52 protein-coding genes (1 of these 52 running past the window's edge) are annotated in these 57,671 nt (G+C 39.4%); 45 read left to right on the forward strand and 7 right to left on the reverse strand.

The window, feature by feature from the left end:
- Positions 1-85: 85 nt before the first annotated feature.
- From B4H39_RS00005 to B4H39_RS00040, 8 genes are all read left to right on the forward strand, one after another.
- Positions 86-1,117, forward strand: coding sequence for a YncE family protein (locus B4H39_RS00005; protein ID WP_251421054.1), 1,032 nt, complete (start codon positions 86-88; stop codon positions 1,115-1,117).
- Positions 1,118-1,219: 102 nt separating this feature from the next.
- Complete coding sequence (locus tag B4H39_RS00010; protein ID WP_251421052.1) at positions 1,220-2,845, forward strand: glycoside hydrolase family 13 protein; 1,626 nt, start codon at positions 1,220-1,222, stop codon at positions 2,843-2,845.
- Positions 2,846-3,238: 393 nt separating this feature from the next.
- Positions 3,239-3,763, forward strand: coding sequence for a bifunctional pyr operon transcriptional regulator/uracil phosphoribosyltransferase PyrR (gene pyrR, locus B4H39_RS00015; protein WP_202230836.1), 525 nt, complete (start codon positions 3,239-3,241; stop codon positions 3,761-3,763).
- 2 nt (positions 3,764-3,765) lie between these two features.
- Complete coding sequence (locus tag B4H39_RS00020; RefSeq protein ID WP_394304442.1) at positions 3,766-5,052, forward strand: uracil-xanthine permease family protein; 1,287 nt, start codon at positions 3,766-3,768, stop codon at positions 5,050-5,052.
- Between the two features lie 113 nt (positions 5,053-5,165).
- Positions 5,166-6,089, forward strand: coding sequence for an aspartate carbamoyltransferase catalytic subunit (locus tag B4H39_RS00025; protein ID WP_202230838.1), 924 nt, complete (start codon positions 5,166-5,168; stop codon positions 6,087-6,089).
- 23 nt (positions 6,090-6,112) lie between these two features.
- Positions 6,113-7,195: a carbamoyl phosphate synthase small subunit gene (locus B4H39_RS00030; protein ID WP_202230840.1), complete on the forward strand. Its 1,083-nt coding sequence runs from the start codon at positions 6,113-6,115 to the stop codon at positions 7,193-7,195.
- A 537-nt stretch (positions 7,196-7,732) separates the two neighbouring features.
- Positions 7,733-9,499: a hypothetical protein gene (locus B4H39_RS00035; RefSeq protein WP_251421050.1), complete on the forward strand. Its 1,767-nt coding sequence runs from the start codon at positions 7,733-7,735 to the stop codon at positions 9,497-9,499.
- Positions 9,500-9,733: 234 nt separating this feature from the next.
- Positions 9,734-10,405 carry a putative bacteriocin export ABC transporter gene (locus B4H39_RS00040; protein WP_251421056.1) on the forward strand — a complete coding sequence of 224 codons (672 nt, stop codon included), beginning with the start codon at positions 9,734-9,736 and terminating at the stop codon, positions 10,403-10,405.
- A 12-nt stretch (positions 10,406-10,417) separates the two neighbouring features.
- Here B4H39_RS00040 and B4H39_RS00045 read toward each other — a convergent pair whose 3' ends face one another.
- Complete coding sequence (locus B4H39_RS00045; protein ID WP_277612224.1) at positions 10,418-10,549, reverse strand: hypothetical protein; 132 nt, start codon at positions 10,547-10,549, stop codon at positions 10,418-10,420.
- A 19-nt stretch (positions 10,550-10,568) separates the two neighbouring features.
- Between B4H39_RS00045 and B4H39_RS00050 the strand changes: the two genes are divergently transcribed.
- Positions 10,569-11,117, forward strand: a complete 549-nt coding sequence (locus tag B4H39_RS00050; RefSeq protein ID WP_251421048.1) for a biotin transporter BioY — start codon at positions 10,569-10,571, stop codon at positions 11,115-11,117.
- 381 nt (positions 11,118-11,498) lie between these two features.
- Here the strand turns inward: B4H39_RS00050 and B4H39_RS00055 are convergent, their stop codons facing one another.
- The 4 genes from B4H39_RS00055 to queA form a co-directional block, all read right to left on the reverse strand.
- Positions 11,499-12,635, reverse strand: coding sequence for a hypothetical protein (locus tag B4H39_RS00055; protein ID WP_251421046.1), 1,137 nt, complete (start codon positions 12,633-12,635; stop codon positions 11,499-11,501).
- The gene (locus tag B4H39_RS00060; protein ID WP_202230848.1) at positions 12,636-13,358 is read right to left on the reverse strand and encodes a YiiX/YebB-like N1pC/P60 family cysteine hydrolase; all 723 of its coding nucleotides are present in this window, start codon (positions 13,356-13,358) and stop codon (positions 12,636-12,638) included.
- Between the two features lie 227 nt (positions 13,359-13,585).
- A complete protein-coding gene (locus tag B4H39_RS00065) occupies positions 13,586-14,161 on the reverse strand; it encodes a hypothetical protein (protein WP_251421044.1) in 576 nt (191 codons plus the stop codon).
- Positions 14,162-15,190, reverse strand: coding sequence for a tRNA preQ1(34) S-adenosylmethionine ribosyltransferase-isomerase QueA (queA, locus tag B4H39_RS00070; protein ID WP_251421042.1), 1,029 nt, complete (start codon positions 15,188-15,190; stop codon positions 14,162-14,164).
- Between the two features lie 245 nt (positions 15,191-15,435).
- Here queA and nagB point away from each other — a divergent pair, with 245 nt between their 5' ends.
- A complete protein-coding gene (gene nagB, locus B4H39_RS00075) occupies positions 15,436-16,143 on the forward strand; it encodes a glucosamine-6-phosphate deaminase (protein ID WP_251421041.1) in 708 nt (235 codons plus the stop codon).
- Positions 16,144-16,279: 136 nt separating this feature from the next.
- Here the strand turns inward: nagB and B4H39_RS00080 are convergent, their stop codons facing one another.
- Positions 16,280-16,888 carry a TetR/AcrR family transcriptional regulator gene (locus B4H39_RS00080; RefSeq protein WP_251421039.1) on the reverse strand — a complete coding sequence of 203 codons (609 nt, stop codon included), beginning with the start codon at positions 16,886-16,888 and terminating at the stop codon, positions 16,280-16,282.
- A 215-nt stretch (positions 16,889-17,103) separates the two neighbouring features.
- On the opposite strand from B4H39_RS00080, the gene B4H39_RS00085 reads away from it, so the two are divergent.
- The 10 genes from B4H39_RS00085 (at position 17,104) to B4H39_RS00130 (ending at position 32,044) form a co-directional block, all read left to right on the forward strand.
- Entirely contained in the window at positions 17,104-18,132 is a 1,029-nt protein-coding gene (locus tag B4H39_RS00085) for a WxL protein peptidoglycan domain-containing protein (protein WP_251421037.1), read from the forward strand.
- A gap of 57 nt (positions 18,133-18,189) precedes the next feature.
- Complete coding sequence (locus tag B4H39_RS00090) at positions 18,190-19,359, forward strand: DUF916 and DUF3324 domain-containing protein (RefSeq protein ID WP_251421035.1); 1,170 nt, start codon at positions 18,190-18,192, stop codon at positions 19,357-19,359.
- Positions 19,360-19,535: 176 nt separating this feature from the next.
- Positions 19,536-20,447, forward strand: coding sequence for a WxL domain-containing protein (locus B4H39_RS00095; RefSeq protein ID WP_251421033.1), 912 nt, complete (start codon positions 19,536-19,538; stop codon positions 20,445-20,447).
- Between the two features lie 36 nt (positions 20,448-20,483).
- Positions 20,484-21,509 carry a WxL domain-containing protein gene (locus B4H39_RS00100; protein WP_251421031.1) on the forward strand — a complete coding sequence of 342 codons (1,026 nt, stop codon included), beginning with the start codon at positions 20,484-20,486 and terminating at the stop codon, positions 21,507-21,509.
- Between the two features lie 47 nt (positions 21,510-21,556).
- Complete coding sequence (locus B4H39_RS00105) at positions 21,557-22,345, forward strand: WxL domain-containing protein (RefSeq protein ID WP_251421028.1); 789 nt, start codon at positions 21,557-21,559, stop codon at positions 22,343-22,345.
- A gap of 44 nt (positions 22,346-22,389) precedes the next feature.
- A complete protein-coding gene (locus B4H39_RS00110; RefSeq protein ID WP_251421026.1) occupies positions 22,390-23,175 on the forward strand; it encodes a WxL domain-containing protein in 786 nt (261 codons plus the stop codon).
- Positions 23,176-23,343: 168 nt separating this feature from the next.
- The gene (locus B4H39_RS00115) at positions 23,344-23,976 is read left to right on the forward strand and encodes a hypothetical protein (protein WP_251421024.1); all 633 of its coding nucleotides are present in this window, start codon (positions 23,344-23,346) and stop codon (positions 23,974-23,976) included.
- 42 nt (positions 23,977-24,018) lie between these two features.
- Positions 24,019-26,334 (forward strand): hypothetical protein, encoded by a 2,316-nt coding sequence (locus B4H39_RS00120; RefSeq protein WP_251421022.1) that lies wholly within the window; start codon positions 24,019-24,021, stop codon positions 26,332-26,334.
- A gap of 379 nt (positions 26,335-26,713) precedes the next feature.
- Positions 26,714-30,973, forward strand: a complete 4,260-nt coding sequence (locus tag B4H39_RS00125; protein WP_251421020.1) for a 2-hydroxyacyl-CoA dehydratase — start codon at positions 26,714-26,716, stop codon at positions 30,971-30,973.
- A 276-nt stretch (positions 30,974-31,249) separates the two neighbouring features.
- Positions 31,250-32,044: an SDR family NAD(P)-dependent oxidoreductase gene (locus B4H39_RS00130; protein WP_251421018.1), complete on the forward strand. Its 795-nt coding sequence runs from the start codon at positions 31,250-31,252 to the stop codon at positions 32,042-32,044.
- Between the two features lie 44 nt (positions 32,045-32,088).
- Here B4H39_RS00130 and B4H39_RS00135 read toward each other — a convergent pair whose 3' ends face one another.
- Positions 32,089-33,240, reverse strand: a complete 1,152-nt coding sequence (locus B4H39_RS00135; RefSeq protein ID WP_251421016.1) for a hydroxymethylglutaryl-CoA synthase — start codon at positions 33,238-33,240, stop codon at positions 32,089-32,091.
- A gap of 122 nt (positions 33,241-33,362) precedes the next feature.
- Between B4H39_RS00135 and B4H39_RS00140 the strand changes: the two genes are divergently transcribed.
- The 25 genes from B4H39_RS00140 to B4H39_RS00260 form a co-directional block, all read left to right on the forward strand.
- Positions 33,363-34,505 (forward strand): thiolase family protein, encoded by a 1,143-nt coding sequence (locus B4H39_RS00140; protein ID WP_202231390.1) that lies wholly within the window; start codon positions 33,363-33,365, stop codon positions 34,503-34,505.
- Between the two features lie 9 nt (positions 34,506-34,514).
- Entirely contained in the window at positions 34,515-35,756 is a 1,242-nt protein-coding gene (locus B4H39_RS00145; RefSeq protein ID WP_251421015.1) for a hydroxymethylglutaryl-CoA reductase, degradative, read from the forward strand.
- Between the two features lie 85 nt (positions 35,757-35,841).
- Entirely contained in the window at positions 35,842-36,114 is a 273-nt protein-coding gene (gene rpsP, locus B4H39_RS00150; protein ID WP_202231392.1) for a 30S ribosomal protein S16, read from the forward strand.
- A 76-nt stretch (positions 36,115-36,190) separates the two neighbouring features.
- Positions 36,191-36,430: a KH domain-containing protein gene (locus B4H39_RS00155; protein ID WP_202231393.1), complete on the forward strand. Its 240-nt coding sequence runs from the start codon at positions 36,191-36,193 to the stop codon at positions 36,428-36,430.
- Positions 36,431-36,842: 412 nt separating this feature from the next.
- Complete coding sequence (locus B4H39_RS00160; RefSeq protein WP_251421013.1) at positions 36,843-37,247, forward strand: Spx/MgsR family RNA polymerase-binding regulatory protein; 405 nt, start codon at positions 36,843-36,845, stop codon at positions 37,245-37,247.
- A 269-nt stretch (positions 37,248-37,516) separates the two neighbouring features.
- A complete protein-coding gene (locus B4H39_RS00165) occupies positions 37,517-38,380 on the forward strand; it encodes a M15 family metallopeptidase (protein WP_251421012.1) in 864 nt (287 codons plus the stop codon).
- Between the two features lie 76 nt (positions 38,381-38,456).
- Positions 38,457-39,173 carry a response regulator transcription factor gene (locus B4H39_RS00170; protein WP_202231396.1) on the forward strand — a complete coding sequence of 239 codons (717 nt, stop codon included), beginning with the start codon at positions 38,457-38,459 and terminating at the stop codon, positions 39,171-39,173.
- Positions 39,174-39,616: 443 nt separating this feature from the next.
- Positions 39,617-40,567, forward strand: coding sequence for a sensor histidine kinase (locus tag B4H39_RS00175; protein WP_251421010.1), 951 nt, complete (start codon positions 39,617-39,619; stop codon positions 40,565-40,567).
- Positions 40,568-40,656: 89 nt separating this feature from the next.
- Positions 40,657-42,858 (forward strand): ATP-binding cassette domain-containing protein, encoded by a 2,202-nt coding sequence (locus B4H39_RS00180; RefSeq protein ID WP_251421008.1) that lies wholly within the window; start codon positions 40,657-40,659, stop codon positions 42,856-42,858.
- Between the two features lie 8 nt (positions 42,859-42,866).
- The gene (locus B4H39_RS00185) at positions 42,867-43,208 is read left to right on the forward strand and encodes a DsrE family protein (protein WP_286927466.1); all 342 of its coding nucleotides are present in this window, start codon (positions 42,867-42,869) and stop codon (positions 43,206-43,208) included.
- A gap of 171 nt (positions 43,209-43,379) precedes the next feature.
- Entirely contained in the window at positions 43,380-44,477 is a 1,098-nt protein-coding gene (locus tag B4H39_RS00190) for a YdcF family protein (protein ID WP_251421004.1), read from the forward strand.
- A 231-nt stretch (positions 44,478-44,708) separates the two neighbouring features.
- Complete coding sequence (locus B4H39_RS00195; protein WP_251421002.1) at positions 44,709-45,077, forward strand: YxeA family protein; 369 nt, start codon at positions 44,709-44,711, stop codon at positions 45,075-45,077.
- A gap of 62 nt (positions 45,078-45,139) precedes the next feature.
- Positions 45,140-45,925, forward strand: a complete 786-nt coding sequence (locus B4H39_RS00200; RefSeq protein ID WP_251421000.1) for an ABC transporter ATP-binding protein — start codon at positions 45,140-45,142, stop codon at positions 45,923-45,925.
- Positions 45,918-47,918, forward strand: a complete 2,001-nt coding sequence (locus B4H39_RS00205) for an FtsX-like permease family protein (RefSeq protein ID WP_251420998.1) — start codon at positions 45,918-45,920, stop codon at positions 47,916-47,918. Before B4H39_RS00200 ends, B4H39_RS00205 begins: the two co-directional genes overlap by 8 nt.
- Before the next feature lie 75 nt (positions 47,919-47,993).
- Positions 47,994-48,296: a hypothetical protein gene (locus B4H39_RS00210; protein WP_251420996.1), complete on the forward strand. Its 303-nt coding sequence runs from the start codon at positions 47,994-47,996 to the stop codon at positions 48,294-48,296.
- Positions 48,297-48,342: 46 nt separating this feature from the next.
- Positions 48,343-48,846, forward strand: a complete 504-nt coding sequence (locus B4H39_RS00215; RefSeq protein ID WP_251420994.1) for a hypothetical protein — start codon at positions 48,343-48,345, stop codon at positions 48,844-48,846.
- Positions 48,847-49,076: 230 nt separating this feature from the next.
- Positions 49,077-49,592, forward strand: a complete 516-nt coding sequence (gene rimM, locus B4H39_RS00220; protein WP_251420993.1) for a ribosome maturation factor RimM — start codon at positions 49,077-49,079, stop codon at positions 49,590-49,592.
- 1 nt (position 49,593) lies between these two features.
- Positions 49,594-50,325, forward strand: a complete 732-nt coding sequence (trmD, locus tag B4H39_RS00225; RefSeq protein ID WP_251420991.1) for a tRNA (guanosine(37)-N1)-methyltransferase TrmD — start codon at positions 49,594-49,596, stop codon at positions 50,323-50,325.
- The gene (locus B4H39_RS00230; RefSeq protein ID WP_202229318.1) at positions 50,322-50,906 is read left to right on the forward strand and encodes an HAD-IA family hydrolase; all 585 of its coding nucleotides are present in this window, start codon (positions 50,322-50,324) and stop codon (positions 50,904-50,906) included. Before trmD ends, B4H39_RS00230 begins: the two co-directional genes overlap by 4 nt.
- Positions 50,903-51,301 carry a DUF1149 family protein gene (locus tag B4H39_RS00235; protein WP_202229320.1) on the forward strand — a complete coding sequence of 133 codons (399 nt, stop codon included), beginning with the start codon at positions 50,903-50,905 and terminating at the stop codon, positions 51,299-51,301. Before B4H39_RS00230 ends, B4H39_RS00235 begins: the two co-directional genes overlap by 4 nt.
- A gap of 23 nt (positions 51,302-51,324) precedes the next feature.
- Positions 51,325-52,170, forward strand: a complete 846-nt coding sequence (locus tag B4H39_RS00240) for a DegV family protein (protein WP_251420988.1) — start codon at positions 51,325-51,327, stop codon at positions 52,168-52,170.
- A 217-nt stretch (positions 52,171-52,387) separates the two neighbouring features.
- Entirely contained in the window at positions 52,388-53,914 is a 1,527-nt protein-coding gene (locus B4H39_RS00245) for a YfcC family protein (protein WP_251420986.1), read from the forward strand.
- 48 nt (positions 53,915-53,962) lie between these two features.
- On the forward strand, positions 53,963-55,306 hold the full coding sequence (locus tag B4H39_RS00250) for a M20 family metallopeptidase (protein ID WP_251420985.1): 1,344 nt from the start codon (positions 53,963-53,965) through the stop codon (positions 55,304-55,306).
- A gap of 185 nt (positions 55,307-55,491) precedes the next feature.
- Complete coding sequence (locus tag B4H39_RS00255; protein ID WP_251420983.1) at positions 55,492-56,688, forward strand: CCA tRNA nucleotidyltransferase; 1,197 nt, start codon at positions 55,492-55,494, stop codon at positions 56,686-56,688.
- Positions 56,685-57,671 carry the 5' portion of a C69 family dipeptidase gene (locus tag B4H39_RS00260; protein ID WP_202229330.1) on the forward strand. The gene runs 408 nt beyond the window's last position, so only the first 987 of its 1,395 coding nucleotides appear in the window; the start codon lies at positions 56,685-56,687; its stop codon lies off the right edge, out of view. The genes B4H39_RS00255 and B4H39_RS00260 overlap by 4 nt, the downstream gene beginning before the upstream one ends.

Raw genomic sequence — 57,671 nt, forward strand, 5'->3', positions numbered from 1 at the left:
CACTTAAATTATAAATTCAAGCTATAGAGATACCCCTAAAGGTGATCAAAGCTTTAAAACAAGTAAAAAAATTGATTTTTATATCATGTCGTCCAAAAAGATTGTGGGTTTTGAGAAGACTGATGAGGGGGCAAAGAAACGTTCAGAAGACAAAGCAAAGCTAGGAGAAGATACTGCAACCCATAGTCTCCAACCCGCTTCTAAAAATAATCATTTCTTTGTTTTTGAAGATTTCACACCTGGCCCTTTGCCCAGAGGACCACAAACAGTCGTTAGCTTAGATATTGAAAAAGGCAGCTTATCGAAAGCAGAATATCCCGAAGGGCCTATCACAGGTGCAGGATTTGATGGCAAGTTTTACTATCCCATGACCAGTCAACCTGGAGGAGGTTCGGTTCACAAATATGATAAGTCCAAAACACTAAAAAAGCAATTTAAATTCCCAGATACAGCTGGTAATGTGATGCATGCTGCAGCAACGGATGAGAAATATCTTTATGTTTTGAATAATGTGATGAATGAAGGAGATAAATACACACACAATAATCTTGTGACTTTTGATAAAAATAATTTAAAGAAGGTAGATGAAAGATTAATCGCCAATGCAAGTGCTGCTGTAGCAAACTCAGAAGGTTTTCTGGATATGAAATTAATAGGGAATAAATTTTACCTGACAAATACAGGGGACCGCTTGAAAAGCAACCCCTATGAACCCACTTCACAAGATAAATTAGTCATTCTTGATAAAGATAGCTTGGCACGTAAGGAAGTTAGCTTGGGGCAAGCTGAACCTCATAAAATAGCAGTCTCCAATGACGAAAAAACTTTAGCTATAAGTCATACGAATGACAGTTTTGATACATCAATGATAATAAGCTTCTACGACATAGACACCCAAAAAATCAGTCGCTTAGCACTTAATGAATCACTCATGGAGAACTACTCTACAGATGATACACTCATTAATGTTGACTTTGATAAAGACGGCAAAGTTTGGATATTGACTTGGAAAAATCTTCTTGTCTATGATTTGGAAAAGCAAGAAAAAGTTTTCGGGATTGACTTAGCAACATATGACTTGGAATATTCTCACTTGCTGGCTTTGAAGAAAAAGTGAGCAGCCTTTTCGAAAAAATTAATGCTCTCTTTTGTTGCTCATTTTGCTTAAAAATGCTATCATAATTTTAAGCAACCGTTTGCATTAAAAGAGAGGTGAATCATGGATAAACAAAATTGGTGGCAAGAAGCAGTAATATATCAAATCTACCCTCGTAGTTTTCAAGACAGTAATGGTGATGGGATTGGAGATATTAAAGGGATTATTTCTCGTCTAGATTATCTGGAAAAATTAGGCATCACTGGCATTTGGCTTAGCCCAGTTTATAAATCACCTAATGATGATAATGGGTATGATATCTCAGATTATGAATCAATCATGGATGAGTTCGGAACGATGGCAGATATGGAAACATTGATTTCTGAAGCAGAGAAGCGCGGGATTAAGATTATTATGGATCTGGTTGTTAACCATACCAGTGATGAGCATCCATGGTTTATCGAAGCGAGAAAATCTGAAAAAAGTAAATATCGGGACTATTATATTTGGCGAGATGCAGCTGAGGATGGCAGTCTGCCTAACGATTTGAAATCGCTATTTGGGGGATCAGCTTGGCAGTGGGATGAGACAGCAGGCCAATATTACTTACACTTATTTAGCAAAAAGCAACCCGACTTGAACTGGGAAAATGAAGCACTACGTCAGGCAGTTTATGACATGATGAATTTCTGGATAGACAAAGGCATCGGTGGTTTCCGTATGGATGTTATTGATCTTATAGGAAAACAGCCAGATAAGGGCATAACAGGCAATGGACCAAAGCTGCATGATTATTTAAAAGAAATGCACCAAGCAACTTTTGGCGGAAAAAATCTCCTAACGGTGGGAGAGACTTGGGGCGCAACACCTGAAATCGCGAAACAATATTCTAACTCCGCCAACAAAGAACTCTCGATGGTCTTTCAATTTGAACATATCGGCTTAGACGAAGCAGAAGGAAAAAGCAAGTGGGATTTGATTCCGCTAGAGATTTCAAAATTAAAAGAAGTCTTTAGTAAATGGCAAACAGAACTTGGAGATGAAGGCTGGAATTCTCTTTTCTGGAATAATCATGATTTGCCGCGGATTGTCTCACGCTGGGGCAACGATAAAGAATATCGAGTAGAATCTGCTAAAATGCTAGCAATTTTGTTGCACATGATGAAAGGGACACCCTATATCTATCAGGGGGAAGAGATTGGGATGACCAATAGCCCCGTAACTGATATCCAACAAATTGATGATATCGAAAGTCGGAATATGTACTATGAAAGATTGGAGGAAGGCTACAGTAAAGAGGAGATTTTGACTTCAATCAATGCCAAAGGACGTGACAATGCACGTACACCGATGCAGTGGAATGCACAAGATAATGCAGGCTTTACAACAGGCAAGCCTTGGTTAGCTGTGAATCCGAATTATAAGCAAATAAATGTTGAAGCTGCTCTAAAAGATAAAAATTCTATTTTCTATACCTATCAAAAATTGATTGCCCTACGTAAAGAGAACCCTTTAATTATTTGGGGGGAATTTGAACTTTTAACAGAAACAGAAGAAGAAGTTTTTGCTTATGTACGTTCTTACATGGGAGAAAAGTGGCTAATTGTTGCTAATTTTAGTGCGAAGAACAACTCATTTTCAACAGAGGGAACAGTTAAAGAAATTCTTATTCATAACTATTCTGATGGTCAAATAAACTTGAAAGGAAGTACACTCAGACCTTATGAAGCTTTTGTGGTGAAGCTTTGAGTGATATTTAGAATCAATACAGGTGCAGTTTTTATGGAACTATTGAACAATATAGCATAATTTTTCTCGAATACTATGACATGTAGAAGAGAGCGTGTCCTGTATTCTGCAAAAAAGCCGAAAAATGACTTTCTCGACTTTTTAATATATTGTTGATGGCGTAATTTAGAAAAATGATAATTTTCAATGCCTAGGTAGTTTTTCCAAACTTGAAATCATAAATTCTTGCAAAAAAATCAAGGATTTGCTATAATCTCTATAACCTTTAAGTGTGTCCAGAGAGGCAGGCAAGGTCAGAATCTTGAATGAACTTAATTAAAGTATATTATAGAGTATTTTCTGATGCCTTCCCTAGCCCTTGGACTAGGGAATTTTTCTATATTGGAGTGTTTTATGGCAAAAAAAGAAATCATCGATGAAATCACGATGAAACGTGCGATTACACGTATTACCTATGAAATTATTGAACGAAACAAGGAATTAGACAAATTAGTCCTTATCGGAATTAAAACGCGTGGTGTATACTTGGCACAACGTATCCAAGAGCGCTTAACACAATTGGAAAATATTGATATGCCTTTAGGTGAGTTGGATACACGTCCGTTCCGTGATGATAAGAAAGCGACAGAAGATACAACAGAAATCAACGTTGATATTACTGGGAAAGATATTGTGCTGGTGGACGATGTGCTTTATACAGGACGTACAATTCGTGCAGCAATCGATGGCTTAGTAGAACGTGGACGTCCTGCACGTGTGCAGCTTGCGGTGCTTGTCGATCGTGGGCATCGTGAATTGCCAATTCGTGCGGATTATGTTGGAAAAAATATTCCAACAGCTCAAGATGAGGAAATAATTGTGAATATGGCAGAAATAGATGGTGTAGATAGTATCTTGATTAAGAAAGACGAGGCATAAGTGTGGCAAGTAATACAGATATTCTTTTAAAAGTTGATGAAAAGCCAAAAGGCGGTCAATGGTTTGGCTTATCTTTCCAGCATTTATTTGCCATGTTTGGTTCAACGGTTTTGGTTCCAATCCTTGTAGGGATTGATCCAGCCATTGCTTTACTCAGTTCAGGTTTAGGAACCTTGGCTCATATGTCAGTAACACGGTTTAAGGTTCCGGCCTATATGGGTTCTAGCTTTGCCTATATCGGAGCAATGCAGCTTTTAATGAAACAAGGGGGGATGCCAGCCATTGCTCAGGGTGCTTTAACAGGCGGTCTAGTGTATTTACTCGTTGCCCTCATCGTCCGCTTTGCTGGACAGGGCTGGATTGATCGGGTGCTTCCACCAATCGTTGTAGGACCTATCGTTATGGTTATTGGACTTTCACTTGCACCTGTAGCCATCAATGACTCCATGTACACAAATCCTGGAGCGATGACAGGCTATAGCTTACCTTTCTTGATTATCTCGATGATTACCGTCATGGCTATCGTTGTTTTCAGCATCTACGGGAAGGGGTTTCTATCAGTAGTTCCTATTTTGCTCGGGATTGTCACGGGCTATATTGCGGCTATCATTATTGGTAAAATAACAGGGCAAACTATTGTAGATTTTAATAATGTATCACATGCAAACTGGCTGGCACTTCCAGCGATGGAAATTCCCTTTTTAAACTATAAATGGGCTTTTTATCCGTCTGCTATCTTGACAATGGGGCCAATCGCCTTTGTCACAATGACAGAACATTTTGGTCATATCATGGTTTTGAATTCTTTGACAGGCAAAGACTATTTCAAAGATCCAGGACTTGACCGTACTTTAGCTGGTGATGGTGTGGCACAAGTTATTGCCTCAGCCCTTGGGGCGCCGCCAGTTACTTCGTATGGTGAAAACATTGGTGTTATGGCCATTACAAAAATTCACTCAATTTATGTGATTGCAGGTGCGGCAGTCTTGGCTATTGTGGTCAGCTTTGTAGGAAAAATTACAGCCTTGTTGACCTCCATTCCAAGCCCGGTTATTGGTGGTGCTTCAATCGCTCTTTTCGGGGTAATCGCTGCAAGTGGGTTGAAAATCATTGTAGAAAATAAGATTAACTTTGATATCAAACGTAATCTATTAATCTCAAGTGTCGTTTTGGTCATCGGTATTGGTGGTATGGTTCTTGAAATTACGCAAAACTTACAGATTTCATCTGTAGCTATTGCAACAATCATTGGTATTGTGCTGAACCTGGTTTTACCAGAGGAAGCTTAATATAAAGTTTTGCTCCGGGAAACAATAACACTCAGAGCAACTTATCGTCGTTCGTCAACATTTAAAAAAATCGCACTACAGAGAGAGTGCGATGAGGGTAAAGGAGACCTGTAATGTCAGTAACAAATGGTTTAGTGAGCTTGTCGCATTTGACAAGCATGGAAGTTTTATCAACAGAAGAAGTAATGGGCTTAATCAAACGTGCTTCTGAGTTTAAAAAAGGGACAGCGAAATTTGAAAACGAGCGTCAAATTTTCACTTCCAATCTTTTTTTTGAAAACAGCACGCGGACGCACAACTCTTTCCATATCGCAGAGCGTAAACTTGGATTAGACGTGCTGGAGTTTGATGTAGGCACAAGTGCACTTAGTAAAGGGGAAACGTTGTATGACACTATTTTAACACTAGATGCACTTGGCGTGGAAGTCTGTGTCATTCGCTCATCTGAAGAACAATACTATGAACAGTTGATTCAATCCGACAGTATTAGCTGTGCGATTGTGAACGGCGGAGACGGCAGTGGTCAGCATCCTAGCCAATGTTTGCTTGATTTGATGACGATTTATGAAGAATTTGGTAAATTTGAAGGACTAAAGATTGCCATCTCTGGTGATTTGACGCACTCTCGCGTTGCTAAGTCAAATATGATGATGCTCAATAGGCTAGGGGCACAACTTTATTTCACGGGTCCTGAAAAGTGGTACAACGAAGAAGAATTTGGTGCCTACGGCACCTATGCCAATCTTGATGATATCTTGCCGGAGCTGGATGTGCACATGTTACTTCGTGTACAGTACGAACGTCACACTGCTGGAGATATCATTTCAAAAGAAGATTACCATGAACGTTATGGCTTGACAGTAGAACGTGCGAAACAGCTTCGTGATACAGCAATTATCATGCACCCAGCACCGGTTAATCGTGATGTTGAGATAGCTGATAGTCTAGTTGAGTGCGCGAAGAGTCGCATTGTTCAACAAATGACAAATGGCGTTTATACACGTATGGCCATTTTGGAGGCTGTATTGCGTAACTGAGCGAGGAATTATCGGAGGAATCTATGAAGCGACTGTTAATATTGGAAGATGGGACTATCTTTGAGGGAGAATCAATTGGTGCCAACACGGATATAACGGGGGAACTCGTCTTTAGCACAGGCATGACAGGCTATCAAGAATCCATTACTGATCAATCTTACAATGGACAGATTTTGACTTTTACCTATCCATTGGTGGGGAATTATGGCATCAACCGAGACGACTATGAATCCATTCATCCAAGCTGTAAGGCAATTGTTGTCAGTGAAGCAGCACGTCGTCCTTCCAACTGGAGACTTCAGATGTCCTTGGATGAATTTTTGAAAGCCAAAAATATTCCAGGAATCACTGGAGTTGACACACGGGCACTCACAAAAATTATTCGTCAGCACGGAACTATGAAAGCAGCCTTGGTCAATACCAAAGATGATCTTGAACATCAGATGAGTCAACTTAAAGCAACTGTTTTACCCAATAATCAAGTGGAGAAAAGCAGCACTTTAACACCTTATTCCTCGCCAAACACAGGAAGAAAGGTGGTAGTTGTTGACTTTGGGCTTAAACATTCAATCTTGCGAGAACTCTCAAAGCGCAATTGTGATATTACAGTTGTTCCTTATAACACAGAAGCAGAAGAAATCTTGGCTATGCATCCAGATGGTGTCTTGCTGAGTAATGGTCCTGGGGATCCAACGGATGTCCCACAGGCTGTGGAGATGATTCAGCGTATTCAGGGGGAACTTCCTATTTTTGGGATTTGCTTGGGCCATCAACTTTTCAGTTTGGCCAATGGAGCAAGGACCTATAAGATGAAGTTCGGGCACCGTGGCTTCAATCATGCGGTGAAAGAAATTGCGACTGGAAGAATTGACTTTACCAGTCAAAATCATGGTTATGCTGTATCAGCCGAAGATTTGCCCGAAGATTTATTGATTACTCATGTGGAAATCAATGACAAATCGGTTGAAGGTATCCGTCATAAGCGCCATTCAGCATTTTCGGTTCAATTTCATCCTGATGCCGCGCCTGGACCACATGATGCCAGCTATTTATTTGATGACTTTATGGACATGATAGATGAATATCGGAAGGGAAAAGCGGTTTGAACAGTAACTGCTAAAAAACAGCAATAAATGTTAAAAAGAAAAAATGGAGTCGAAAGTTTCATCGATTTCATTTTTTTGTTAGCGTTTGCATTATGATTACATATGTGTTACTATGAGGATGAATAGATAATTTAAAGAAAAGCGTTATATGATTACCAGAGAAGACCTAAGAGCAAGAGACAAAAAAGAGCTTTATTCACAACTTTAATTCTTAGTCTGTTTCTCGTTCAAACGCTAGCATTTGCAGCTATCCATACTAAATTTGGAGTTTATTGGGTAACTTCATCCATTTATCCCAACACGGCCTGGGGGAACAGAACTGCAACGACCCAATATACGAACTACTCTTTTTCACATACGGGCTGGGCTAGAGTAGGTAATGCTTATAATGGAGGCGGAAATTCTTGGGTGACACCTAAAAAAACTTCTGTTACTTGGGTAAAAGGCGCATGGAACGGCGCCTACAACGGTGGACCAATCGCACCTGGAGGAAAAGTGTAATCAATCAAATTTAGATTTGTGGGGTAAACTATACAGATGCTGAGTAAACTTTTAAAAGGAATGATTCTGGCTTTATATGTAACGATGAGTTTATCGTTGGCTTTTATGATTAAAAATGATTGGGTAGATAACCAAATCAAGAAAGAATACAATCTGAATGGCTATGAAGAGTTTTATGTTAGCTCTGTTCCAAGTTCAAAGGGAAACTATCAAGATATAGTAAATACTATTGAGAGAGTATCAAAAGAAAGTGATACTCTCTTTTGTATTAGAACATCTTATATTGGAGTTGTACATGATGACAAGGGAAAGGCAGATTTTTTGTCAAATATATCTAGAATTACCTTCTATGGATTAGCACATGAAGACAAGAAATTATCAGCACATGGTGTAACTTCTTTTATTAACTATAAAAATTTTAGCAGTTTGAGCTTTGAAGAATTTCACGAAGGGAGCTTTCTTTATAAGTCAGCAGATTCGGGGAAAAGTAAGTTTATGACTAATTTATCTCAGACATTAAGTCAAAAATATGGCATTGAGATTACGCCAGAGGCTTTAGAAAAAAATCCCTCTGATTTTTCTAAAAGCCCTCCCCTAATCTTAACCAATGACAATTTGAGCATTGTTATTACTGTTTCGCTAATCTTTTATTTTATATTTTTATTTGTTTGGCTGGCTGAAAATAATAAGAAAATAGCTGTTTATAAACTTAGTGGTTTTGAGAATATTGATATAGCTAATTTTATCTTTATAAAAAAGATGGTTGGGGTATTTGCCACAACGTACGCAGTGGCAACAATTTTTATTTTAAAAAAATTTAGTTTTGATTATGCTAAAGTTAGTCTATTAATCTTTATGATAAGTGCGGTCATAACTTTATTTGCAGTATGGATTGTGGCTAGAGTGTCTATTGTTAATCAAGTCAATAATAAATCATTCTTTAAATATAGTCATATCTTTCTTTACCTTGTAAAAACGATAATCTTCGCCATAAGTCTCTCCACTCTCTCGGGTTTGGTCACTCTCGTTCACCAGTCGCTAGACTTAAGTAAAACAGAACTCTCTGATTATGGCGCCTTATATGCACCAATGATTGGCTTTAAAGAAAATCTAGCTGAACCAACTTATTATAATAAATTGATACGCATACAAGAAGAGTTAGGTGGAATCCATGCTTCCGAAAATAACTTGTCTTCACAAATAGGTTTAGAAAGTCTTAGAACGACAGATGTTAATATAAACTACTTAAAAAAACATCCTATCCTAGACAAGCATAACCAACCCATAAATATTTCTCGTGAAGAAGGAAATATGGTTCTTTTAATCGCAGATAAGTTCATGAAAACAAGCGATATAAAAAATAAAATAGCGAATACATTTAAATCGCGGCCCGGTTTTACCTCTTCGATAAAATTTTATGACATTAAGGAGGATCAGAGAGTAACTGTATATGCGGATAAGATAAAAAAAGTTTCAGCTGATATTGTTATCGTGTATACACCAGAGAATAATACGGGAGAAAATCTTGTTCCCTCTTTAGAAAATCCCTATGCGATGTTAATCCCCTTAACAGAACCGAAAGAAAGTATTTATAAAAAGTTAAGACATGCTTTAGAAGAAGATGCTCACCTTTCTATGTATCCATCATTTATTAATGCAAAAGATATAAAGAAAACCACCTTATTACTGACGGTAGGTAATCCAATCAATTACTTTTTTATCAATTTATTTTCGGTAATATTATTTGCCTGCATGATAATTTCTACAGTAGTTTTTTATGTCATAACATACAGAAAAAAATAGGCGTATATCGTTCACTGGGATGTTCTTGGATAAGAACTTATCTCCCACTCGTCGCCTTAATTGTTCTTCAATATATTATTGGTTTTGTAAATGCTAAAATGAATGGAGCAGATCAAACGCTCATAGAGCTGCTCATGATCTATATTATTATGGAGCTCGCTATAGTCACAGGAATATTGAAAAGAACAGAGAAAAAAGATTTATTGAATATCCTCAAAGGAGAGTAAACACATGCTGATAGAAATAAAAGATATGGAAAAGAGCTATGGTGCAAAAATACTTTTTGATAAAATTAATGTACAAATTCCAGAAAAACAATTAGTTGTAGTTTATGGTCCCAGTGGGTCAGGCAAGTCCACACTTTTGAATATTATCGGCATGATTGATGACTATGACAAAGGAAGTTATTATTTGTTTGGAAAATTCGCTCCAATCGTAAACAGTAAAAAGTCATTGCTGTATCGTCGGAATAAAATTTCTTATTTATTTCAAAACTTTGCATTGATTGAAGATGAGAATATCGAGCAAAATTTGAAGGCAGCTTTATTTTATACTCAGCTGTCTTCTAAAAAGAAAAGAGAAAAAATAAGAGAAGTTTTAAATCAGGTCAACATAGACCAACCCTTAAAAACAAAAGTATTTCGTTTATCTGGCGGTGAAAAGCAAAGAGTTGCCTTAGCTAGAGCCTTGCTAAAAAAGAGCGAGCTAATCTTAGCAGATGAACCTACAGGTTCTTTGGATATAGAAAATCGAAATATAATGTTAAAATTACTAAGTGATGAAGTAACAAAAGGGAAAACAGTGATAATAGTGACTCACGATCCTTTTATACGAAAAATTAGTGATTATGTCATCGAATTAGATGGCAAAGGTTCTATCGTAACTTCTGGTCCCATTACTAATTGAAGAAAATTTCAACTATTCAATAATGACTATACCAGCTTTTTGAGCATCCAAGCAGAGGCTTATTTTAGCCAGATTGGAAATTGTGAGACTAAAAACATATCGTTTCTTGAAACCAGGTGTAAAAGCTGATATAATTTTACTCATAAAACAAAAAGGACTTTTTATGAAGATTTCTAAAACTTATTCTATTACTCTTATTGCCTTAGGAGCAGCAATTATTGCAGTGCTTTCTCCTCTGGCTATTCCTGCAGGGATTGTACCTATTACGCTTCAAACATTAGCCGTTGGGCTCGTTGCAACTTTGCTGCAGCCACGTGAGAGTTTTTTTGCATTGCTTATCTATCTCGTGTTAGGAGCGGTAGGTTTACCTGTTTATGCAGGGGGAGCTTCAGGGATTGGTGCTTTATTTGGACCAACAGGTGGATTTTTATTCTCCTTTGTAATAGTTGCACCTCTCCTTTCGTATTTTTTACAAAAGACTGAACGAAAATTTTTCTCCATTTTACTGACAAACCTTCTTGCTCAGTTTTTGATCCTTGTTCTCGGTACTGTGTGGCTGAAATTCTTTATCGGCGCATCTTGGGGAACAGCCTTTGGCATGGGCTTTGCACCTTTTATTCTTGGAGCTATTATTAAGGCGATTATTGTGGCAGCAGTTGGTGTTGCGCTCCTCGATATCCTTTTCAAAACGAACCCTTATTTTTCGAAATAATAATAGATAAAAGTTTTCCAATTCTTGGGAAGTTGTTTAGTATTTACCAAGTGTTCTTGATTTTTGAGTAGCTTAGTCCTAACGGAAGGAACTTATAAAAAACTATACAATTTGAAATAAAATTATAAGCAGCTGAATGAAAAGAGTTCAGCTGCTTTTTTATACTTAGGGTTTCATATTTTGTGTCTTAAGCGATTTTAGAAATACTGCGCGCGACGAATGAGAGCCTCTATATAATCTTTGTTACGAGACTGCCTGCTAGCGAGAATTACTACTTGGGGCAAAAACTTACTAGAGAAGATTAAGAAATGCACTAGCCAAGCGACAGAGTTCAAGAGGAGAGAGCAAAAATAATCCAGATATTATAGTCTGATTGTGGCATCATTTTGTCCAAACATGTAAGGGAGTTTCTGTATTATCATTAAAAATTTTTGTTTCAGATAATAATGTTTTATTATCTAAATCATAAAGGAGTACTGAATTTCCTGCTAAAATAATTAGTTTATTGTCTTTTGTAGTATTTAAAGTCCAAATATTACTCTCCTCATAAATTTTAGAATTTAATATATCACTAACATCAACAAAATAGTTTTCGTTATTTTTGGTATTTATAACTGAAAAACCTGATTTTTGTAGCATATTAGGTTCGTGTACAGTTATCAAGTAGTTTTCAGATTTACTTTTATAAATAAGATTGGGATAATTTTCTTTTAATGTGATAAAGCTTTTTTCATTGTTCTTCAAATCAAATTTCATGATTCTATTATCAGGTGTAACTTCGAAAGTTTTCCTGTTACGACGAGAGGTAACAGGCGAATATAAATTTTCTTCAATTTTTTCTAAAGAAGTAAAATCATAGAGATATTCACTATTGTCATCTATATTCTGTTTTTCAAGTACTTTTAGATTGTTTCCATCATTGAAAGTATATAAAGAACTTTCAAATATTTTGCTTTTTTGATTTTCTTGTGTGATTATCATGTACAATTTTCCCTTGCTACCAGTAAATTGTGTAGAGGGTAACGCTGATGAAGTAAACTTATACGAATCAATTTCTTTTCCATTTTTGTCAAAAGAGTAGAGAAAACCATCATCTCCTGTTGCTTGGAAAGTATAGTAATAATCAGTAGTGGAACCTGCACCTGTATAAGCATACTTATTTGAGCTACGTTTAACTACTTCTCCCTTTTCAAAGTCTATTGATAAGATATTTTCATTCTTTTTAGCACTTTTAGAATGTCCTTCTGAAAAAATCAGATATCTATTTTGAATTTCTCCTTTTGAAAACCAACCATTTACATCTTCTGCAATAGCTAATTTGTCAGTATGAAGTAATTTTGGTGTATTATTTTCAACTTTATATGATTTGATATTGTTATTGGATACGATGTAGAAATCAGCATTGCTTGCAATTTTAAAGTTAGCTTCTTTGTTATTGAAAAATAAGATTTTGATTCCCAGAACCACTGCGGCTAAACATGATAAAAGAAGTAAAGAATTAAATATTTTTTTCTTCATTTATTTATTCCTGTAGATTAAAACTGTAAGTGGATTTGAGACAAATTCGCCTGGGTGCACTGCCCAAGCAGAACCGATATTATTATCAGTCTTATCTAAATTTACTCTTGCAGTGTAATAATATGCAGCCCAAACTAATTGAGAGCAGTAAAAACTATTTTTTTGTTTAATATTCCAAAAGTTTAAATTATAAGGCTTTCCAACCTGTTGACCAGCCCACTTTCCTGCATTATAATCTTGTGCGATACTTGTTTTTTTGACTCCCATCTGCCATACTCTGTTATTTCTAAATTTCGTTCCCCAATCTCCACTTGCCAGCCTAACTTTTTTACCAACACCTTCTGCTTCGGCAACCACATATTTTTTTTGTGGTGCAACAATCCCTGCATGCCACGAATTTGTTATTAATAGACTAGAACCTGCATCTGTTACAGCTATTACCCCATCACGCCAACTCCAAGCCCCATATGCTGAACGAGCGGTAGCTTTTTCATCAGCTACAACGGAAGCTGCATCGCCATATGCGGCATATTCTTGTTCTTTTTGCCGCATGCCATCCATAATTTCTTGTTGCTGTTTGGTTAATTTTTGTAAAGCTACTGCATTGGTGGAAGTATCTACTTCATCAGTTTGAACAGCTTTTACTGTTGCTGGAGCTATCGCTGACAGAAAAGCAGCTGAAGCTAGGCAATGAATAATAGTTTTCTTTAAAATTTTGTGCATGTGTTTCCCCTCTTTTCAGAAATAAAATTTTTTCTGGTTGAACAACCCTACAATAATTAAAAGCGCTTTCAATTTTATTATAACAGAAAAAGAAGTGATAAAATCACAGATCTTTAAATATTGTTGAATTGTAGGCAATGTGTAAAAATTTACAATTTTACTTATCTTAACACTCTCAATAAAAAGTTTTCTACTACTGATTGAGGCTACTTAAAAAGTCGAGAAATTCATTTTTCTCGACTTTTTATTATTTCTTGAAAAATAGTTTTGTTAACAGTTTGGGAACTTTCAGCAACCCGATAAAGAGCATTGCGCTGCAATAACTGTATTTTAGGCAGAGGATACTGTCCATCTTTAAGACAAGTACTGATTAGCTTATTAGGGTCAAAGTCAATATCATCAGGAGGAAAGGAAATTAAACTTGAACCGAGATAGTCTTTAGTCGTGAGACTCCCGTCTTCTATATGATAAGTTTTTGCCTGGGGCAGGCCATTATTAAAGAAGGCGATAACAGCATTGTAAGCGACTTTTTTAGTTAAAGCTGATCGTTTATCCTTATAGCGAAGCAGTGCGCTGAGGAGGAACTCCTGAGCTTCTAGGGGTGTTAGGTGCGGTTGATAATGGATTTGTACAAGGATTTCTTCGGTTATCTTATGGAAACCGGTAATTCCTACTAAAAAGCCATTTGGACTTACATAAAATTTTTTGAAATGTGTGCGGATAGCTTGTCCATTTTCTGTAATCTGTCCATCTGAAAGAATAGAAATAAAATCCTTAGTGAGTGCTAAATTAAGAAAACTCATTTATTTCACGAACATGGCATCCCCGAAACTGAAGAAGCGATAATGCTCATCAATTGCATGCTGATAAGCTTCTAGGATAAATTCTTGACCTGCAAAAGCAGAGACTAGCATAACGAGCGTAGATTTTGGCAAGTGGAAGTTTGTGTTAAAAGCATCAACTACTTTCCATTGATAACCGGGTTTGATAAAGATATCTGTCCAGCCAGAATCTGCTTGGATGTCTCCATTAAATTTTGTCCCAATCGTTTCTAAAGTACGGATAGAGGTTGTGCCACAAGCAATCACACGATGCCCAGAAGCTTTGACAGCACGAAGTGTTTCAGCAGCTTCTTCAGACAGTTGGTAGAATTCACTATGCATATGGTGTTCTTCAATATTATCAACGCTCACTGGTCGGAAAGTTCCCAAGCCTACATGTAAGGTAAGTTCCACAACATGAACACCTTTGGCACGAATTTTATCTAATAACTCAGGTGTGTAGTGCAAACCAGCAGTTGGTGCAGCAGCAGATCCATTTTCTTTTGCAAAGACGGTTTGATAACGTTCTTTATCTTCTAATTTTTCATGGATATAAGGTGGAAGTGGCATTTCACCTAAGCTCTCTAGCACTTCAAGGAAGATACCAGCGTAACTAAATTCAACGATACGTCCGCCATGTTCCAATTCTTCAACAACGGTTGCTTTTAAGCGGCCATCACCGAAAGAAAGCTCTTGCCCAATACGCATACGTTTTGCAGGCTTAGCTAAAGTTTCCCAGCGATCTCCTTCTGTATTTTTGAGCAGGAGAAGTTCAACGTGCCCATGAGTTTCAGGCTTGATACCATGGAGACGTGCAGGGAGAACGCGTGTATTATTAAGTACGAGTGCATCTCCGGGATTAAGCTCATCCACAATATCGTAGAAGTGCTTGTCTTCCATAGAATGACTTTCCTTATCAAGTACTAGGAGACGTGATTCAGAACGTTTTTCAAGTGGTGTTTGTGCGATGAGTTCTTCTGGTAAATTAAAGTCAAAATCATTAATATTCAAAATATATTTTCCTTGTCATTTATAAAAGTTAAAACTTTCAAGACAGCCTTTCTTATTTGGGAGAGAGGATGACATACTCCACCTTTCATCTTCATGAGATATGAAATATGCAGCTGTTTCATATTATACCACTTTTAGAAAAGTTTTCTTTTGAAAAATTATTTAAAAACATAATTTTATTGTTGACAAGGAAATGAATTAAGTTTATAATGTGTATATACCAATTCGGAAAAGGAGACTCTCTCATGAAAGTTATCACTGTTAAAAATCAACTTGAAGGTGCAAAAGTCGGCTTTGACTTACTCAAAGAAGCTATGGACAATGGTGCTAAAACCTTAGGTCTTGCTACGGGGTCAACGCCAGTTGAATTTTATAATCAAATTGTTAAATCGGATCTGGATTTTTCAGATATGACCTCAGTAAACTTGGATGAGTATGTTGGACTTGATGGCTCTGATGAACAATCTTATCATTACTTCATGAACAAGCATCTTTTTAACGAAAAACCTTTCAAAGAAAACTTTTTACCAAATGGTAAAGCATTAGACTTGGAAGCGGAAGCGAAAGCCTATGATCAAATCATTGCTGAGCATCCTATTGATTTCCAAATTCTTGGTATTGGTCAAAATGGTCACATCGGTTTCAATGAACCAGGAACTTCATTTGAAGAAACAACACACGTGGTTGACCTCCAAGAAAGTACAATCAAAGCAAATGCACGTTTCTTCAAACATGAGGAAGATGTGCCACGTAAAGCTATATCTATGGGGATTGCTTCAATCATGACAGCTAAATCTATCGTTTTGATGGCTTACGGTGAATCAAAAGCAGAAGCAATCAAAGGTATGGTTGAAGGTAAAATCACGGAAGCTATGCCAGCATCAATCCTGCAAAAACATGCAGATGTTGTTGTTATTGCTGATGAGGCGGCAGTCGGTTTGCTGAGCAAATAATATATAAATAATGAGAGATAGAGTACTCTGACGCGTAAAATAACCTTATATTTTGCGCGATTTTTTATAAAGAAATAGGTGAAGAAAAAGCAGATTTTACTGGTGAAATCTGCTTTTTCTTCACCTAACAGAACATTTATGACTTTATATTAACACCTAAAACAGTCAAATGACCATTGGAAATCAATTTAACAATGAGATGCGCAAAATCACTTGATTTCATAGTACTTGACGAAGAAACCCACCATTTAAGTGTTCCAGCCAAGATAGAAGTAATATAGCTGATGACAAAATCACTAGGCACTCGTACATCATGTTCACGAATTTCCAGCTTATCGAAAAGCTCGGTATAACGCTCGGTTAATATCTCGATAAAGCGATTAATAATCGTTTGGTCCTGTGATTTATCAATCACAATCTGGGCTACCTCTGGATTTTGACGTACAAAATCGTAGAAGCGCGCCAACATCTCCTCGATATCGTTGACATAAACATCAGTGCCATCCACGGGATTTTGCTCGTCTAAAATTTTGATAAAGTCCAGTATAAAAGTGTCAATCAAACTGTCATAAAGATCTTGCTTGTCGGCATAATGGGCATAAAAAGTTGCTCGATTAATCATTGCAGCATCAGCAATTTCTTGAATAGAAATTTTTTCAAATTTTTTATTTCTTAATAAAGAAAAGAAAGCTTGTGTAATCATTTTTCGTGTTCTTAAGACACGTAAATCATTTATTTTAGCCATGTTAGTACATTTCCCCTTTACTTGTATCTTAAACAACAAAAATAACCTATTTGTTGTATATTATAGCCTCTTACAGTAATTTTTGCTGCTGTGAACTGTGTCAAATATTCTTGTCATTAATCATAATAGAAGGGTTTGAGTAATTGTTTTGTTATAATATAAATTAAATATTAAAAAAAGATACATTAAAGAAATTTTCGAGCGGGATTGACAAGATGAAAAAGATTGTTCTGTTAATTTTAGGATGTGCAATGCTAGTCCTGGCACCAAAAGCTGAAGCTGAGGAAGGACTTGATAATCAGGCAATGGATTTTAGTGCCCAAGCTATACCAAGCGAAGCCCAGAAGCAAAACAGGAAAGATTTATCTTACTGGTGGTTGGATATTAGCGATGAAAAAGAGTTCGTCCTCTACATTGAAATCACCAATGGTAAAGTTGAAAATACTTTTGATATATCTGCAAATCAAGCAATAACTAATGAAAATTTAGTTATTGACTACAGTTTAGAGAACAGGGAAAGTCAAGAATATTTGTATAGAGCGCCTTCTTTTGATTTTTACAAGAATGTGAAAATCGGAGAAGAGGGAACAAGAGAGAAAATAAAAGTTACTCTCGCACCGTATGAAAGAAGGCGTATCCCTATCACAATTTCTCTTTCTCAAGAGCTATCAGGTCAAGCTATAGGTGGTATTAATGTAAGTCGTCATACTAAGGAAGCAGAACGTACAGGGGGGATTCTCAATGTTTATAATAGAGCTTTTGCATTAGTGCTAGATACTGGAGAAGTACAAGCTTCCTCTTTAAAACTTTCTTTGGGTAAGTTAGAAGTCGCTGCACAAACATTACAGTTGATTAATCCTAATCACCGAATTCTTTCTGGTATTAGTGTGGATGCGGTGATTACTGCTGATTCAGGCGAAAAAGTTTCCGAACTTAAGACCAGACAAGGTGTTATTGTACCACAAGCAAAAATTACCCTTCCTTTGAATAATGAAAAACGGCTTGAACGAGGAGAGGAGTATAAGTTAAGTATGCGTGTGAAAATCCCAGAAGAGGAGAAGGAGCAAAGAATTGAATACACTTTAATAGTCGATAATGAAGATAATATAACAGCAGAACCAGTTCATGACCAGCCCCAAATTACGAAAATCTTTGTGATTGCAGCAAGTATTTTTTTCATTATCAGTTTGTTTTCCTTTGCTGTGTTTAAAGGGAGAAAAAAACAAACTGATAACTCAATGTAGAAGTACTGGTCTGTTATGAGACTGCACTTTTATAAAATGACGAATATGGAGATAGATGTGAAAAAATTTTTTATAGTTAGCATATCGCTGTTGATGACTTTAGGGATAATATTACCGAGAGACAGTGTGAAAGCAAGTCAGCTTGGATTTTCAGCCACGGCGAATGTTAAAGACCTAGATAATCGCGCAAGTGAGCATTCTTTTTTTGACCTTATTTTAGAGCCTGGGGAGAAGCAAACCGTTACAGTGACACTGAAAAATGATACTAATCGTGAGATGACGATAGAGCAAGATGTTACCTCTGCTACAACCAATATTAATGGTGTTGTTGAATATTCGCCTAACGACATTGAACCAGACGAGTCACTGAGGTTCAATTATGACGATTTGATTAATGCTGAGCGTGAAATTACCTTACCAGCGCATTCTGAAAAGACGGTTAATATTGAACTAGAAATGCCTAATGAGAAATTTGATGGTCAACTTGTCGGGGGTCTTACTTATCGTGAGAAAATCAAAGAGGAGGAAGTAGTCCCTTCAGATCAGGAAGGGCTTGCTGTGACAAATCGTTTTGCCTTCGTGATAGCACTCTTGATGCGTCAAAATAAAAATACAGTTGAGCCAGATTTAAAGTTGCATAATGTAGCTCCTGGACAAGTCAATTATCGCAATGTCATTAATGTCAACTTACAAAATCCTAAAATGACTTTTCTTAATCGAATGCATGTGAACGCCAAAGTACAAGGTATTGACAATCCCGACATTGTATATTCTGTCAATCAAGACCGTATGCAAATGGCTCCCAATACCAACTTTGATTTTCCGATTTCACTAGAGGGAGATCGCTTGCGACCTGGGCGGTACCTGATGACTATGACTGTAAATGGTACCAAAGATGATCAGGGGGATTACACAGCTACAAACAGAGAAGGAGAGGAGGTTACCTATCGTCATGAGTGGAGGTTTGAGCGCGAATTTACCATTACTGGAGCACAAGCCGATGACTTCAACGAACGTGATGTGACGATTGAGCCGGAGAATCGTTCATGGTTGAAATGGTTAATTATAGGCTTACTTCTTCTCTTGATATTATTGCTTATCTGGTTCATACTTTGGAAACGTCGTAAGAAGAAAGAAGAAGAGGAAAAAGCTAAGAAAGAGGCTGAAATTGCAGCACTTAGAGCACAGCTAGAAAATCAAGAGCTTCCTAAAATTCCAAAAGAATAATATTGTATACAATAAAAAATTAATAGTCTCGCATCCTCTACAGCAGGGGATTTCTATCTGTCACTAGAGAATATTCGAGGCTTATTATTTTGCCAAACTATTAAGAAATGTTAAGATATAGTTAATTGTATGTAAAAATAATTTTACATCTGCGGAATAAAAAGGAGGTTTTTGTAATGTTAGTTACATTATTGAAATCAACGATTTTGGTATTGCTAACTTTATCAATAAATACGACAGTTCCTCCAGCAGTTGCTACGACTTTGCCAGGAGCAGGAAGTACAACCAATACTGCAAAGATTATCTTTGAGAAAGATGATTTAATCGTTGGACCTGTTGATCCAGACAATCCTTATCAACCGATTATCCCAGAACAGCCTGGACAACCGACAGGTGGGCTACTTTCGATTGACTTTGTATCAAATCTTTACTTTGGACAAGGTTCTATTGATCGCATAGATCGTACCTACTATGCCCGTCCTATGCTTGCTACAATTTCCAAGAAGAATGGGAAAAAGGCGCAACAAGAGTTTTTTCCAAACTTTGTGCAGATAACAGATAGACGCCCTGATGTGGAAGGATGGATGTTGAGTGTCAGACAAGATGTGCAGTTTCGCTGGGTAGGGGCTTCACCTGATGTTACTGGTGAAGCAGAGGGAAGACCAGGAGACTTCTTAGCTGGTGCAAGACTCACTTTTTCACATGGACGTACAACAACTGGACACAATAGACCGGATGAGACTGTTCCGAATTATGCAGGCGGGGTGTCAACCATCCTAGTTCCGGGAGTTCTTTCTGCTCCAGTGCTTTCTGCGAATACGGGTCAAGGTAAAGGGACGTGGCATTATGCTGTGGGAAATCCCCTTCCACCAGAGATTACAGAGGACATGTTAGATGAAATAGAGGAAGGGGGAGGCGACTTCAGTAAGTTTATTGAAGCAGGCTATTATGACAACTATAGGATGGACAAGGGGCAAGCCCCTCGTTTTGGGCCAATTACTCTCCATGTGCCACGTATAACAGCACAACGTTCTGCCGGCTACCAGAGTTTATTCACATGGACACTTTCTGACGTACCTAGAAACTAAGAAGTAGCAGTGAAAATGATAAGAGAAGGAAGAACTATGAATAAAAAGATTCTCAAATATACTGTACTAGCATTAACAGTAATAATGGTGGCAGTGCATTCCGTGACAGTTTTGGCAGAGAACTCTGCATTGCCCAATTATCGTTCGTGGGGAGCCATTCAGTTCGCGCCAGGGAGTGGTCAAGTAGGACCAGTTGATCCAGACTTACCCACTTCACCAATAGAACCTGTTATTCCGCCAGGAATGCCTGCTCCACAACCAGGTACTCCTGGAGCATTATCAATTGATTTTGTTTCAGGTATTGTTTTTGGCCAAGGTGATGTTTCTACAAAAAAAAGAGTTTACTATGCTCGGCCCTTTCCAGCACATCGTCTTGATGAGGAAGGAAATAATATAGGAGAAGCCTTTGAACTTTTTCCAAACTTTGCACAAGTGACTGATCGGCGAGGAGAGGTTGAACAAGGTGGCTGGACACTTTCTGTGAGGCAAGCTCATCAGTTTATGTGGACTGCTCTTCTTGGCAATCCACCAGAGGAAACGACTGCTCAGGCTGGTGATTTTCTGATTGGTGCAGAGTTGAAATTTACCAGTGGCCATACTAGTGCTGATGCACCAGACCTATGGGTCGAGCCAAGCGAAGTAATCCCTAGTATCACACTTAATAATCGCTTTCAACCTGTCATCGTTGCTCATCCAGGCGAAGGTTTGATGACTTGGCATTACTCTGTAGGAACGGTAAGTGATTTAGCAGAATATACAGAAGAGTTTGCTCGTCCTTCCTTAGATGAAAACGGTGCCCCCATACTTGATGACGATGGAAATACCATCTATGAGACTGTGACGGATATTCCCGATGACAAACTTGAAAATCATCTTCCCGATTTATTTGAAAAAGGGTATTACGATATCTTTCGGATGGGGATTGGTGGAGGAGGTGAGTCTGGGAATCGCCCGCGTTTTGGTCCTATATCTCTCATGATTCCTGGTTCAACAGTACAGCGTTCGGCATCCTATATGACGTACCTGGAGTGGCAGCTTTCCCTTACCCCTGGAAATCCTTAAGACTTACAGGGCTTAAAAGAAAACATTAAAAACTGAGAGGAAAGAGAATGAGATTAAAGAAAACATTGAAAACGAGCTTTGTTTCACTCGTTGTAGTACAACCTTTCCTATCTTCTTCAGTAGAGGCAATGGAGCCATATGAGACAGGAGGAGGTGTTGGTTTTCAGCGTGGTACAGGTCTTATACAGCCTTTACATCCTGGACCTGGTGATTTAGCTAGACAGCCTATGAGCCCTCTTCCAGAGGAAATACAGAAGCCAAACAGAACATCTTCACAGGGTACAGGAAGTAGTCTAAGCATCGACTATGTCTCAGAGTTTGTGTTTAAAATGTACAGGGAGGATGGAGAAAAAGTATTTTATTATGCTCAGCCCCAGTATCTTAGGGATGAACACGGTCAGTCCACCATTACGCCTAATTTTATTCAGGTCACAGACCAACGTGGTACAGCTGAAGGCTGGACTTTAAAGTTACAAAAAACGATACGATTTTATGATGGAAACAAGCAGGCACTTCAAGCTACAGATATTTTATTGTACAATCCCGTAGTGGTTGGTTATCAACCTTCTAATCAGCCAAGAGCACCCTCGCTCTTAGGTCAAGGGGAAGATTCTGTAGTCATTGCTCAGGCTGAACAAGGCAGTGGAACGGGGACAACTACTATTCGTTGGGGGAATCATCTTGTCGAAATGGACTTATACAGTAAGAAGGGAGAAGTAAACACCGCCCTTCTTAATCGTGATGTTCAACTCCTTGTCCCAATCAGAACAAATCGCCAAAACCATACTTATCAAGCAACACTTACCTGGATACTCTCAGAGATACCGGGAAATTAAATATATATAATAATGATTCACTTTAAAAATAGAAGGGAAACACTATGAAGAAACAAGTCAAACTTATGTCATCATCAGTTTTGGCGCTTATTGCTGTAGGCATATTAGCACCGTCAGTTGGAGAAGTGGCAGAAGCAGCTGAAGTAGCAACTTATCCGGGTTGGGGAGCGGTTGGTTTTACTGAGGGAAGTGATATAACTGATCCAGTGGATCCGGAAGACCCAGAGCAACCAATTGATCCAGAAGAACCGGAAGAACCTGGACCTCCGACAGGACCTGCTACTCTAGGCCCACTATCGATTGACTTTGCCTCTAACTTCCACTTTGGCACGACAAATCCTATTTCAGCCACTGACCGAACTCTGTATGCACGCCTTCAACCTACGAGTAGCGGTAATCGACCAAATTATGTTCAAGTAACGGACAACAGAGGCTCGCTTGAAGGGTGGACACTACAAGTATCGGCGACAGAGTTTACGGTAGCTTCTAATGCTCCTCAACATGCGAATGCAGTTTTGGCAGGGGCTGAACTAAGTTGGTACAATGGAACAATAATGTCATCTTCTCCTAAACCTGCAAACGGTCATACTGAGGAGCATACACTTTCGTTTGCTCCGGGTGCATCACAGAATGTTCTCTGGGCCGAAAAAGATCATGGAACAGGGACAAGCCTTTTGCGTTTTGGTACAACCGATTTGGGAACTGACAAGGAGGATCCAGAACACGCGAGTACCTCGATAAGATTAATGGTTCCTGGCGGTGCAGCGCGACAAGCACTTTACACATCCACAATCACATGGAGCTTGCAAAATGTTCCGCCGCAACCTTAACGTAATATGGATTGAATCAAAAATCAGTAAACACTGATTTTTGATGCTATTGGGAAAGAGATTAAGAGTTAAACCTTGTCTTAAGGGAGTTGTTCTTCCAAGTTTTGACGAACATACTTAATCTTTTTCTCGATAGAGGATTTGAGAATAGGAGATAGAAAGGTGCTAATGTTAAAAAAATTATATTATGTAGGATTAGCTGCTTTGCTGGCAAGTGGGCCAGGAGAGCGGGCTATTGCTGCGGAATTTGATCCTGAAACACAGTTAGACGGCAGAGCCAGTGTGGACGTTTCTGCATCTGTTCCTGAGAATGAGCGTTTGCGCCTACTTAAAACACCAGATATTGACTTTGGACGAGTGACTTTCCATGATGAGTTAGTGGCCGATTTACTCTTTGAAGCCTCTGTTTCTAACGCCTTTGAAATCCTCAATATCACAGGAAGTGGTGCGGGTTTTCATGTTAATCAAAAATATTCTCATTTTACTGCAAGTTTGGAAAACGGCTCTGCTCCATATGTCTTACCTGTTCGCGCGATTGAACTCAGTGTTACAGGCGGACCAACTACGATGATAAATGCGACAAACTCTATTGCGTATGGACTCCTTAATCCTGAACAACCTGAACCAGAATATGGCCCCATCGAGGCCCGGGTTTTGACTGGATTACCTGATGCCAACGGCTTTCTAACTTCAGGTACTCTTCGGGCAGAAATGATTATTGATGGGAAACGTCTGGGCGAGATTGTACCAGAAGAAGAATATGAAGCGACGATCACCACAACGATCGTTTCAGGACTTTGAGAACACGTCAACATATTCAATATGTGTGGGGGATTTTAACCAATGAAAAAACACAGAAAAAGCTCATGGATGTGTATGGAATTGTCTATATTGTCCGTAAAAAAACTCATAGTCTTATCTGCTTTGGCTTTCGGGCTCTTATTCATGGCGAAACCGACTACAGCTGCAGTTTTAACTGGTGGTGTACTGGGAGAAGATGAGTTCGGCCGTCCGCAAGTCACTTTTCAGACCGACAACTGGCGGGATATGATGGATACTTACCTAAGTCCACAGTTAAATTTGGCACCAATAAATGAGGGGAGTTCCCCAACGATAAGGGCTAACTTTACTGCAGGTAATCATGGAACAATTCGCTTTGAAGTAACAGGAACTGTTTTTGGAAATAATGTTTGGTCGCAGATTATGGGAAATCAAGCTGCAGGAGGTTCGGTCAACCAAGATACCATTCGAGAAGGGCGGTCCTTATATATTGATGGTAACAGCAATACATTGTATTTTGACAATGATACGACACCAACAAATGGTAGTGGAGGTCGTGGGGATTCGAACGCACAGGGGACTGGAGGAGGTCCGCGTCGAGGCTGGTTTGCAGGTGTTCAAGGACGGACAAGTAACTCAATATCAGGTTCTGTTGGAGTACCAGCACAGTCAAATGATACAGTCACTATTACACCTGAAACACGCTTGACACTCGCTAATGCAACAGTAATCAATAGCATCACAGGAGGAGTTTTTCAAGCCCGGGGTCGTAATGTCAAGCCTACTTTTACATATAAAGATGTAAGATACATTAATGGTGCAGGTACTACCAGTGCCACACCAATCTATGCTCACTATGCACATATAAATTTCTCAGGAACAAACTATTTCCGAGTTTGGCAGTCTGGAACTGGGAACTTGACAGGAAGTGATAATCAGGGGGAATTTATAGAAGGCGGTGCACATGTGGAAGTCTTGGATGGTCACACTGCTCTAGACTACAATTGGGGGAATGATCAGCCTTTCTTTATGGAAGTGATCGATCGTTATCTTTTGAGATTGCATGAAGATGCTAAACTAACGATGAACTTAGATACTTCTTATGCTATGTACTGGAGTCGGTCTCAGAGTCATTCAATTCATAATTTCACATGGGATTTTCAAAAAAATTCTGAGTTTTTAGTCACGTCTACTGCACGGACTGGGATTACAGGACTTAATACATGGTTTCAGCATGGCGACTATAGAACTTGGGATTTTAATATGGCAGAAGGTGCTCGCTTTATCTCACACAACAGTTCACTTGTTATGAATATTGGTCGGAGTAATACGGGAGGCTTACCTGCGGGAAGCTCAGGTGGCTGGGGTGGATTTAATGGTGCTGTCCGGTGGAATTTTGGACCAGATAGTGAATTTATTATCAATAGTCCAGCAACTACACAAACAGCTAACAACGCCACCATAGCTGGAACACCAGGCGCAGGCTCAGAAATCGTTCTGAATAATGTCCGTTCATTTACGATAAACTCACGGAATACCAATACAGCTCAACCTGTTATTCATGCGAATGTTCGAAATTTTCCAATTCGTATTTTGAAAGAGGGGGACAGCTATGATCATGATAACAATCCCTCTACGTCAGAGCTTGTTGGTGTCGGAAATGGTTTGAGGACACACTTATCGACATATCATGAGCCTTTTGCTAATGTGTGGGATGGAAGTTTTGATACTGCTGATATCAATAGGAGAAACCTAGCTCAAACAGGAAACGATACCTTTGTAAGGGCAAATCATGGGACTATTATCAATATGACCAGTGTAGCAACAGGGGCTGGTGTACAGCAAGTTAACCTAGAGCCTAATAGGTTTACTGATGTGCAGAGGAACGCTCTACGGACCGCAGGCTATATTTCTTTCTTTAAGCCTCTGGGAGCCTTTATGCACCCGGACCTATCTAGTATGAATTCAACCTTTAGCATTGACCTAGCAAGCTTGCCTTTTGGGGGAGGCTTTAGCAACTGGTTAGAAAAAAATGAAACGAATCATCTTGTACTTGGGGATGACCGTGGACAAAAACCGAATTTTCATGTTACGGTAACCATGATAGAAAATAGATTTCCTGATGCCATTAAGTTTAGTTGGGTTGATTTTGAGGGGGAGCGAAGCAAGCCGCTTGAGTTAAATACTGCACACCCAGTGATTTCGATCACAGATAATAATCTGCCTAGTTTTGTTGAGGCGACAGGTTCTGGGACATTTTACAAAATCAACTTTGCTAAAGATAAGGGAGTACAGCTCCAAGCACGGAATAGTCTTCGCTTAGGCCAAACGCATGCAGGAATCTTTAGATACTCCATTAATGATGGACCTGGACTTTAAAAAGAAGATTATCTTTCTGAAAGACCTGAAAAGTGGCGGAGGATTATGGAAAGAAAGAGTTTAAGACACAAGTTTTTCAAGCGCTTTAAGAATCAAAGTAATCGTAGTCGAGAAATTTATTTTTCTCGACTTTTTCATATAACATACAGCCATAATTCTCCCCTCCTTTTTTAGCAGACTTTGTATAAAGAAAACACTCCATCTCGTATAGGATTTTGGAGGATGTCAAACATCTTTGTCATAAGCAACGGTTTACTTTATAATGTTGTTTAAATGACATTAACTTGTAACTTGATGATTGAAAAATGAGTAATTAATGATAAAATAGACAATGAATAAGATAAGCAACAGCCTGTCAAATAGAGAAGGAAAAAATACTATGAAAAATTATAAGGCTGGGATTGATGTCGGTTCTACAACAGTAAAACTCGTTGTTTTTGATGAGGATTATCAACTCATTTTTAGGCGATATGAGCGCCATTTTTCAGATGTAAAAACCGCAACGATAAAAGTATTAAAAGAATTATTGGAAGAACGAGGCGAGTGTTCACTTGACCTAGCAATCACAGGTTCAGGCGGGATGGGGCTTGCAGATGTGATTGATGTGCCTTTTATTCAAGAAGTTATCGCAAGCTCGATTACTATCGAGAAATTTATCCCTGAAACAGATGTCATGATTGAACTTGGTGGAGAAGATGCCAAGATGACATTCTTTGATGCAGGGACCCAAGAGCTTCGTATGAATGGCACTTGTGCTGGTGGGACGGGAGCTTTTATTGACCAGATGGCAGCTTTACTTAAAGTAGATGCTGCGGGTGTCAATACATTAGCCAAAGACTATGAAAAAATTTATCCCATCGCGAGCCGCTGTGGTGTTTTTGCCAAAACAGATGTTCAGCCTCTTCTCAATGAAGGAGTACGCAAAGAAGATATAGCCGCCTCAATATTCCAAGCCGTGGTGAATCAAACGATTGCTGGGTTAGCATCGGGTCGTAAGATTACAGGGAAAATCGCTTTTCTCGGAGGACCGCTCTATTTCATGAGCGAATTGCGCAAGCGATTTATTGAAACTTTGGATATCGCAGAAGAGGATGTTATTTTTCCCGAAAATCCTCAACTTTTTGTGGCAATGGGAGCTGCGTTAGCTGAGGAAACAAGAACAAGTACGATTCGCACTTTAATAGACAATCTAGAAAATGACAATAGTGACAGCTTGATTCCGCAGGATACTTTGGATTGTCTTTTTGAAAATGAACAAGAGTTAGCAGATTTTCGAGTACGTCATGCTAAGGCAAAAGCAAGCTATAAAAAGCTTTCTGAACATCAAGGCGCAGCCTTTTTAGGAATTGATGCAGGATCAACTACCACAAAAATTGTGCTCATTGATGGCGAAGGACATATTCTTTTTGAGCACTATGGTTCAAATAATGGCGAACCTTTGGAGTCGGTCATTGCTGTCTTGAAAGAAGTCTATCGTTTACTGCCGGAAGATGTTTATATTGCCAAATCTACAGTGACCGGCTATGGTGAACATCTGATTAAAGCTGCACTCCGAGTCGATTACGGGGAAGTTGAGACGATGGCGCACTATAAGGCAGCGGATTATTTTAATCCTGGTGTCGACTTTATTTTAGATATTGGTGGCCAAGACATGAAAGCCATGCGTATCACTGACGGGGCTTTAAGCTCAATATCTTTAAACGAAGCGTGTTCTTCCGGATGTGGTTCTTTCATTGAGACCTTCGCTCATTCTTTGAAATATGATGTGCGTGATTTTGCCGAAATTGCTTTATTAGCAAAACACCCGGTAAACCTTGGTTCACGTTGTACAGTCTTTATGAATTCAAAAGTGAAACAAGTGCAAAAAGAAGGGGCGACTGTAGGTGATATCTCTGCTGGTTTAAGTTATTCTGTCATCAAAAATGCCCTCTATAAAGTCATCAAAGTCAAACGTCCTGAAGAATTAGGAACAAAGATTGTTGTTCAAGGTGGGACTTTCTATAATGAAGCTGTACTTCGTGCTTTTGAAAAAATCTCCGAACGTGAAGTTGTTCGTCCTTCTATAGCAGGACTTATGGGCGCTTATGGCTGTGCTTTGATTTCTCTAGAACAGGAAGAGTTTGGGCAAAAATCAAGAATTCTGAACTTGCACGATTTGGAAGCTTTCAGCACACAAAAAGAATTTATGGTTTGTGGCCTTTGCGAAAATCAGTGTAAAATGACGTTGACGGTCTTTAATGACGGCAGTAAGTTTGTTACAGGAAACCGCTGTGAGCGAGGCGCAGAAAAAGCAACACAAGTAAAAGTTGATAAACGTGAGAAAAAGGTCAATCTTGTCGACTATAAATACAAGAAGCTTTTCAAATACCGGAGTTTAACCAAGAAAAAACAGACAAGGGGAGAAATAGGTATTCCTCGTGTCCTAAACATGTATGAAAATTATCCGCTCTGGCATACCATGTTAACGGATCTAGGTTTCCGAGTAGTATTATCCCCTAAGTCTGATAAAGAACTTTTTGAAAAAGGAATTGAAACAATTCCTTCTGATACAGTTTGTTATCCTGCCAAGCTTTCACACGGGCATATTATGTCCTTGATTCAAAAGGATGTTCCGGCTATCTTTTATCCTTCAGTGCTTTATGAACAAAAAGAACAGGCCCAAGCAGAAAATAATTATAACTGTCCGATTGTTCAGTCTTATCCCGAAGTGATTCGTAACAATATTGATGAAATTCGAGAAGGGAAGGTTAAATACCTTCAGCCATTTATTAATCTAGCTGACCGAGAAGGTGTAGCAGAAAATGTCTATAAAGCTTTGCTTGCTCAAGGTTTTACTGTGGACTTGCCTGAAGTGAAAGCTGCGGTTTTCCACGGTTTTGAAGAAATGGAGAACTTCAAGCAAGACATTCGGGACAAGGCAGAAGAGTTGCTTATGCAGATTAACCTTAACAAGGAAAAAGCTATTGTTCTCTCAGGGCGTCCTTATCATTTGGACCCTGAAATTAATCACGGCATTGCCGACATTATTACGCAAGAAGGCTTTCATGTTTTAACAGAGGACAGCATTGCGCATCTCGAAGAAGTTGCTGGGCTGCGCGTTGTCAATCAATGGGTTTACCACTCACGCCTATATGCCGCAGCGCAGGTAGTGTGTAAAAATAAAAATTTGGAATTAGTGCAATTGAATTCATTTGGTTGTGGTTTGGATGCAGTGACAACGGACCAAGTGGAAGAAATTATGCGCAACCATAATAAGCTTTATACAGTCCTTAAGATTGATGAAGGGTCAAATATGGGAGCAGTGCGTATTCGTCTACGTTCACTTAAGGCGGCAGTAGCCGAACGCAGTCGACACGCTGTTGAAGAAAATATCCAGATCAAAGAAATTGTTGAAACACATCCGGTCTTTACAAAAGAAATGGCTAAAAAACACACGCTCCTCATGCCCATGTTGTCGCCGATTCACCAAGAAGGCTTGCTTGAGAATGCTTTTGAAGCTTCAGGATATAATGTGGTTGTGTTGCCGGAAACCCAAAGCTCGGTGAACAAGGGACTAAAATTTGTGAATAACGATTCTTGCTACCCTGCAATCATAACGATTGGTCAACTCATCGAAGCTCTCCAATCTGGCGAATATGACGTGGATAATACATCTGTTATGATGACCCAAACAGGTGGCGGATGTCGCGCAACAAACTATATTCCTTTACTCCGTAAGGCGCTTGTCGATGCTGGTTTTCCTCAAGTTCCAGTGGTGAGCTTATCCATGGGCAATCAAGGGACAGAGAAAGGCTTCAAGTTTACTGTGCCACTTTTGACTCGTTTTATGATTGCTGTGCTTTATGGTGACTTGTTTGAGCGCGTGGTTTATCGGACGCGACCTTATGAAGCTGAAAAAGGTTCAGTTAATGCGCTTCATGCGAAATGGTTAGCAAAAGCGCAACATAATGTTAAATCTGCCTCTATTTTTGAGTTCAACAAGAACATGAAACAGATAATCAAGGACTTCGACAATATCGAACTCCTTGATATTCAAAAACCACGAGTGGGCGTTGTCGGTGAAATTCTGGTTAAATACAGCAAAACAGCCAACAACGATATTGTGAGTATTATCGAAGAAGAAGGCGGCGAAGCAGTTGTTCTAGATTTGATTGGCTTTATGAACTATTCTTTATACAATCAAATCTGGAAAACCGATGAGCTTGGCTTTGCAAAGAAAAATAAATTGATGGCAAAAGCTCTACTCTCTATTATTAATATGCTGGAAAAACCGATGGACAAGGCTTTGCGAGCGTCGGAACGCTTTGAGGGCATTGAGTCTATTTATGAAATTGCGGCCAATACAGAAGGTATCCTTTCAGTGGGAAATCACACAGGCGAAGGCTGGTTCTTGACAGGAGAAATGATTGAACTCTTACAAAATGGTGTTCAAAATATCGTCTGTCTCCAACCATTTGGCTGTCTTCCCAACCATATCGTGGGTAAAGGTATGCTGAAAGAGTTACGTCGCCAATATCCGGGAGCAAATATTAGCCCGATTGACTATGACCCCGGTGTTTCTGCGGTCAACCAGTTGAATCGGATTCGTTTGATGATGGCAACAGCTAAAAAGGCGATGAAGAAAGAAGTAACCGTTTAAAATCAGTCAAGAAACAAGCATTCGTCATGAAATGCTTGTTTTTGTTTTTAGAATCTAAAGCTAATCTATAGAGAGCGATGATTGTATAAGGATGTGTGAGCTAGAGAGACTTTGAACTTTGAAACGGATGCCTTAACAATTAAAAAGAATGCATCAATCAATTCGTTCTAATGTTGGATACCTTTTAGTGCTTAGGGAACTTTAAAGTAGGTACTGTACAAAAATATTTCCGTGTTCTATAATAAAGATTATATTGAATGAGAAGGAGAGGAATTTATGGATTTAAAATTATCAAATAAGTTGGCTTTAGTGACTGGTTCAACCAAAGGGATTGGTCGTGCGATTGCAGAGAGTCTAGCAGCTGAAGGCACTAATGTTATTATCAATGGCAGATCACTGGATGTTGTTGAAAAAGTAATTGAGGATTTAAGTAAAAAATACCCGCAAAGCGCATTTTATCCGGCAGCTTATGATTTATCAGTAGAAAAAGAACGGCAAGCTCTTTTCCAAGCTTTTCCAGAAGTTGATATCTTAGTCAATAATATGGCGATATTTAACGACGCAAAATTTGAAGAAATAGACTTAGATGAATGGCGCCGTTATTTTGAGGTCAACTCTATCTCTGGGATTGCCTTGGCAAAATTTTATCTTCCTAAAATGCTTGCTAAAAATTCAAATGGTCGCATCATCTTCATTGCATCAGAAGCAGCGATTATGCCAAGTCCAGAAATGCCACATTACTCTATGACCAAAACGATGAATCTGTCTTTGGCGAAATCTTTAAGTCGTGAAACAGTAGGTACGACAGTAACGATTAATACGGTGATGCCAGGTTCAACATTAACAGAGGGTGTCGAGAGTTTACTGGCATCGCTTTATCCAGAGTTGGATTCTGTTGAGGAAAGAAGTCGCGCCTTCATGGTGAACAATCGTCCAACATCAACAATCCAACGTTTGATTCATCCCGAAGAAATTGGCAATTTTATCGCTTATGTGGCAAGTCCTCTTGCAGGTGCCTTTTCTGGCGAAGCACTTCGAATGGACGGCGGACTTGTTCCGACAATTTTTTAGATAAACAAAAAATCATTGGCCATCAAGACCAATGATTTATTTTTTTATTTACGATAGCGTCGTGTCGAATTTTTTAACTCAGCAAGGCTGTAAGGCGTAGGATCAGAGAATGTTTGATCAACATGTGCATCCAGACTTTCTGAGAACATTTCCTCATATTCTGGAATTGAAAGTTTTCTGCGATTGTCTAAAAGGGCTTGATGCTCTGACTTGCGGAGATGCTGCTCAAAGCCTTCAACTAATTGACCAGAGAAAAATTCGGCAACTGTTCCAGAGCCGTAGCTAAAGAGACCAATCTTATCGTCTGCTTTTAAGTTTTCAGCATTTTCCAGTAGAGAAATCAGACTGAGGTAAAGCGAACCGGTATAAAGATTCCCGACGCGGCGATTGTAGGTGATTCCTTTTTCATATTGCGCCAGAAGATGTTCTTGAACTTCAGAACTTTCACCTTCAAGTTGTGGAAGCAGCGCTTTTTTCCCCATCTTAGTATAAGGCGTATGGAAAGCTAAAGCAGCAAAATCAGAGAAACCTAGTCCAGTACGACGTGCATACTCTTGCCAAACCTTAGCAAAGGCTTCAATGTAAGTGGCATTTGAAAACTGTCCATCAACAGTTGGATAAGTGTCACCAAAAGGACGCCAGAAGTCATAAATATCTTGCGTCAAGCTGACAGAGTCATCATTGAGCGCTAAGATATTAGGGTTAGCTGCAATTAACATGGCTACAGCACCGGCGCCTTGTGTTGGTTCGCCACCTGTATTTAGGCCATATTTGGCAATATCTGTCGCGATAACAAGAACTTTGCGCTCTGGATGACGATAAACATGGTCTTTAGCCATTTGTAAGCCAGCTGTTGTGGCATAACAGGCTTCTTTGAGCTCAATGGAACGTGCAAAAGGTTGAATGTCAAGCAAACCATGAACCACAACAGCAGAAGCTTTTGACTCATCAACTGAAGACTCGGTACCAACAATGACCATGTCAATCGCTTGTTTGTCTTCTTCAGTCAGAATTTCAGCAGCTGCGTTGGTCGCAAAGGTGATGAGATCTTGGCTGATCGGATTGACGGCCATTTGGTCTTGCCCGATACCGATATGAAATTTAGCAGGATCAACCTCACGCGCGTGTGCTAAATCAGTCATATCTACATAAGTTTCAGGAACAAAAAAGGCAAGCTTGTCAATACCAATATTCATATACATCCTCCAGTTTATAAGCTTGATAAATTTGTATGCTTAAGCTCCAATTTTACCATAAAAGATTAAAAAATGGAAAAAACTTTTGACTATTTGGGAGGGAAATGTGCTATACTGGGCTTATGAAAGAAATAGTAATTATCGATGCGCTTCGTACGCCTGTCGGAAAATATGATGGTGCGCTGTCAGATAAGACAGCTGCAGAACTCGGTGTTCATGTCGTTAAAAACTTACTTGAACGTCATGAAGATATTAAAGATGACGTCAAACAAGTGATTTTTGGCAATGTACTACAGGCTGGTACAGGTCAAAATATTGCTCGTCAAATTTCAATTAACAGTGGTCTTTCTCACCATGTTCCAGCTTCAACTGTGAATGAAGTCTGTGGTTCTGGTATGAAGGCAGTGATTCTTGCCAAACAACTTTTACAACTTGAGGAAGCCGATGTCGTGATCGCTGGGGGGACAGAATCAATGTCTCAATCTCCAATCATTCGCCACCGTAAATCTGGTGAAGAAGTTCTTACGATGATGTCTGAAGGGTTGGTTGATGCCTTTAACGGTGAATCTATGGGCTTGATTGGTGAAACAATCGCCGAGCAATTTGAGGTTAGTCGTGAAGAACAAGATCGCTTTGCTCAACGTTCACAAGAAAAAGCCCTAGCTGCACGCACAGCAGGCGCATTTGAAAAAGAAATCGTGCCATTTTCAGACTTAGCAGAAGATGAGACGATTCGTGCGAACTCATCACTAGAAAAACTTTCTTCACTGCGTACTGCTTTCAGCGAGAGCGGCAGTATAACTGCAGGTAATTCATCGCCAGTAAACGATGGGGCGTCTGCTTTAATTTTGGCAAGCAATGATTATGCCGAAGCTAAAGAGCTTCCGGTTTTGGCAAAATTATTAGCCAGTGAAGAAGTTGGAATCGATCCTGAGATTATGGGTGTTTCACCAATTAAGGCCATTCGTCAGTTGCTTGAACGTACAGATTTGGATATTGAAGATATTGACCTGTTCGAAATCAATGAAGCTTTTGCTGCTTCCAGTGTAGCTGTAAATCAAGAGCTTAATATTCCAGAAGAAAAAGTGAATATTTATGGTGGTGCTATTGCTTTAGGCCATGCTATCGGTTCATCAGGAGCCCGTATTTTGACAACTTTAGCTTATGCGCTTCAACGTGAAAATAAGCGTTATGGTATTGCTAGCCTTTGTATCGGTGGTGGTCTTGGCTTGGCTGTCCTCTTGGAAAACCCTAATTTAGTTTAATCAATGAATATGAAGAAAAAATTTTACCAAATGAGTCCAGCAGAGCGTCTGGATTTTCTTGACTTAAAGTCAGAAACAAGACAAATTTTAGAAGAAACAGTACTTGATGCGGCTTTAGCAGACAATCTTATCGAAAACCAAGTCAGTGAATTTGAGTTACCCATGGGTTTGGCGCAAAACTTTGTCATTAATGGCAAAAAATACCTCGTCCCAATGGTCACCGAAGAACCTTCTGTGATTGCAGCCGCAAGTAATGGGGCAAAGATAGCTGGAGAATTTCAAACAGTACTTGCAGAGCGGTTAATGCGGGGGCAGATTGTTTTTTATGATGTCGAGCAGGCGGAACAATTAATGCAGACTATTGAAGAAAATCAAGCCGGAATTTTTCGTGCTGCAAAAGAAGCTTATCCCTCCATTGTTAAACGTGGCGGTGGTTTACGACATGTGAGCAGCAGGGCTTTCGAAGCAGAAGGGTTTGTATCCGTTGATTTTAAAGTGGATGTGAAAGATGCGATGGGAGCGAATATTGTGAATGCCATATTGGAAGGCGTTGCTAATCTTTTTCGCACATGGTTTCCAGAGCAAAAAATCTTGTTCAGTATCTTGAGCAATTATGCTACAGAGTCCTTGGTTAAAGTCAGTTGTGAAATTCCCGTTGAGCGACTGAATAAAGGAAATAATGGACAAGAAGTTGCTGAAAAAATTCAGGCGGCTTCACGTTTTTCTAAAATCGACCCTTACCGTGCAGCCACACATAATAAAGGCATTATGAATGGCATCAATGCAGTTGTTCTCGCCACAGGAAATGACACACGCGCCGTAGCCTCAGGAATTCATGCTTATGCAAGCAAGGAGGGGAGTTACCAAGGTCTGGCGGAGTGGCATGCAAAGGACGGCATACTATTTGGAAGCCTTGAGCTCCCCTTGCCAGTGGCCACAGTTGGTGGCGCAGTAAAAGTTTTACCCAAAGCTCAAGCAGCTTTAGAACTCTTAGAAATTACAGAGGCAAAAGACTTAGCACAGGTCATTGCTGCAGTGGGCTTAGCGCAAAACTTGGCGGCCCTACGTGCCTTAGTTTCTGAAGGAATACAGCAAGGACATATGAGTTTACAAGTCCGTGCCTTAGCAATGACAGTGGGCGCTAAAGACGAAGAAATCACTATTTTGAGTGAAAAACTCCGCCAAGAAAAGGTAATGAATCAAGCGATAGCCGAAAAACTTTTGCTGAAAATCCGTCAAAATAATAAATAAAAATGCTGTCAAGTTTTTTTCTTGACAGGACAAAATTTTATGCTATAATAGTTAGGTAATAAAAAATAGAAATAGGAAATATAACATGTCTGTAAAAATTCGTTTAACTCGCATGGGTTCAAAGAAAAAACCTTACTACCGTATCAACGTTGCTGATTCACGTTCACCACGTGATGGTCGTTTCATCGAAACAGTTGGAACTTACAACCCACTTGTAGCTGAAAACCAAGTGACTTTGAAAGAAGAACGCGTTATGGAATGGCTTAACAATGGTGCACAACCATCTGATACAGTTCGTAATATTCTTTCAAAAGCTGGTATTATGAAAAAGTTCCACGAACAAAAATACAGCAAATAATTATAAAAGCGGCAGAGGCCGTTTTTTGTCAATTTCACAATAATTTGGACTATTTTAGTCAGAGTAGAGGTAAGAAATGCAAAAAGATGTGAAAGAACTTGTGATGACTATTGTGAAACCTTTGGTTACAGATCCAGATGCGGTTTCGCTGGAAGTTGTCGAGGGCGAAGAATTTATGGAGTACCACTTAGAAGTGGCTGAAGGAGACATTGGCCGTATTATTGGCCGTCAAGGTCGTATCATTCAAGCCATCCGTACAGTAGTTTACTTTGTACCCGTTGAAGGGAAGAAAGTTCGTCTTTTGGTTGACCAATAAAATATTCTTGTAAACGTATTTTATATTATTGTAGACAAGCAGCCCCGAAATTCGGAGCTGTTTTGTTGTCTTAGAAGAAGCACTGAATAAATGGTTAAAAACATGCCAATTTTGGCTTAAAATGAAAAGTTATTACCCAGCACTCTTAAATAGATGTGTGATGTTTAGTGAAGCATAAGTGAGATATTTTTTGAAAAAGAGTCCTTGAAGTGCAGTGATAGTCTGATTGTGTAGCCATTTTTCCTAGAGTGGATACAGTAGATTCTTAAGGAAGACAGTTGAGAGGTTTAAATTTAGTTTAAGGAATGGTTAACTCAGAAATAAGAAAAAAATAGTAAATTAAAAGTACTGCTTTAAAATTTTTACTAGAAAGCTCCTAATAATTAATAATAATGAAAAGAGGAGGAAATCCATGATTAAGCTATATACGGCAGCAGCTAACTCATCATCACAAAAGGTAAGAAGATGGCTTAAAGAGCATCAACTTGAGTATAAGGAAATAGATTTAACAAAAGATGAACTGACAAAAGAAGAAGTGCTTGCTATTTTTTCTTTAACGGAGGAGGGCTCAGATGATGTGATTACGCGTAGAGGCAAAGCAATACAGAGTCTAAAGGAGGACTTTTACTCACTGACCATTAAAGAACTCATACAAGCCATTGTTGATAACCCGATGTTACTCCGTCAACCCTTAATCATTGATAATAATCATCTTCAGGTGGGTTACCATGAAGAAGATATCCGTAAATTTTTGCCTCGAGAAGTTCGTAAAGTGATGATTAAGGATTTTGCTAAAAAAAGGAAAGCTATGAAATGATATAAGAATATTGGCATAGAAGGGGGGTGAAACAAAAGCCGAGAGAGACTGATTTTACTCAAACCCATAAAAGAAAAAATGCTTGACCATGGAATTTTTATGTGCCGTGGTTGAGCGTTTTTCATTATTTTTGTACCATCATCCCAAGCTCTTTTTGTTAAAAAATTTTGATAGGCTTTCCTATTCTTTGATAAATCTTAAGATTTCACTTGAAAAAACTTAAAGCTTCTTTGATAAATTAAGGTTAGCGTTAAATATAAAGGAGTTTTATGATGCGTAAAAATAAAAGTCGAAAAAGAAAAGACCACGTAATTCTTTTAGTTCTAGTATCAGCTATTGCTGTTGTCTTTGGTCTGCGGTCATATTTTAGTCAAGTACAAACTACTTTTCTACCTGTTCTAGCAGGTGAGCAACAAGAAGCTGAGGTACAAGAAGAGGCGACTATGATTACGATATCTCTGTCAGACATAGTTGATACAAAAAATTTACAACTTGTGAATAGTGAATATGCTTTTGCTTCTAATGGATCTGTACCAGATTTGGTCAGTAGTAATAACGGTCTTTTTTTAAGAACAGATGTTCTAACTGCTGTTTCTAGCCTTCTCAATGATACGCGTAATGCGGTAGGGGGACAGCTCATCCTTAATAGCGGCTACCGAACGGCTGAAGAACAAGAGCAACTTTATTTTAATACAGCAGATAAAGCCTATGTACAAGAAGCTGGACATAGTGAACATGAGACAGGTCTTGCTGCGGATATCGCGATTCAAAATGTCGCTGATGTTGAAAACTCACCTCAATCACAGTACCTTATCAAAAATGCTTGGAAGTACGGTTTTATTCTGCGTTATCCTGGAGATAAGACAGCAATAACAGGCATTGCAAACGAACCTTGGCACTTCCGTTATGTGGGAGAAGTGCACGCCCAATACATGACAGAGCACGAGCTTGTCCTTGAAGAATATATCGAAAGACTAAAAAAGGTAGGAAGTTATCGTTTGAATAAAGGGGGAAAGAACTACACAGTTCGTTACGAAACCCCACATGATAACCAGTTACAGTTACCAAATGATGCGCAATATGAAATTTCAAGCGATAATACAGGAGGTTACATTATCACGAGTTGGAAATAGGAAGTTCAGAAATTAGACTGAGCATCAAAGGAAACATGATAAAATAGAAATTAAGAAAAGTCCGAAAGGAAGGCACATGGTGTATACAGTTTTAGTATGTGATGACGACCAAGATATCCGCAATGCCCTCAAAATATATCTGGAGCAAGAAGATTATCAGGTCTTGCAAGCCAGTCATGGCAAAGAAGCCATAGAAATTATCGCTCAACATGAAGTCCATTTGATTTTACTTGACGTGATGATGCCTGTTTTAGATGGAATCTCGACAGCCGTGAAGATTCGGGAAACTTCAAATATTCCTATCATCTTTCTATCAGCTAAAGCAGAGGATACAGACCGTGTTCTAGGTCTGAAGATGGGAGCTGATGATTATGTCAATAAGCCCTTTAACCCAATTGAATTACTGGCGCGTGTGGATGCAACCTTGCGGCGCTATGCACGTTTAGGCGGTTTAGAAGGGCAAGCGCTTTCTGAGGAAAAATCAGAAAGTCAGTATCAAAACGGCGGATTAGTGCTGGATACTGTTCAGAAGCAAGCGAGGATTGACGGGCGAGAGTTGACTCTGACGGCGATAGAGTACAAGATTTTACAGCTTCTAATAACGCACTTAGACCAGGTATTCAGCTCAGAACAAATCTATGAGAAGGTTTGGAAGGAATCAGCCTTTCAAGCTAGTAAAACAGTATCTGTGCATATTCGCCATCTGCGTGAAAAAATTGAGATTAATCCGAAAGAGCCACAGTACATCAAAGTTATCTATGGTCTGGGCTATAAAATGGTAACGATAAAATGAAAAAGATAATGACAGCCAATTTTACCAAAATTTTTCTTCTTTTCCTTGCCTTTATTTTTGCTCAAAGTTTTTTCCGGGGGTTAAGCACAACTTATAATTATTATATGGCTTCCTTTTGGGGTAATTTTCTTACATTCAATGCGAAGCTTTCAGCCTTTTTGAGCCTTGTTTTTGCCTTTCTTTTTGTACTTTCAATCGTCAGAGATAAGCGGACAAAGCCAATTTCTCCCTCTTTACGACAGCTTGACTTGTCCTTACTGCTCTTCACTAGCTTCTTTAGCATTTTTATGACTTATAACTTGCTAAGGAACTATGAGTCAGGAAGCTTGACCTTCATTCTCTCCTTGCTTACCATGTTCCTTACGGGTCTAGTTTTCTGGGAAGTTTTTCTGCGCATAAAAGAGAGAAATCTACACTTTCTGTGGCCAACGTTTATTAGAAGAATGGCTGAGAAAAAAGCTCTTTTATTCGCGATGGGGCTTCCTTTGGCAGGGATTTTCCTTTATTTTTTAGTCTCTGTTTTGACCTGGTTTGTTATCCCTGTGATGCGGACCAACAGTGGATTGATTGTGCGCATGCCTAACAATCACACGATTTTTAATCATTTACTGCTCTCCTCTTTTTTGGCTCTTTTGTTTGCTGCTATGACTTTTTTAATGGATTTTATCTTGAAAGAAGATCAAAACTATGAAAAGACTAACCAAGAAAAACTGCGTGCCGAACGCTTTAAAGCAGAGTTGATTACAAATATGTCGCACGATATGAAAACACCCTTGACCAGTTTGATTAACTACGTGGATTTACTGAAAAAACTACCTATTGACCAGCCTAAATTTAAGGAATATACCGAAGTTTTAGAACGGAAATCCCTTCGTCTCAAACACTTGATTGTTGATTTACTTGAAGCCTCAAAGATAGGTACAGGTAATGTTCAGCTGAATTTTGAAGCCATTGATGTGACCGAAATGCTGGGACAAATCACAGGCGAGTTTGAGGACGACTTTCTCAAGAAAGAATTAACCCTTGTTCTTCGTTTACCAGAGCATCCTTGTTTTCTCAACATTGACAGCCAGCATTTTTACCGTGTGCTTGAAAATCTTTTGAGTAATAGTTTGAAGTACAGTCTGGAAAAAACACGTGTTTTTCTAGAATTAAGAGAAAAAGAAGGTCAAGTCGAGATTCAGCTCAAGAATACCTCTAAGAACCCGATAGAACTAGAGAGTTCAGAGCTGACCGAGCAGTTTATCCGTGGAGATCGTGCACGTACACAGGAGGGACACGGGTTAGGGCTTTATATTTCGAAAAATCTAGTTGAACTCATGAAAGGACAGTTTAAAGTTCAAGTTACAGGTGATTTATTTGTGGCAGAGCTGACTTTTAGTCCAGAGGTCTAATTCTGATTTTCTGATATTATTTTGCAGATACCATGAGAATTGCTATACTGGATGAGCAACGAATAAAAATGAAAAATAGGGAGAAAACTATGTCTGAGACGATTCGTGTGATTGCAGATAATGTCAATAATTTAAAAAATGTATCGCTTGAGATTCCCAAGAAGAAGATTACCGTCTTTACTGGTGTCTCTGGCTCAGGAAAATCAAGCCTTGTTTTTGATACGCTGGCCGATGAGTCCCAACGTCTTTTAAATGAAACTTTTCCGGCCTTTGTTCGGCAGTTCTTACCTAAATATGAACGTCCCAATGTTGAGCGGATTGAAAATCTTCCAGCCTCTATCGTGATTGACCAAAAAACTCTGGGAGGCAATGCTCGGTCGACTCTCGCGACCATCACGGATATCGCACCTGTTATCCGGCATCTTTTTTCAAGTGGGGGACAGCCTCAACTTGGTGTGGATCATTTTTCCTTTAATCTGCCTGCAGGGATGTGTCCAGACTGTCAAGGTATTGGTAAAAAACTAGAACTTAAAATGGAACTTTTTGTCGATATGGAACGCTCCCTCAACGATGGAGCAGTCCTCTTTAAGCCCTATCAAAAAATTGTCAAAATGTATGTGGAAAATGGTCTTTTTGATGGCGAAAAGCTACTGAAAGACTTCACAGAAGAAGAGCTAGATCGCCTTTATCACGGCAAAGAAGTCGGTAAGATTAAGATGGGCGAATACAATCTTACCTATGAGGGCATAGTTGATAAGTTTAACCGTGGCTTTTTACAGAAAGAAGGAGATTTGTCCGCAGCTGCGCAAAAGACACTGGCAACTTATACGCATGAAGCCCTTTGCCCGACCTGTCAAGGCAAACGACTAAATCAAGAATCTCTAGCGGTACGTTGGTCTGGCTATGGTTTTGCGGACTTGATGAGCATGGAACTTACGGATTTAAGCGATGTTCTGGCTCAACTTGAAGGAACTGAACACCTCAAACAACAGATTGATCATCTTATCGCGCTTGGACTGGGCTATCTCAGTCTTGACCGTGAAACGTCCACCTTGTCGGGTGGTGAGTCACAGCGTGTTAAGTTAGTGAAACATTTGAATAATGCTTTATCAGACATGCTCTATATTTTTGATGAACCTTCTGTCGGTCTGCATCCGAGAGATGTTGCGCGGATTAATGCTATCTTTACGAAGTTAAGAGACAAAGGGAATACGGTTTTGATTATCGAGCATGATCCGGATGTGATTAAGATCGCGGACTGGGTGGTGGAAGTTGGTCCTGCGGCTGGCGTTCATGGTGGGGAGATTATGTTTGAGGGCAGCTATGCGCAACTGCTTCAGTCCGACTGTTTGACAGGGAAACATCTTGCTCAGATGATACCGATTAATGCGACACCTCGACAAGCGACTCACTTTTATCAAGGGAAAGTTTCCAGCGCCAACAATCTTAAAAAGCAAGGGCTTGATATTCCGCAAGGTCTGCTTACCGTTTTGACAGGTGTAGCAGGCTCAGGAAAGTCAACGCTTGTGGAGCATTCACTTAGAGCAGCATACCCCGAAGCTGTCATGGTAACACAAGCCAGTTTGGCTGCTAATAGTCGTTCCAACCCAGCGACTTTTATTGGGATTATGGATGCGATTAGAAAAGCTTTTGCTAAAGAAAATGATGAGAAGCCCAGTCTTTTCAGCTACAACTCAGAAGGAGCTTGCCCTGCTTGTGAAGGCCGTGGTTCTATCGAGTCTAGTTTAGCCTTCATGGAAACAGTAAAACAAACCTGTGAACTTTGCCAAGGCAAACGTTATAAGGCAGAGGCTCTTGCCTTTAAATATCAAGGGAAAGCTATCACGGAAGTACTGGAACTAACGATAGAAGAAGCCCTAGACTTTTTCAAGAGTATTCCAGCCATCAAGAAAAAAGTAAAAGCCATGAACGAAGTCGGACTTGGTTATCTGACTCTGGGACAGTCTACCAGCACTTTATCTGGTGGTGAACGCCAACGCTTGAAGTTAGCCAATGAGTTTTATCAGAAAGGCAATCTGTTCATCCTTGATGAACCTTCGACAGGCTTGCATCTGTCCGATATCAGCCGTTTGATGAAGATTATGAATCATTTTGTTGAGCAAGGCAATACCTTGATTGTGATTGAGCATCAGCTGGATATTATTCGTCAAGCGGATTGGATTATTGACGTGGGTCCAGAAGTTGGTTCAGCAGGTGGCGAGGTAATTTATGCAGGACCACCGGCAGGATTACGAGAGTGTGCAGCTTCACTTACTGCCCAATACCTCTAATAGGAGAAATGAAAATGTTACAAGTCGTTTTGCATATCAATGAAAACCAAAAATGGCAAGCCCTTCTGTCCAATGTAGAAAACTTTCAAATCTGGCTAGCAGAGCGCAAGGAAGCAGGAAATATTGAAATTTTAGTGAATGGAGAAGCAGTCGACAAAGTTCTTCAGGACTCATCCGTAAATCTTGCGAAAGTTTTAAAAACAGGTGTAAAAATTGCTGTGTGCCAAAATTCTTTAAATGCGCGCGCTTATACACCAGAAATGCTGCAAGAAGGTTGCACAGTTGTCCCAGCTGGTATCGTGGAACTCGTCCAAAAACAGCATTTGGGTTTTGCTTATGTTAAACCATGAGCGGCTCAGAGACTTCACATACAGAGAGGTTTGCAAAACTTTGTGAACACAAGAGTAAGAAAAGCGTCACATAAGTTGCGCTTTTTTTATCGTTTCTAGTAAGGGTGCTGATTTTTAAGCGTCTTTCTGATTGCATTAGGTTTCAGTTCTCTTATTTGCTAAAATAAAACTATGGGAAATGATATTGTGAACAATAATGACTTTGGTTTTTTTGTTGTCGGTTTGATTTTGACTGCTATTTTTGCTTTTATGTCACTCTTTTTTTGGTGGAAAAGAAAGCGACTGCGCGATTTACGAACCTTGACACTAGGACGTTTGACTTTTTTATATTTATTTTGTTTGCTTGTGGCATTAAATGGTCTACTTGGATCGATGCTTGTTTTGACCGATGGTGGGCGCGGCATTTGGCTGTTTTTATTAGGTATTGAAGTTGTAGTTTTTATGATTTTTTCAATGTTTCTTGGGCTAGTTATTCCTCTTGGTATCGTTATTCTTACAGTAAAGATGTGGCGGCGTGAAACGAGGACTGTGGCTAATCTTCTCCTTCCAATAGTTGTTCTTTTTTTCTTAGTTATTGATGGTATTTTTCTTGCTATGGGCAATTTACCAGAGCACTGGCAATGGCTTTCCGTTTTGAGTTGGGTTTTTCCTCTCTTGTCACTTTATTTGGCTTGGCAGTTTACAGTCTTTTTTCTATCAAGTTGGGTGTATGGCAGACGCACACGTAAACTTGAAGCAGCTTTTCATGTCGTGCTCGGTGCGGGCTTGATTGATGGTGAACGTGTCGGAATATTACTTGGAAACCGTATTAAAGCAGCAGTTCAAGCTGTTCGTGATGACCAAACTATTGTGGTTTTTTCTGGTGGCCAAGGAACAGATGAGAAAGTATCGGAAGCCTCAGCTATGCAAAAATATGCCCACGAAGAGCTTGGTTTTCCATCCGAGCGTACGCTTTTGGAGGAAAAATCACGTACAACATATGAAAATCTAGTTTTCTCATCAGAATTAATCAAGGCGAGATTTCTTTTCTTTACATCAGATTATCATGTTTTTCGAGCAGCTCTTTTTGCAGCCGCTCTTGGCTTAGAGGCAGAGGGTGGCAGAGGCGGAAAAACTGCAATGTATTATCGTGTTCCGGCATTTATCCGTGAGTTTATTGCGGTGTTAAATACCGAGAAAAAGAAACATATGATTTGGGTGGCAACAATTATTGGCCTTCTGTTTATTATTACGGTGATACAGCTTTTTCTTTATTATTATGTGCCCTAAAAGTTTTAAATAAATATAGCGAGCAGCTCCCTTGATATGAAGCTGTTTTTTTAGTTTTACGTTTTTATGCAAAACATTACAAAAGTGTAAGCGTCATTTCTTTAATATTGCTTTATAATAAAAATGTGCCTGAATGAAGCGGGAAATATATTTCATTGAAATAATTCAGAGAATAGGGGGGCTGCTTCGGACACGTAAAAACAGTAAATAATGAAGGAAAAGAAAGTGACAATGAAAAAAACTATAAAACTAATGCTCGGAATACTTGCTCTGGCTATAGCTTTACCGACAGGCGCTTATCTCTACTACAATCATGTGTGGCGCGGTGGTGACGTAACCTACACCCAAATTACCAGTGCAGGCGTTGAAAAACCATGGAAGCAAGAGGGTGGAGGTCTGAGCGTTCTTTATGATTATGCAGGAACGCAGTATGATGAAGAAGGGCAAGCTCAGGAGGTTCCACTCATGGCCAGCAAGCAACTCCGCCAAGGCGCTTATCTGAAAGTGACTTATAATCAAAAACGAAAGCTCATCACCAATTGGTCAGAAATCACCAAAGCACAAGTCCCGAAAAAAGCTCTGGAACAGCTTGAAAAGTAAAGACAAACAGACAAGAAAGGAAGAAATCTAGTCACTTAAAGATTAGATTCATACATTAAACCATGCTCTTAGAAGTAAAACACCTTAAAAAAGTTTTCAAGACACGTTTCTCTAAGGAGGAGACAACAGCCCTTAGTGATGTTGACTTTACTGTTGATCAGGGTGAATACATCGCCATCATGGGAGAGTCAGGTTCTGGGAAAACGACCCTGCTGAATATTCTGTCCACACTGGAAAAACCGACTTCAGGACAAGTCTTACTCCACGGAAAAGATATCACCGCCATCAAGGATAAGGACTTGTCTGCTTTTCGTCGGCGTCATTTGGGCTTTGTCTTTCAAGATTTTAACCTGCTGGATACGCTCAATGTTCGTGACAATATTTTTCTGCCGCTTGTCCTCTCGAAAGAAAATATCAAAACGATGCAAACAAGACTGGCGCTGCTGGCACCGAAACTGCAGATTGACGACCTGCTTGAAAAACAGCCTTTTGAGCTCTCTGGCGGACAGAAACAGCGAGTTGCTGTAGCACGAGCACTTATCTCACAACCTGATCTTATCTTGGCTGATGAACCAACAGCTGCTTTGGATTATAAAAACTCAGAGGCGCTTCTCAACCTTTTTGAAGAAATTAACAAGAGTGGTCAAACCATCATTATGGTTACCCACTCGAGTTTGGCGGCTAGTCATGCCAAGCGCGTGCTCTTTATCAAGGACGGTATGCTGTATCATCAGCTCTATCGTGGAGAAAAAACGTCAACAGCCTTTGCTAAGGAAATCACGCTCTCGATGACAGCTTTCCTTGGCAGTACAGAAGTACATGATACGAAAGGAGTTCAAGATGCTTAGTTTTAAATTGGCTCAGAAAAACATGAAAAAGGGTTTTCAAGCTTTTACGCCCTTTCTGATGGCTTCTGTCACGATGTTTGTCATGCTTTTTGTGACGGCTTCTATTGGGCTGTCACCAACTATTGAAAAGCTTCCCGGTGGTAATTCTGTCGCTCAGCTGATGGGCTTTGCCTTACTTGTGCTCATCATCTTTTCCTTGATGATTTTAGTGTACAGTTATCGCTTTCTCCAGTTGCAGCGCTCGCGGGAGTTTGGCTTGTATGATATCCTAGGCTTTGGTAAAGCCAGTATTATCAAGGTTGCTTTTTGGGAACTTTTATTTACCTATCTTACAGCCACTCTTATCGGTACGATTGTGGGGATTGCTTTTGCCAAATTCCTTTACTTGATTTTTGTCAATCTTATCGGTGGTGACTATTTTAATCTAATAATTAGTCCCTTAGCGATTGTTTTAGTGGCAGGGATTTACTTGTTCTTTTTCTTGCTTTTACTTGTTATTGGGGCTGTGCTTATCCTTAAAAGTTCAAGTTTGGATATGCTTCGTGAAGAGACAAAAGGCGAGAAGGAGCCCAAGTCCAATGTCTTCACGGCACTTCTTGCTTTGCTTTTTCTAGCTGCGGGTTATTTTATCGCCTTGACGGTGGATAATCCTATCGTGGCATTGTTACGATTTTTCATTGCTGTTCTTTTGGTGATTTTTGGGACTTATTTTTTCTATGTGAGTTTTACCATTTGGTACCTCAAACGCAAGAAAAAACAGGATTCTTACTATCAACCGCATCATTTTATTACCATCAGTTCGATGCTGTATCGGATGAAGGCTAATGCTGTCGGTCTTGGAAATATCACAATCTTACTGTCGATGACGGTGGTGACTGTTGTTGTCAGTTTAGGAGTATTTTTTGGAACAGCAGATATGGTAGAAAACCAGTTTCCAAAAGAGGCACAGATTATTTCGACTCAAGAAAACAATTCCCGTGCAGAACTGACGGCTCTGACGGAGCAGATTGCTGCGGAGAGCGGTGTGCCTATCGAAAATCTTTCCAGCATCTATGTCTCGCAAGATGTCGAAGCCAGTCGTGCAACTTCAAGCGCGGACCAATTTGTCACACAAGAAGAGCTGGGCAGTATGCTGGATGAAAACCATTATTTGATGACCATGACGACTGCGGAGAGTTTGGTATCTTTGGGAAATAAAGATGTACAACATTTGTCTGAAAATCAAGTGCTGCTGGTTGACTTATCAGATGGGAAAGCCTCATCCGCCGGTATCAAGACAGTCAACTGGCACGGACAGACCTATCAAGTTGCTGGGCATCTGACAGAACTGAAAAACTTCCCCGCAGAGATGACCATGTCAAACTCACTCATGCTGGTCTTTGCAAATGAAGCTACGCTCAACCAGGCTTTATCAGCCTATAATCAGTCCAATTATGCTGAGAATACTCCAGGCATGAACGAATCAGCTATGACTTTAACCCTATTTGACCTCCCAGAAGCAGACCAAGCAAGGTTTGAAACAGCTTTTAATGAAAATCAAGAAGCGCAAAGGGCTTATAATGTCCTCACTTTCCGCAGTCAAGCCTTGCAAAATCAAAAAGCACAGATCGGAGGCTTTGTCTTTATTGGCTTTGTTCTGGGAATCAGCTTTATCCTCGGTGCAGCCTTGATTATCTACTATAAGCAGCTTTCTGAAGGTACACAAGATAAAAGGAGCTTCAAAATTCTTCAAGAAGCAGGCTTTTCCAAAGAACAGGTTCAGAAAACTATCCGTTCACAGGTTCGTATGATTTTCTTCTTGCCACTGCTGGTCACCGTCCTGCATTTTGCAGGTGCTTATCGTATGATTAGTCAGATGATTATGCTTTTTGGGGTGACGGATGGTCGCTTAACACTCATCATCAGTCTGATTACTTTAGCTGTTCTATCCGGAATTTATTATCTTATCTATAAGGCAACCAGCCGTGTTTATTATAAGATAGTGAAGCGGTAAGTTGCTTCAGCCGTAAATCATGTGGTCTTCTTGAGGAAAAGTGATAAAATAGTAAAAAACAAAGGAGATACAAAAATGGGACTTTTTGATTTTGCGAAAAACTTGGATTTGGGGAGCTTGACTGACCAAGCGCAAGAGCTTTTAGGCGGGAATGTTGTCGAAACACTTTCTAATGCAGTCGGTGGCGACTTGTCAGAAGTAACCAATAATGTGGCGGAAAATGTGCCAGCAGACTTAGCTGACCAAGCAGGAAATCTAGTAGACGGGGCGCGTGAAAATGCGAGTGGTCTACTAGACACTGCTTCTGAGCAGTTACCTGATCTTGGCGAGCAGGCAGGTGGAGCAGTAGAGGGACTTAAGGACTTGCTTGGTCTGTGAAAAAATATATGTGCTTGATTGAGGCGAGAGAGGAAGAAAGCAGCGAATGGAATACAGACTAAGTGGAAAAATCAGCGAAAAAGCATTTTATGAGATGCAGCGCTTCAATGTGCGAAAAGCAAAGCTTGTATTTTTACTTGTCTTCAATCTTGTGATATTAGCTGTATTTTTGCGGGACAATGCTTATGATTCTTTGTTTTTCTGGATTTTCACTGCTTTCTTTTTACTGGCTTTTAATTTTTTGCTCTCTTTTTTGATGAGGTATACTCTCAAAATCAAGAGCAGAAAAGCCTATAGGAGTGGTAAGAAACTGAATGGTCTTCCTCGACAAATCCATATTACTGCACAGGAAATCCAGCAGAACACATCTTTTTCGACTATGACCATAACACCTGACATGGTCTACAAGGTAGCCCATAATAATGATCGGGAAATCTACATCTATTTGGCTACGAATCAAATATTGATTTTGAGCAAAGACTGGCTTGAAAATGGAGAATGGGCGGATTTTATAACTTTTATTAAGAAGAACTGGGAACCTAAAAAATAAAGAATAAAAACCATTAGAAAATTGAGTGCAGGCAAAAGTTAGAATGTTAGTCCAACTTTTTTGGAGCGCACCAAATGTCAATGGTTTTTTACTGTATTCCCCTAGCAATAAGAGATGCAAGGGGTGTAATAAGTGATATGGGAGTAGAATTTCGTCTAAAATAGCCGAATTTGAAGACATGATCTGCGGCGTATAAGGAAATAATACATGAATTGTGTTAAAATATCAGTATGACAAAATTTTACAATGTAGGCACAATAGTGAATACACAAGGACTTCAAGGAGAAGTACGTGTAATTTCAGTTACTGATTTTGCTGAGGAACGTTTTGCAAAAAATACAGTTTTGGCTCTTTTTGACAAAAAAGGAAATTATGTCCAAGATTTGAAGGTTAAAACGGCGCGTAGACAAAAGAATTTTTATATCATTAAATTTGAAGGATTATATCATATCAACGAAGTTGAAGCCTTTAAAGATTTTAGTTTAAAAATAGCCGAAGATAAGCTAACAGAACTGGATGAAGGCGAGTTTTACTATCACGAAATCATTGGTCTAGACGTTTATGAGCAGGACAAATTAATTGGTCAGATTAAAGAAATTTTGCAACCAGGGGCTAATGATGTTTGGGTGGTCAAGCGTAAAGGAAAACGTGATTTGCTTCTCCCCTATATCCCACCAGTAGTGTTGAATGTAGATTTAAAAGCTAGAAGAGTTGATGTAGAAATTATGGAAGGTTTAGACGATTAAGATGAAAGTCGATATTTTAACAATCTTTCCACACATGTTTGACTCACTTAACCAGTCTATAGTCGGTAAAGCTCAGGAGAAAGGCCTGCTTGAACTCCATACGCATGATTTTCGTGAAAATGCGAGTAACAAGCAACGCCATGTAGATGATATGCCCTATGGCGGTGGTCATGGGATGCTTCTTATGCCTCAGCCCATCTATGATACAATGGATAAAATTCCTCATGAAAATGCGCGTGTCATTTTGCTGGATCCGGCAGGAAAACGTTACAACCAAAAAATGGCAGAAGAACTGGCGAAAGAGGAGCATTTGATTTTTATATGTGGGCATTACGAAGGCTATGATGAACGTATCAAAGACTTAGTAACTGATGAAATCTCTCTTGGTGATTTTGTTTTGACAGGAGGGGAAGTAGCAGCTACAGTTATTGTTGATTCCGTCGTACGCTTACTTCCCGGAGCTTTAGGCAAGGCAGCGAGTCATGAAGACGATTCTTTCTCGTCAGGATTACTTGAGTATCCACAGTATACACGACCAGAAGATTTTCGAGGCAAAAAAGTCCCAAGTGTGTTAATGTCTGGTCATCATGAAAATATTCGTAAATGGCGTTTGACCGAGAGCTTGAAAAAAACTTTAGCACGACGTCCGGACTTATTGGAGAAATATGAGCTTAATGAGGAAGAGCAACAAATTTTGAATCAGCTCAAACAGGAAAGTGAAAGTTCTTTATGATGTGGAAAAATTACATTTGGGATTTTGATGGGACACTTTTTGATACTTATCCTGTTATGCTAGAAGCATTGAGTGAAGCTATGAAACAGTCTTCCGTAGAATTTCCTGGGGACTTAGAGGCTTATGTTAAGCGTTTTTCGATTCAGAAATTTGCACATGAATTTGCCAATCAGGATTTTTTGGACTTGTATCACAAAATAGAAGCAGAGCGTCAAAAGAATCCTCAAGCTTATGCCGAAATTCCTAAAATTTTGTCAAAAATTGTTGAAGATGGGGGACAAAATTTTGTCCTAAGTCACCGTGATAATTCTACTTTTGAATATCTAGGTGATTTAAAAAAATACTTCACGGAAGTAATTACGAGCAAGCAAAACTTTGAACGTAAACCAAGCCCTGAAGCCTTGGAATATTTACTCAACAAATATAAACTTGTGCCAGAAGAAACTGTTATGGTTGGAGATCGCCCGCTGGATATTGAAGCAGGAAGAAATGCAGGCATTGCAACTGTGCTCTTGGATGAGAAAGAGTACTTTGGAGACATTGCCGATAAAAAAATAAAAAATTGGAGTGAATGGAGATGACATTAACATTAGAACGCGACAAGGAATTTGTAAATCAATTTCACTATGACGCACGTAATTATGAGTGGGAAAAAGAAAATGGAACACCTGAAACAAACATTAATGTACAGTTTCAGCTACTTCCGCATGAGCAGATTCCCCAAGGAAAAGTTGCGGCAGAGGATACAGCAATTTATGCGATTTTAACATACATGATTCCATTAGAGAATATTGTATTGTCAGGTATGCTCAGTCAGCTTAACTATGTTCGCGGACGTCAAGTAAAAGAGCAATCGGAGTTAGCTCAGGAGGAAATGGCACAACTTGCTGCTCCACTTTTTGATTTATTGAAACGTTTAGTGTACGAAACAACAGAGGTTGCCCTTGATCAACCGGGCATTAACCTTCAATTTTAAGGATTTTTTCAAGATTATTTATTATGAAATTAGCAATTATTACAGATACTTCAGCAGATTTTGCTGAACAATATAAAAATCGTGACGACTTAATCATTTTGGAAATCCCTATTTCTATTGAGGGAAAAGAGTATAGACCAAGTGAAATGACACATCAAGAGTGGTACAAACTTATGGCTGCTACTTCAGAAGTTCCTAAAACCTCCCAGCCGAGTGTTGTTGAGTTAGAAGAAATACTGAAAAAACTCAAACAAGAGGGATATACTCATGTTTTAGGAATTTTCTTGAGCTCAGGAATCTCTGGTTTTTTCCAAAACGCCTTTTATTTACAAGATGAATTTGAAGATATGGTCGTGAAATTCCCTGAAACATTTATTACATCCAGTCTTCTTGGCTACATGATTGAAACAGCTTTAGATGCAGCTGACGCTGGAAAGTCTTTTGAAGAGATTGTTGAACAGTTCGAGTACCAAAGAGACCATGATAATGCATTTATGCTTGTAGATGATTTGCACTGGCTAGCTAAAGGAGGACGTCTTTCACGTGGAGGCGAACTCCTCGGCACATTGCTTAATATCAAACCCATTCTACAATTCTCAGAAGATGGTAAAGTTGTAGTATATGACAAGGTAAGAACAAGCAAGAAAGCCACATCAGAACTTAAAAAACTTATGCTTGCGAATAGTGACCCCAAAACTCATAAAGTTTATGTTTTACATGCCGATGCAGAAGAACGCGCTAAGGAGCTTTACGATTTTGCCAAAAAGCATGGTTATGACGATGTAGAAATCGTAACGTTTGGTCCAGTTATTGCAACACATCTTGGCTTGGGAGCTATTGCTTACGGCTTTTCTCCTAAGAAAGGATGATTTGTATAAAAATAAAAAAGGATGTTATCAGTGTATAGCATGTTTTTTTATTTTGTTGTAAAAAAAAGAAACAGGATTGTACAGCTAATGTAACCGGAAACATTAAAAAAGAATCTGGAGGAGGAAACAAAAATTCTCAGCTTTTGTTTGACTTTAGTTTGAAAAAGCATTAAACTAAAGTTGTTGTTATATGCATAAATATACAAAGGAGGTATATATGGAAACAAAAGCAGAAAAGAAAAAATTGCAAATGCCATCGGCATACACGATTCTTTTCATTATCATTGTACTTATTGCGATCTTGACTTGGTTTATTCCAGCAGGTCACTACAAGGTAGATGATGCAGGTAATATTATTGCTGGATCGTTTACACAAGTTGCTTCAAACCCTCAAGGGATTTGGGACATGCTTATGGCCCCCGTTAATGGGATGTTAGGTATTGAAGCAAAAGGAAACGTACCTGCTACGCCAGCGGCGATTCCCATTTCATTCTTTATTTTAATGGTGGGTGGCTTTTTAGGTGTAGTGAATAAAACAGGTGCCCTTGAAGCAGGTATTGCCTCGATCGTTAAGCGTTTTAAGGGCAAGGAGAAGATGTTGATTCCGGTCTTAATGATTCTCTTTGCACTTGGTGGATCAACCTATGGGATGGCGGAAGAAACATTGGCTTTCTATGCTTTGATTATCCCTGTCATGATTGCGGTTGGGTTCGATACGGTTGTGGCTGTTGCTATCGTTTTAGTGGGTTCACAAGTCGGCTGTTTAGCTTCTACAGTGAATCCATTTGCCACAGGTGTAGCTTCTCAGGCAGTAGGAATTTCCATGGGACAAGGTATGGGCCTTCGTTTCTTCATGCTGGTTGTACTTACAGTTATCTCAATTCTCTATGTTTATCGTTATGCTTCAAAGATTGAAAAAGATCCTACAAAGTCTTTGGTTTACAAAAATCGTGAAGCCGATATCCAACATTTCGACATTGCTTCTATTGAAAAACAGGAAAATATTACGCAACGTCAAAAATGGGTAAATGTTGTCTTCTTCGGAAGTTTTGTCATCATGATTATGTCACTTGTTCCATGGGACATGTTAAATGAGCATTTTACTTTCTTTAATGACTTTACAGCTTGGTTAACATCAATCCCAGGTTTAGGTGTTGTTCTTGGTAAAAGCATGGTGCCTTTTGGGGCATGGTACTTCCCAGAAATTACAATGCTTTTCATCGTCATGGCTGTCGTGGTTGCTTTTGTTTACCGTATGAAAGAATCTGAATTTATCTCTGCCTTCCTCGAAGGTGCATCAGACATGATAGGTGTTGCGATTGTTGTAGCTGTGGCACGTGGGATTCAGGTTGTGATGAACAACGGGATGATTACAGATACAATCTTGCATTGGGGTGAACAAGGACTTCAAGGTCTTTCATCAAGTCTATTTATTATCTTGACGTTTATCTTCTACCTGCCAATGAGTTTCTTAATTCCATCAACATCAGGCCTTGCTGCTGCTACGATGGGAATCATGGGTCCAATGGGCGAATTCGCCAATGTTTCAAAAGATTTGGTCATTACAGCTTATCAATCTGCATCAGGAATTTTGAACCTGATTACCCCAACATCTGCCGTTGTTATGGGTGCACTTGCTATTGCCCGCTTTAACATCGGAACATGGTGGAAGTTTATGGCCAAGTTGATCGTGATTCAGTTGGTTGTAATCATGATTATCCTTGGTGTTGCCGCAGTATTATAAAAAATGAATAAATGGCTTTCCAGATGGAAAGCTTTTGTTGGAGGTCAAATGAAAACTTTTATTACAGACGAATATCAAACAGCAGCAGTACAAGCACTCGGACGTTTAGTCAAGCATGCATCTGTATTAGACGAGAGTGATTCTGGAGCGGGACATCCTTTTGGTAAAAAAGTTTTGGGTGCTTTGGAAGAAGTCTTAGAACTTTGCCAAGAATTAGGTTTTAAGACTTTCCAAGACCCGGAAGGGTATTATGGTTACGCTGAGATTGGGGAAGGCGAAAAACTCTTTGGCTTACTTTGTCACATGGACGTTGTACCTGCAGTAGATCAAGCAGGTTGGGAAACTGATCCTTTTGAAATGGTCGAGCGTGATGGCCTTTTAATCGGTCGGGGAACACAGGACGATAAAGGCCCAAGTATGGCTGCTCTTTATGCGGTAAAAGCATTAATGGATGCTGGGGTTACATTTGACGGACGTATTCGCTTCATTTTTGGTACAGATGAAGAAACACTTTGGCGTTGTTTGGATAAATATAATGAGAAAGAAGAAGCAATCACCATGGGCTTTGCTCCTGATTCTCATTTTCCACTTAACTATGCCGAAAAAGGCTTACTTCAAGCTTATCTTACTGGACCTGGTACAAATGATTTCGAATTGCACGCGCCCGGTGCATTAAATGTTGTACCTGATCGTGCAGCTTACACTTCGAAGAAAATCGAAGAAGTAAAAGCTGCCTTGACAGCGCATGGCTTTGCTTATGAAGAAACAGAAAAAGGGATTTCGGTAAAGGGAAAAAGCGTACACGCGATGGCTGCACCAGAAGGAGTAAACGCAATCCTACGTTTGTCTATTGCCTTGTCAGAAGTATTTGACTTCAAACCCCTTGATTTCTTAGGTAAGCTTGTTCAAGAGAATGCCACAGGCGAAAATGTCGTGGGTAAGGTCATGGATGAGCAGTCCGGTGAATTAACCATGAATTTCACAGATGTTGAAATCACTCCTGAACATACAAAAATTGGTGTGGATATGCGTATCCCAGTAACCATTGATAAAGATGAACTTGCTGCAAAGCTTGCTACTCAAGCAGCAGAATATCAACTTGAATATAAACAATATGATTGGTTAAATCCCCTCTATGTGCCAGTAGAAAGTGAACTCATCCAAACCCTCCTTGCGACATATCGTGAAATCACAGGAGATATGACGGAGCCGATGGTTTCTGGAGGAGCTACCTTTGCCCGGACAATGAAAAATTGTGTGGCTTTCGGAGCTATGTTCCCTGACACACCGGACTACATGCACCAAGCTAATGAACAGTGGGCCGTTGCGGATTTGCGTAAAACGATGGTGATATATGCTGAAGCCATCTATCGTTTATGTGCAGTGAAGTAATCGCGTTCCATAAGAAAAAAATGATTCACGAGAGAATCATTTTTTTACAAGGAGAGCTTTGAATAAACAATTACTTTTAATTTTCAAACAGCCATGTTTACATCGCTAGCCTGCACTAAATCTTTTTATCTTTAAAAAAACTACTCAGCGACTCTTTTTCATCTGAAAAGTGCTAAAATAGAAGTATGAAACTAGAGAATTTGCCGTCAGAATTTGTACAAGCTTTGCCGGTTTTGGAAAAAATACAGGCACATGGTTTTGAGGCTTATTTTGTAGGAGGAAGCGTTCGTGATGCGCTTTTGCAAAGGCCAATCCATGATGTGGATATTGCAACCAGTGCTTATCCAGCTGAAACCAAAGCCATATTTCCGCATACCATCGATGTGGGAATTGATCACGGTACCGTGTTGGTCTTAGCTGGTCAATCTGAAGCTGAACATTATGAAATTACTACTTTCCGTACAGAGAGCACTTATACAGATTATCGCCGTCCAGATTCTGTAGATTTTGTCCGAGAACTTTCGGAAGATCTAAAACGGCGAGACTTCACGATTAATGCCTTTGCTATGGATACTGAAGGAGAGATTATAGATTTATTTGATGGCCTTTCCGATTTAGCTGGGTCACGCTTACGGGCTGTTGGAATTGCAACGGAACGCTTCAATGAAGATGCGCTTCGGATTATGCGTGCAATGCGTTTTGCTGCAACTTTAAATTTTAATGTTGAAGAAGAAACCTTTAAAGCCATGCAGGCACGAGCCCATCTTCTAAGCAAAATTTCGATTGAACGCATTTTTATTGAACTCGACAAGTTGCTTCTGGCTAAAGATTGGAAAAAAGGCTTAGAAATATTGCTTGCATCGGAAGCTTATACTTTCTTGCCTGACTTGCAAGAAAAGGCTATACAAGCATTACTTCAAAATTTAGAGACAGGTTTTACCTTTGCCAATTCAGCACAAGCTTGGGCTGCGCTTTTAGTACACAGTGACCACGTAAATGTTAAAGATTTCTTGAAAAAATGGAAAGTGTCTAACGACTTTATCAAATATGTGTATGATTTGACAGAAGCTTACAGGCTTGAAAGTTGGAGTTTAGAGAGCATTTATCGCTATGGTTTAGAAAAAGCTCTACTTGTTGACCAGCTTAAAGTTGCTGCAGGCCAAGAAGTTGATTGTGACCAGGCTTATTTCTACGATGAAAAGCTCCAGATTCATAGTAAGTCAGAGCTTGCAGTAACTGGTAATGATATTATTCAAACATTTAATATCAAGCCAGGTCCGATTTTAGGGAAGTTGCTGCATCAGATTGAAAAACAAGTCGTTAACAACCAATTAAAAAATGATAGAAACAAAATTTTAATATATATTAAGGAGATTCTATGATTACTCGTAAACAAGGTTCATGTACGACTATTTTAGTTGGGAAAAAAGCCTCAATTGATGGTTCAACACTTATTGCTCGTAATGACGATGGCCATGAAGCGCTTGATCCACAACGCTTTGTTGTTGTTCAACCAGATGAACAACCGCGTCATTATAAAGCCGTGTTAAGTGCTTTGGAGCTGGATCTTCCAGAAAATCCAATGCGTTATACAGCAACACCAAATGCTGTTTTAACAAACGGAACTTGGGCTGCTGCAGGGATTAATGCTGCAAATGTTGCAATGTCAGCGACAGAAACAATTACAACCAACCCACGCGTTTTGGGGCTTGACCCTTACAATCAAGAAAGCGGTATGGGAGAAGAAGATTATGTTACTCTTGTCTTGCCTTACATCCACAGTGCGCGTGAGGGTGTTGAACGCTTAGGTGCCCTTCTTGATCAATATGGGACATATGAACCCAACGGTATTGCTTTTGCTGATAAAGAAGAAGTTTGGTGGTTGGAAACGATTGGTGGTCATCATTGGGCAGCAGTTCGCATCCCAGATGATTCTTATGTGGTTGCGCCTAACCGCATGAACATTGATCATTTTGATTTTGAAAGTGAAGATACGCTTTGTTCAAAAGATTTGAAAGCATTAATTGATGAAAATCATCTCAATCCAGATTTTGAAGGTTACAATTTACGTCATATTTTTGGTTCTAGCTCAGTTAAAGACAGTGTATATAACAATCCACGTACTTGGTACGGTCAAAATGCTTTGGGAACTCCAAGTGATGATCCTCAAAATCAAGAATTACCCTTCATCTGTAAAGCCACACGTAAAATTTCAGTAGAAGATGTGAAATTTGTACTTTCAAGTCATTTTGAAAATACTGAGTTTGATACCTATGGTACAACAAACACACCAGAACAAGCACAACTTTTCCGCCCAATTGGGATTAACCGTAATCACAGTGTCCACATTTTGCAAATCCGTAAT

It is taken from the genome of Lactococcus sp. UBA7128 (assembly GCF_002492185.1).
Lineage (GTDB): Bacteria > Bacillota > Bacilli > Lactobacillales > Streptococcaceae > Lactococcus > Lactococcus muris.

Bases quoted from the DNA above. Each gene is read 5' to 3' on its own strand.
- B4H39_RS00230 (WP_202229318.1), top strand. From the start codon at position 50,322: ATGATGTGGAAAAATTACATTTGGGATTTTGATGGGACACTTTTTGAT.
- B4H39_RS00005 (WP_251421054.1), top strand. From the start codon at position 86: ATGTCGTCCAAAAAGATTGTGGGTTTTGAGAAGACTGATGAGGGGGCA.
- B4H39_RS00125 (WP_251421020.1), top strand. From the start codon at position 26,714: ATGAAAAATTATAAGGCTGGGATTGATGTCGGTTCTACAACAGTAAAA.
- B4H39_RS00240 (WP_251420988.1), top strand. From the start codon at position 51,325: ATGAAATTAGCAATTATTACAGATACTTCAGCAGATTTTGCTGAACAA.
- rpsP (WP_202231392.1), top strand. From the start codon at position 35,842: ATGTCTGTAAAAATTCGTTTAACTCGCATGGGTTCAAAGAAAAAACCT.
- B4H39_RS00030 (WP_202230840.1), top strand. From the start codon at position 6,113: ATGAAGCGACTGTTAATATTGGAAGATGGGACTATCTTTGAGGGAGAA.
- B4H39_RS00105 (WP_251421028.1), top strand. From the start codon at position 21,557: ATGAGATTAAAGAAAACATTGAAAACGAGCTTTGTTTCACTCGTTGTA.
- B4H39_RS00205 (WP_251420998.1), top strand. From the start codon at position 45,918: ATGCTTAGTTTTAAATTGGCTCAGAAAAACATGAAAAAGGGTTTTCAA.
- B4H39_RS00200 (WP_251421000.1), top strand. From the start codon at position 45,140: ATGCTCTTAGAAGTAAAACACCTTAAAAAAGTTTTCAAGACACGTTTC.
- B4H39_RS00100 (WP_251421031.1), top strand. From the start codon at position 20,484: ATGAATAAAAAGATTCTCAAATATACTGTACTAGCATTAACAGTAATA.
- B4H39_RS00130 (WP_251421018.1), top strand. From the start codon at position 31,250: ATGGATTTAAAATTATCAAATAAGTTGGCTTTAGTGACTGGTTCAACC.
- rimM (WP_251420993.1), top strand. From the start codon at position 49,077: ATGACAAAATTTTACAATGTAGGCACAATAGTGAATACACAAGGACTT.
- B4H39_RS00025 (WP_202230838.1), top strand. From the start codon at position 5,166: ATGTCAGTAACAAATGGTTTAGTGAGCTTGTCGCATTTGACAAGCATG.
- B4H39_RS00010 (WP_251421052.1), top strand. From the start codon at position 1,220: ATGGATAAACAAAATTGGTGGCAAGAAGCAGTAATATATCAAATCTAC.
- B4H39_RS00160 (WP_251421013.1), top strand. From the start codon at position 36,843: ATGATTAAGCTATATACGGCAGCAGCTAACTCATCATCACAAAAGGTA.
- B4H39_RS00245 (WP_251420986.1), top strand. From the start codon at position 52,388: ATGGAAACAAAAGCAGAAAAGAAAAAATTGCAAATGCCATCGGCATAC.
- B4H39_RS00180 (WP_251421008.1), top strand. From the start codon at position 40,657: ATGTCTGAGACGATTCGTGTGATTGCAGATAATGTCAATAATTTAAAA.
- B4H39_RS00235 (WP_202229320.1), top strand. From the start codon at position 50,903: ATGACATTAACATTAGAACGCGACAAGGAATTTGTAAATCAATTTCAC.
- B4H39_RS00080 (WP_251421039.1), bottom strand. From the start codon at position 16,888: ATGGCTAAAATAAATGATTTACGTGTCTTAAGAACACGAAAAATGATT.
- trmD (WP_251420991.1), top strand. From the start codon at position 49,594: ATGAAAGTCGATATTTTAACAATCTTTCCACACATGTTTGACTCACTT.
- B4H39_RS00175 (WP_251421010.1), top strand. From the start codon at position 39,617: ATGGCTGAGAAAAAAGCTCTTTTATTCGCGATGGGGCTTCCTTTGGCA.
- B4H39_RS00110 (WP_251421026.1), top strand. From the start codon at position 22,390: ATGAAGAAACAAGTCAAACTTATGTCATCATCAGTTTTGGCGCTTATT.
- B4H39_RS00250 (WP_251420985.1), top strand. From the start codon at position 53,963: ATGAAAACTTTTATTACAGACGAATATCAAACAGCAGCAGTACAAGCA.
- nagB (WP_251421041.1), top strand. From the start codon at position 15,436: ATGAAAGTTATCACTGTTAAAAATCAACTTGAAGGTGCAAAAGTCGGC.
- B4H39_RS00145 (WP_251421015.1), top strand. From the start codon at position 34,515: ATGAAGAAAAAATTTTACCAAATGAGTCCAGCAGAGCGTCTGGATTTT.
- B4H39_RS00185 (WP_286927466.1), top strand. From the start codon at position 42,867: ATGAAAATGTTACAAGTCGTTTTGCATATCAATGAAAACCAAAAATGG.
- B4H39_RS00045 (WP_277612224.1), bottom strand. From the start codon at position 10,549: ATGAGTAAAATTATATCAGCTTTTACACCTGGTTTCAAGAAACGATAT.
- B4H39_RS00120 (WP_251421022.1), top strand. From the start codon at position 24,019: ATGAAAAAACACAGAAAAAGCTCATGGATGTGTATGGAATTGTCTATA.
- B4H39_RS00165 (WP_251421012.1), top strand. From the start codon at position 37,517: ATGATGCGTAAAAATAAAAGTCGAAAAAGAAAAGACCACGTAATTCTT.
- B4H39_RS00085 (WP_251421037.1), top strand. From the start codon at position 17,104: ATGAAAAAGATTGTTCTGTTAATTTTAGGATGTGCAATGCTAGTCCTG.
- B4H39_RS00115 (WP_251421024.1), top strand. From the start codon at position 23,344: ATGTTAAAAAAATTATATTATGTAGGATTAGCTGCTTTGCTGGCAAGT.
- B4H39_RS00195 (WP_251421002.1), top strand. From the start codon at position 44,709: ATGAAAAAAACTATAAAACTAATGCTCGGAATACTTGCTCTGGCTATA.
- B4H39_RS00050 (WP_251421048.1), top strand. From the start codon at position 10,569: ATGAAGATTTCTAAAACTTATTCTATTACTCTTATTGCCTTAGGAGCA.
- B4H39_RS00255 (WP_251420983.1), top strand. From the start codon at position 55,492: ATGAAACTAGAGAATTTGCCGTCAGAATTTGTACAAGCTTTGCCGGTT.
- B4H39_RS00135 (WP_251421016.1), bottom strand. From the start codon at position 33,240: ATGAATATTGGTATTGACAAGCTTGCCTTTTTTGTTCCTGAAACTTAT.
- B4H39_RS00155 (WP_202231393.1), top strand. From the start codon at position 36,191: ATGCAAAAAGATGTGAAAGAACTTGTGATGACTATTGTGAAACCTTTG.
- B4H39_RS00190 (WP_251421004.1), top strand. From the start codon at position 43,380: ATGGGAAATGATATTGTGAACAATAATGACTTTGGTTTTTTTGTTGTC.
- B4H39_RS00060 (WP_202230848.1), bottom strand. From the start codon at position 13,358: ATGCACAAAATTTTAAAGAAAACTATTATTCATTGCCTAGCTTCAGCT.
- B4H39_RS00095 (WP_251421033.1), top strand. From the start codon at position 19,536: ATGTTAGTTACATTATTGAAATCAACGATTTTGGTATTGCTAACTTTA.
- B4H39_RS00170 (WP_202231396.1), top strand. From the start codon at position 38,457: ATGGTGTATACAGTTTTAGTATGTGATGACGACCAAGATATCCGCAAT.
- B4H39_RS00065 (WP_251421044.1), bottom strand. From the start codon at position 14,161: ATGAGTTTTCTTAATTTAGCACTCACTAAGGATTTTATTTCTATTCTT.
- B4H39_RS00055 (WP_251421046.1), bottom strand. From the start codon at position 12,635: ATGAAGAAAAAAATATTTAATTCTTTACTTCTTTTATCATGTTTAGCC.
- B4H39_RS00035 (WP_251421050.1), top strand. From the start codon at position 7,733: ATGCTGAGTAAACTTTTAAAAGGAATGATTCTGGCTTTATATGTAACG.
- pyrR (WP_202230836.1), top strand. From the start codon at position 3,239: ATGGCAAAAAAAGAAATCATCGATGAAATCACGATGAAACGTGCGATT.
- B4H39_RS00210 (WP_251420996.1), top strand. From the start codon at position 47,994: ATGGGACTTTTTGATTTTGCGAAAAACTTGGATTTGGGGAGCTTGACT.
- B4H39_RS00140 (WP_202231390.1), top strand. From the start codon at position 33,363: ATGAAAGAAATAGTAATTATCGATGCGCTTCGTACGCCTGTCGGAAAA.
- B4H39_RS00215 (WP_251420994.1), top strand. From the start codon at position 48,343: ATGGAATACAGACTAAGTGGAAAAATCAGCGAAAAAGCATTTTATGAG.